Here is a 55086-nt window from a genome sequence, read left to right on the forward strand (position 1 = left end):
TCGTGAGCACGGCGCGCAGCAGGTCGTCCACCCGGGACTCGTCGCGCTGCCCGGCGAGGAGCCGCAGGAAGACCTCGTAGTTGGCGACCGTCGGCGGTCCCTCCGGTGCGAGGTCGCGGCACGCCGTCCCGGGGTCGCCCAGGTCCCGCTCGACGTCGCGGGTCAGGACGAAGGGGAGCAGCCTGCGCGGCAGCGGGATCGCCTTCCCGGTGAAGACGTCGTCGCGGAAGGCCCCGGCCGCCGCGGCCTCCTCCAGCAGGGCGACGGCGAACTCCGGCGGTCCTTCCTGGAGTTCCGCCATGGAGGTCGCGTACAGCAGCGGCGCCGCCGCACCGGGGCGCAGGACGAGCAGCGGGGCTTCGACGTGCGCTCTCGTCCCGCATCCGGGGCATTCCACCCAGGCCACGCCGGGGCCGGGTCCCGCCAGGACGTCGGCGCGCTCGCGGGCGTCGACGACGCGCCACACGGGGGAGCCGCACTCCCGGCCGCATTCCTCACAGCGCCACGTGTAGGACGCCCTCACCGAGACCGTCACGGCCCGCCCCCCCGCCCCTCGGTCACCTCGCCATGCCCACATTCTGGCGCTCCCCGTCGTCCGGCCGTGAGGGATCGTGCGAAAGCGCGGCGGAGCGGCGGAGAGCCTGGTATCCGGGCGCCGCACAGAGTCTGCCGGACACCCCCGCAAGCGACTTCCGGGACACCATGCGGGGCGAACACCCTCTGATAACACGCCAGTTGACGGAGCATCACATTCCGATACACAGTCACCAATCCCTCCCTGCCGACACATTGCACCCACTTCGCTCCCCGGCCACAATGACCGTCCCGGACCACGCAAGGAGTGTGCGCGTGAGTGATCCGCCCATCGTGTTCCCGGACGTCGAACGCCTTGTCGTCGACCACCTCAAGAGCCGCCCCGAACTGACCGGAGTCATCGTCGACAACCGCACTCCCCCGGGCTTCGACGGCACCCAGAAGGCCGTCCTCGTCTCCCGCGCGGGCGGCGCCTGGGTCGACGACCAGCACCTCGACCAGCCCCTGATCGACCTGGAGGTCTACGGCCCCGACAAGCCCACGGCCCACGCGGTGGCCACCGCGACCCGTACGGCGCTGCTCACCGTGCGCGGCACCACGTACGGCAGCGCCTACGTCACCGACGCCGTCGAGGCGGACGGGCCGCGCTGGCTGCCCGACTACAACCGGCAGGCCGCCAGCCGCTATCTGTCCACCACCCGGCTCTCGATCCGCCCGGCCTGACGTTCCCGCGCACCCGCCCGAAGGAGTCAGCATGCCCGGAATGAACCCGAACGAGATCCGTGTCGCCGGTACGGGACGCATCCTCACCGCCCCGCTCGGCACCGCGATCCCCGCCGACGTGACCGCCACCTGGGCGGCCGGCTGGCGGGACCTGGGCTACACCACCACCGACGGCATCCGCTTCAACAAGAAGGACAAGATCGACCCGGTGGACACCTGGCAGTCGGTCAGCCCGGCCCGCTTCGTGTACTCCGACCGCGACCTCACCGTGAAGTTCGCGCTGCTCCAGCTCAACGAGGACACCCTGCCGTTCTTCTTCGGCGGCGACGGCGTCACCGAGACCGCCGAGGGCTCCAAGCTCTACACGTACAAGGTGGCCGCCGAGCCCAAGCAGGACGAGCGGATGCTCGGCGTGGAATTCTCCGACGGCAACGTCATCAAGTACCGCTTCACCATCGCCCGCGGCCAGGTCACCGAGACCGAGGAGCTCCAGCTCACCCGCACCGCTTCGGTCAAGCTCGGCATCACCTTCACGGCCCTCGCGGTCGACAACACCGCCGCCCTCGCCACCTGGATCATGAACGACCCCGCCTTCGCGAAGTAGCCGCGGCGGCCCGCCCGCCACCGCCATCGCAGACCGAGGAGCCGTATGTCCGCCTTCAACGTCAACGCCGCCCGCGCCCAGCGCCTCGAATCACTGGGCCTGAAGTGGGAGTTCGAGGTGGACGGCGAGACGTTCTCGCTGCCCACGGAGATCCCGCGCCGCGCCGCCCAGGCCCTCGCGTCCCTGGCCGACGACGACCTGGACGGCCTGCTCGCGCTGCTGCTCGGCGACGAGCAGTACAAGCGGCTCGGCGAACACGACCTGAGCGTGCAGGACGTGGCCGCCGTCCTCAACGCGTACGGGGAGGAGACCGGTCTGAGCGTGGGGGAAGGCTGAGCCTCGGCGCGCTCGTGGACGAGCACGCCGAGGCCCTCGAGGCGGACCTGCTGCGCCACTACGGCGTGGACCTGCTCGGCTGGTACCGCGGCGAGCTGTCGTCGCGGCGGCTCGCGGTGCTGGTACGGCACCTGCCGCAGGACAGCGCGTTCCGCCTGGCGCACGAGGGCGAGGCGGCCCGGTGGTCGCTGACCGACCACCTGCTCGCCGCCGTGGTCGACCATCTGGCCGTCGCCAACTGGATGTTCGCGTCCGTCAACCGGGACGAGGACGAGGCCCCGCCGGAGCCGCCGCAGCCGGTGCCGCGCCCGGGCGCGGACGGGGACGGGGACGGGCCCGACGGGCCCGACGGGACGTCCGCGGCCGACGCCCCCGGGCCCGCCGAGCTGGCCCGCTTCTTCGGCTGACCGCCCACCGACCGAGCCACGGAGAACCCCATGCCGAGCGTCGACGACCGCCTGAACAAGCTGGAGAAGGAACACCAGTCGTTCGTCTGGAAGCTGGAGCGCGGCCTTGCGAAGGTCGACGCGGTCGCCTCGGTCACCGAAGTCACCGCGATGAAGAAGGAGTTCGCGGCCGTGACCGGCAGCGTCAAGCTGGCCAGCTTCGACTTCAACCTCCTCGATCACCTGCGGAAGACCCTGCAGGAGCAGCGGGACCGCGCCGCGGGGCTGCGGCCCGAGGACCTCAAGGCGTCCCTCACGGACACCCGCAAGGCCGTCGGCCGCGCCTTCGACGCCGCCCACGCGGCGCGCCGCGACGCCAGGGAGGCGCTCCGCCGCCTGGACGCCCTGAGGCAGCGGGCCGCGACCGGCACCCCGCCGTCCCAACGGGCCACCCTGGCCAACACCGGGAGCTTCACCGAGGCGGCCGCCCAGATCAACCGGCTGGAGGCGCGCATCGACAGTCTCGTCCGGACCCTCGGCTGACGCGCCCGACGTCCCCTCTGGAGGCAGAGACCCATGTCCCTCGTCCAAGCACTCAACCGCTCCGCCTCCGGCTTCCGCGGTCTGCGGACCGGTGTGGGGCAGGCCGAGTCCGGGGTCGGCAGGCTGCGGGCGGCCGTCCAGCAGGCGGACCGGGCCGTCGGCAGGATCAAGGGCGGGCTCGACCGCACGGCCCAGTCGTTCCGCGGCGTCAAGACGCAGGCCGACGCCGCCGCCCGCAGCGCGCGCCAGGCCGACCGGGCCATGGACGGCGCGGGCAGGTCGGCCACGCGCGGCGGCGGTCTGATGGGACGGATGAAGACCGGCCTCCAAGGCGTCACCGGCGCGCAGCGCGGGCTGAACACGGCCATGAAGGCGAACGTCTTCGGGGCCATCATGGCGCTGCTGCTGCCGCTGATCACCAAGCTCATCGACATGGCGATGCAGTCCAAGACCGTGCAGCGGATCGTGCGGACGGCGTTTCGGATCATCGGCCAGGCGATCGGCACGACCATGCGTGTGGCCCGGCAGGTCGTGCAGACGACGTGGAACGCCATCAAGGTCGCCTTCCAGGTGGTCCTGAGGGTGATCTGGACCGTCGTGAAGACGTACTTCACCATCTACAAGACCATCATCACGACCGTGATCCGCGCGGTCCTCGCGGTGATCAGACCCGCCCTCGACTTCCTCCGGGAGCGCGTCCCGGCCGCGTTCCGCGCGGTGCGCGACGGCCTGCACCGGGCGTGGAACGGCCTCGCCGGGTTCACCAGGGGCGTCTTCACCAGTGTGCTCGGGGCCGTGAAGGGGCCCATCAACGCGGTGATCGGCCTGGTCAACAACGCGATCCGGGCGCTGAACCGGGTGAAGGTGTCCATCCCCGGCTGGGTGCCGGGCGTCGGCGGCAGGACCTTCGGCGTCAATCTGCCGACGATCCCCGCGCTCGCGCGGGGCGGCATCGTGCTGCCGCGCGCGGGCGGCACCCTCGCCGTGCTCGGCGAGGCGGGGCAGGCCGAGGCCGTGCTGCCGCTCAGCAGGCTGGACGCGCTGCTCGCCCGGCGCATGCGGCCGGGCGCGGGGCCACCGGGAGCGCCCGGCCCCGGGTCGCGCGGCACCGGCGGCCCGGTGGTCATCGAGAACTACTACGAGGCCCGCGGCGGCAGCGCCCGGCAGACCGCCGAGGAGCTGATGTTCCTGATGAAGGCCAGGGGATGACAGGAGTGGCAGGCGTCGTGGAGGTGGCGGGGATGACAGGGGACGGGGTGAGCGGATGAGTGCGGGAACGGCGTACGGCCGTGGCGCGACCGGCGGCACGGGCGCGGCCGGCGGCGACCCCGGGGCGCTGATCACCACGGACGGGCAGGTGCAGTGGGCGCGGCTCCTGCTCGGCCCCGGCACCGTCTTCTGGATCGCCGCCGAGGGGCTCACGGGCTGGGAGGAGCTGCCGGGCCTGGAGTCGTCCGACGCCAACCGCCCGGCCGCGCACGGCGGTTGGCCGGGCACGCAGTGGGCGCAGCCGCGCACGGTGACCGCGCAGGTGTGGCTGGCGCCCGACCCGGACGGCGGCCCCGAAGCGGCCCTCGCCGCGCTGCGGGCGCTGCGCTCCGCCACCGCCGTGCGCGACGAGGAGGAGTGGCTCGCGGTGCGGATCCACGGCGAGACGCTGGCCGTCAGGGCGCGCGTCGTGCAGCGCGTGGTGCCCACGGACCGGCAGTTCCTCACCAGCCGCCTCGCCAAGGCGACGCTCCAGTGGAAGGCCATGGACCCGCGGCGCTACGCGAGCGTGGCGCGCCGCGCCGCGGTCGGCCTGCCGCGCCGCGAGCCGGGTCTGACGTGGCCGCTGACCTGGCCCCTGAACTGGGGCACCCCGGGCGCCGTCGGCGAGGTCACGGTGGAGAACACGGGCAGCGCCCCCGCCCATCCGCTGATCGCCGTCACCGGTCCGTGCGCCGTCCCGCGCCTCGCCAACCACAGCGACGGCACCTGGCTGGAGTACGGGCTCACCCTGTCCCAGGGCGACGTCCTGGAGATCGACACGGCCGACGGGACGGTCCTCTTCAACGGGACCGCGTCCCGCCGCCACACCGCGACCGTGGGCAGCGTCCCCGAGGAGCTGTTCACCCTCGCCCCCGGCGCGACCCGGCTGTCCTTCCGGGCCGAGTCCGGTGACGCGGACCTGGCGTCGGCGACCGTCGCCTGGCGCTCGGCCGAGTGGTGAGGCCGAGCGGCGCGCCCGCCGCCAGGGCGCGGCACCGCGCACGACCCCCCGTCCGGCAACCTTGGAGTGCTCGATGACGATACGTTCCGCATGGCATCTGCCCACCGGGCAGACCCGGGAGGACACGCGGCTCGCCGCGAGCCTCGGCATGGCCTCGTCCGGGCCGCTGACCGCGCGCGGCGGCTGCGCCTTCGGCGGGCTCCAGCTGTCCGGCTCGGCGGCCACCAGCATGCAGGCCCGCCTGTCCCCCGGGCGCCTGTGGGTGCCCGGCACCTCCGCCGCCGCCCAGGGCGGCTACCCGGTCACCGTGGACGCCGACACGCTGCTCACCTTCGCCGACGGCCACGCCACGCTGCCGCGCGTCGACGCGCTCGTGGTGCGCGTGTACGACGCCGACTACGACGCGTCGGGCCGCTACGAGGTGGTCCTGGAGATCGTCCAGGGCACCCCGGCGGGCGCCCCGGTGCCGCCCGCGCTGCCCAGGAGCGCCGAGCTCCTGTACGAGGTGTCGGTACCGGCGGGCGCGTCGGCGGCGCGGGGCATCACCTGGTCCACCGCGGTCGCCGACCGGCGCCGCTACGCCGCCGCGCTCGGCGGCATCCTGCCCGCCGGGGGCGGCTTCGGCGCGCAGGGCACGTACGTCGGCCAGTACCGGGACGCGGGCGGCCGCCTGGAGCGCTGGGACGGCGGCCAGTGGCAGAAGTACATCCCCGACGCCATGCTCACGCGCAACTCGACGCCCGGGAACACCACGTCGCAGACGTACGCCGAGGCCCTGGCCGCCACCACGCCCCTCGTCGCCACCTTCGTCGCCCCGTCGTCGACGTGGGTGCACATCGCGGTCGGGGCCCGCGCGGGGAGCGACAACGGCGGCGGCGCGTACATCTCGGTGAACGTCCGGCCGAAAGCGGGCGGCGCCGACCTCAGCACGGCATCCGACGACCGGGCCGCCGTCTACACCGGCGCGGGCTCCGCCTCCGTGTACACCAACTTCGCGCTCGGCCGCCTCACGCCGGGCGTCGAGTACACGGCGACCGCCGCGCACCGCACGGGCAGCACCAAGGCGTACTTCGACAGCCGCTTCATCCGCGTCGACCCGGTGGCGTGACCGCCGTGGACAGCCCCTACCTCGCGTTCTTCGCGGACCTGCGCACCGACACGCCCATCGACGTCCTGCCGCTGCAGGGCCTGGAGTTCGACGACTACATCGGCAAGCCGGGCTCCCTGAGCGCCACCCTGCCGGTGCCCAACCGCCGGATGGCGCGCCGGATCCAGCAGGTCGTGGAGGGCCGCACCGCCGTCTACGTCGAACGCGGCGACCAGATCTGCTGGGGCGGCGTCGTCTGGACGCTCACCCCGGCCATGGACGAGCAGGGCCAGGTCGGCGTGGCACTGCAGGCCGCCACCTTCGACTCGTACGCGGCCCGCCGCCGCATCCGGCAGAACCTGGCCTTCACCGACACCGACGACCTCACGATCGTGCGCCGGCTGTGGGAGCACATCCAGGCGGCGCCCGGCGGCGACATCGGCGTGGGCTACGCGCCCGCCCCGCCCGGCACCCGGCGCACGGTGGCGTACCAGGACGGCGACGAGACCCCGGTGGACGACGCGATCTCCCAACTCGCCGCCATGGAGCCCGGGTTCGAGTACCTGGTGAGCGTCCACCGCGATCCGGCGACCGGGCGGCGGGCCCGGCGCCTGGTCCTCGGCTCCCCGCGCATCAGCGTCGGCGAGGGCACGACGGTCCTCGATCTGCCCGGCGACATCCTCACGTACTCCTTCCCCCGGGACGCCACCCGCGGCGGTACGACCGCACGCGCGCGCGGCGGCACCCCCGAGGGCGCGCCACGGCCCGTCCTGTCGGACGAGCACGTGGCCCAGGGCCTCATCGACGCCGGGTTCCCCCGCGTCGACACCACGTCCGACCACAGCAACGTCACCGACAAGGCGGCCCTGAACGCCCTCGCGCGCGCCGATCTCGCCGCGCTCGGCGGCCCGGTGGTGATCCCGGCCGTCCGGGTCCGCCTCGACGCGGACACCACGCCCTCGCTGCTCGGCACGACCGTGCGGCTGCGGATCCGCGACGTGTGGTTCGGCGAGGGCCTCGACGCGACCTACCGCGTCATCGGCGTCAAGGTCACCGCGCCCGAGCGGGGCCGAGCCGAGACCGCGGAGCTCTTCCTGGAAAGCCCGCTCGGCGCGACCGGTACGGAGGCCGACTGATGCCGAATCTCCCCGAGGACATCGTGGACCGCATCAAGAACCTGGAACGGCAGGTGCGACAGTTGACCGCCTACGTCAACACGCGGGCCGCCGCGCCCGCTCGGGCCCCGGCGGAGGCCGCCGGGGAGAGCGAGGCACGCCCCGAGACACCCGGGGCGGAGAGCTAGCCCGCCCCTCCCGCGCCCCTGCGGCGGGCGAGTGCCCGGCGCACCACCTTGGCCAGGACGGCCGGGCGGAACAGCAGGGACGGCGGTGCCGTCATGTTCAGGACGCGGACGAACCGGGCCCACACGCCCGGGTCGTGGACGGCGAGCGCGAAGACCTGCTGGTTGTACCAGTGGGCGAAGCGCGCGGACAGCGGCTGCCTGTCGGGGGCCCACATCAGGTCCGAGCTGCTGGCCATGGTCCACGGGACCTGGATGAGCCGGGCCGCGGCGCGCTGGTAGGTGCGGCTGAGGCCGTCGAGCCCCGCCCCCTTCGCCCGACGCTGCCGCAGCAGGCGGCCGAGCAGCTCCGCTTCGAGCGCGGCGACCGTGAGGCCCTGCCCGTACACCGGGTTGAACACGCAGACCGCGTCCCCGACGGCGATGAACCGCTCGGGCCAGCGGGGGTTCTTGTGGTGCAGGCGCCACTCGTTGCCGGGGTTGGTGTAGCGGTGGATCTCGCCCTCCCTGGTGCCGCACTTGATCTGCTCGGCGAGGCGCGGATTGCCCAGGGAGCGGGCGAAGTCGAGGTAGCCCTCGTCGTCGGTGGGCGGCACGTGCCCCTCGGCGCCGAACAGCGAGCACATCCAGCGGTGGTGCTCCACGGCGAGGACCACTCCGCCGCGCGGCACGCCCGGCGCGAAGGTCATCTGGTAGGCGACGTCGAAGTCCTGCCGGTCCTCGGGCGGGCGGGCGTAGCACGCGGAGGTGTAGGTGATCTTCGCCTTGACGACGGTCGTGCCGGAGGCCGGGAGGCGTGCGTCGGTGAGCCAGCGGTCGACGGACGTGGAGCGGCCGGAGGCGTCGACGACCAGGTCGGCGTCGACCGCCTCGGTGGGCCCTGCGGCGCCGCGGGGCCGGTGGAGGACCCGGTCGAGACGGCCCGGAGCGCTGCCCGTGACCGTCTCGCAGGCCGTCGCGGCGAGCAGCCGTACGGCGGGGAGTCGCGCCACGCGCTGCCGCAGGCGCCGCTCCAGCTCGTCGCGGGTGAAGGTCTGGATGGACACGCCGACCGGGTCGGGCGGCGCGTAGCCGGTGGGCAGCAGGAAGCTGATCCGCTCGCCGTAGTCGAAGACGGGCGCGCCCAGTTCGGCCAGCTCCGCGCGCAGGCCCGGGAACAGCTCCTCCAGGACGTCGCCGCCCTTGGCCAGGAGCGCGTGCGCGTGGTAGCCCTGCGGGACGCTCGGGTGCACGCCGCTGTCCGGCCCCACCGCGTCGCGCTCCAGGACGAGCACCTCCTCGAAGTGGTCGGCCAGGACCCGCGCGGTGACCAGACCGGCGTACCCGCCGCCGACGACCACGGCCCGGCCCCGGGGGGCGTCCGACGGCAGACTGCGCTTGCTCTCGACCATGGCGCGACCTGTTCCTCTCGGTGCGGCGGCTGCGCTGACACTCCATCCCGTCGCACCGGGGCGATCAAGACCGGCCGGGGAGCGCACGGAAGCACACGGCGCCACGCGCGCGGGGCCGCTCGCGCGCGCCGGGTCCCGGACGGTCCGTGATGCCGCGCCGCGCGGGTCACGGACCGCTCCCGGCGGGCCGGAATAGAGCACCCCCTCCCGCGCCTTGGCTTCAGACATGACTGACACGCCCTTCACCCCCCGTGCGCTGCTCGCGGAGAGCCGGCTCGGCGTCCTCGCCACGATCAAGGCGGACGGCCGCCCCCAGCTCTCCCCCGTCATGCCCTACTACGACCGCGACGCCGACGTCCTGTACGTCTCGATGACCGAGGGGCGGGCCAAGACGGCGAACCTGCGCCGGGACCCGCGCGCCGCCCTGGAGGTCACCAGCGCCGACGGTCGGTCCTGGGCCACCGCCGAGGGCACCGGGACCCTCACGGGCCCGGGCACCGACCCCCACGGGCCCGAGGTCGAGGCCTTGGTCCGCTATTACCGCGAGGCGGCTGGCGAGCACCCGGACTGGGACGAGTACCGGGCGGTGATGGTCGCCGACCGCAGGGTCCTCATGACGATGCCGGTCAGCCACGTGTACGGCGAGAGGCTCGGCTGACGCCGTCGTTTCGCCCCAGCGGCCCGCGGGCGCCCCAGGGGTCGCGCGGAGGCGAGCACGGTCTTGCTAGGCGCACGCCCGGCGGCATAGCTTCACGCTGTCGCCGTGGTGTCGCGCCCGCCCTCGTGTGCGCCACGGTCCCCCACAGGCCGGAGCCACCCCATGACCGCCTCCCTCCCGCGCACCCCGGAAGCGCCCGTTCTGGTCGGCAGGACGGCGGAGTTGCGCGCTCTCGCGGACGCGGTGGCGCGCCCGCCGTCGGTGGCCCTGGTCGAGGGGGAGGCCGGGATCGGCAAGACCCGGCTGATCCGCGAGGTCCTGCGGCGCCGCGGCGGGCGCGGTCGCCGCGTCCTGGTGGGCAGCTGCCGCCCGCTGCGCGAGCCCTTCCCCTACGGGCCGGTCTTCGACCTGCTGCGCCGCCTGCCGGACGGGCTTCCCGCCGCGCTCAGCCCGGTCTGCGGCGTGCTGCGCCCGTATCTGCCGGAGCTCGCCGGGCGGTTGCCGCCCGCCCCCGAGCCGCTGGGCGAGCCGCGGGCCCGGCGGCACCGGCTGTTCCACGCCGTGCGGGCGCTGCTCGACGCCCTCGGCCCGGCCGTGCTCGTCGTGGAGGACCTGCACTGGGCCGACGACGGCACCCGCGACCTGCTGCGGTTCCTGGTGGACGACCCGCCGGAAGCCCTCGCCGTCGTCCTCAGCTACCGCCGCGAGGAACTGCCGGGCGCCCGCCTTCCGTTGGGGCGGGCGTACCACCATCCGCCGGGCACCACCGCGGTGGTGATCCCGCTCCGCCCCCTGGACGTGCACGCCGTGCGCGCCATGTGCGCCGCGCTCACCGGAACGCCCGAGGCCTCCGCGGCCCTGGCCGCCGAGCTGCACCGGCGGACCGCGGGCATCCCGTTCGTGGTGGAGGAGGTCGTGCGCGCGCTGCCGGAGAACGTACGCCGCGCGCCGCGCGCGGACCGTGAGGCGCTGGACGGGATGACGGTGCCCACACCGCTCCAGGAGGCCATCGCCGACCGGATGAGCGTCCTCTCCCCCGGGGCCACCGCCGCCGTGCACGCCGCCTGCGTGCTGCGCGTCCCCGCGGGCGAGGCGCTGATCGCCAACGTCCTGCGCGGCACGGCAGGACGGCCCGCCGCGGCCGCGGACTCGGCGGGCGTACGGGAGGCGCTGCTCGCCGGTGTGCTGCACGAGTGGGGCGACGACCAGTACGCGCTCCGGCACGCCCTCGCCCAGCAGGCCGTCTACGCGAGCCTGCCGGGGCCCGACCGGCACCGCCTGCACCGGCAGGCGATGGGCGCCCTGGCGGCCCTCGACCCGCAGCCCCTGGTCCAGCTCGCCTACCACGCCCGCCGGGCCGGTGAGCTCGCGCGCTGGCAGCGGTACGGCGAGGCGGCGGCGGCATCGGCGCGCGAGACGGGCGACCTGGCCCTGGCCGTGGAGCTCCTGGAGGAGCTGCTCTCCGACGGCCGCCTGGGCCGGATGGCGTGCGGCCGCATCGCCGTCGACCTCAGCCGGGACGCGGTGGTCGGGCTCACCCACCGCAGGGCGACGGCGCTGCTGTGCCGCATCGTGCGCGACCAGCACCTGCCCGAGGGCCTGCGCGGCGAGATCCGGCTCCATCTGGGCCTGCTGCTCTACAACCAGGCCGGGCGGCACGAGGAGGGCCGGATCAACACCGAGTGGGCGATCAGGGAGCTGCGCCGCCGCCCCGCCCTCGCGGCCCGCGGCATGGCCGCCCTGGCGATGCCGGCCTGGGGCGACCACCCGTACCGCGTCTACGAGCGCTGGATCGAGCAGGCCGAGCAGCTGGCGGCCCGCGAGCCGGGCCCTTCGGTGTGCACCGCCGTGCGGGCCAACCACCTGGCGCTCGCCATGTACGCGGGCGACCCGGCGGTCTGGGAGCAGGCGGAGCGCCTCATCGACGCCGCGGGTCCCGGTGGCGACCGCCGCCAAGTGGCCCGCGCCTGCGGCAACTTCGCGGACGCCGCGACCTGTCTCGGCCACTTCCGCGCGGCCCATCGCTTCCGCAGACTGGGGCGGCGCCTGGCGGCCGAGTGCGGTGCCGCGTTCTTGTCGGGCATCGTGGAGGGCACCGCGCTGCGCCTCGACTGGTACGAGGGCCGCTGGCAGGGGCTCGCCGAACGGGCCCGGCACGTCCTGGACGTGATGCCGGGCGTCTCGGGCATCGCGGCCGACGCCCACCTCGTCCTCGGGCTCCTCGCCTCCGCTCGCGGCGAATGGGACGAGGCCGCCGCGGAGCTGGGGGCCGCGGGGCTCACCGCCCCGCACAACGCCCCGGCGCCGGTCCTCGCCACGGCTTCGGGCGCGCTGGCCCGGCTGCTGCAGGCCCGCGGCGACGCCGCCGAGGCCCGGATCGAGGCCGAGCGCGGCATCGCCAGGATCCGCCGCAAGGGCATCTGGTCCTGGGCGGGCGACCTGGTGCCGATGGCGGTGACCACCCTGGTGCGCGGCGGCCGCCTGCCGGACGCGGAGCGCGTCACCGCCGAGCTGGCCGAGGGCATCGCGGGCCGGGACGCGCCCCTGGCCGCCGCCGCGCTCGTGGCCTGTCACGGCATCCTGGCCGTCGGCCGCGGGCACCGCGAGGAGGCCGCCGCGGCCTTCGACACGGCCCGTACCGCGTACGCCGTCCTGCCGCTGCCCTATGCGGCCACGCGCGCGGGCGAGGCGGCCGCGCGCTGCCGTCTCACCGCGGGCGACCGGGGCGCGGCGGACCAACTGGCCGCGATGGCCGAGCGGTTCACCGACCTCGGCGCCACCCGCGACGCGGCCCGCTGCCGCCGGGTGCTGCGCGGCCACAACGTCCCGCTGCCGTCCCGGCGCGGGCGCCGCGGCTACGGCGACCAGCTCTCGCCCCGGGAGCGCGAGGTCGCCCGGCTCGTCGGGCTCGGGCACACCAACCGGGAGATCGCCGACGTGCTGTTCCTCTCGCCGCGCACCGTCGAGCAGCACGTCGCCAAGGTGCTGCGCAAACTCCGCGTCGGCTCACGGGCCGAGGTCCACGGGCAAGGGCGCGCGAGCGCGCCCTGACAGGGGTGGCGGCTCTCCCGGACCGGTCCGGGAGAGCCGCCACCCCTTGCGGGCGGGCCGGGTCTGCGGTCAGCCGGTGAAGCCCGCGGTGATGGAGGTGAACTGCCAGGAAGGACGGTCGCGGTTGACCGCCCAGAAGGAAAGCCGGCCGATGTGGTGGGCGTTGGACCAGTCGCGGATCTGGGTCCAGATCTGGGGCGTGGTGACCTCGCCCACGTCGCTGTTGCCGTTCATGCCCGAGATGCCGATGTGGGCGTAGGCCTCCGCGTCGGACCATCCGTACACGGACTTGAGCTTGGTCTTGAGGCCCTCGGTGGCCTTGACGGTGTTGCCGTACATGTCGGCGTGGCCGCCGAAGTTGAACGGCATGATCGTGAAGTTGTCGATGTCCGCCTGGAGGGCCTTGGACCGCTCGATGAGGCGGTTGCCCCAGGAGTTGGGCCCGGTGTTGAGCGTCGGGAAGGTGAGGATCGTGCGCAGCCCCGGGTTGTTCTGCTTGACGATCTTCAGGGCGCCGAGGATCCGGTCCTGGACGGCCGGGCTCTCGAATTCGTCGGTGTTCTCGATGTCGACGTCGACCGCCTTGAGCCGGTAGGCGTCGATGACCTTCTGGTACGCGCCCGCCAGGGCCTGCGGGGTGGCGCAGTTGGGGCCGAGCTTGTTGCCGCTCCAGCCGCCGATGGAGGGCACGATGTCCCCGCCGGCCGCGCGGATCGACTTGATGGTGGTCTCGTCCACGCCGCCGGTGAGGGGGCGCTGGCTGTCCCAGGCGGGGTTGCAGCCGTTGCGGGCGAGGATGAAGGCCATCGTGTACCACTTGACGCCGGTGGCCCGCATCACGTCGGTGGCGCTGGGCGGGTTGCCCCAGCCCAGGTAGAGGTAGGGCGCGGCCTGGACGAAGGCGGGCGCGCGCCCTTCGCTCCCGGTGGCCGCGGGGGCGTCGGCCGCCCGCGCGGGGGCGGCCAGGGCGGCGAGCGGGACGACCAGGCTGACGAGCGCCGTCGTGACCCGTCGTGGAAAGCGTCTGCGTGTGGGGGATCTCAAGGGGACTCCCTCGAGTGTCGGTTCCGGATGGGTGGTTCGGACGGCGCGTCCGGACACTGCCGCCCGTCGCTCACGAGCCGGTCGGCCGCGGCACCGCACCGGTTCGCTCGGAGGCTATTGGCATGTACCAATCGGGTCAAGAGGTCTGGACCACGCGGCGGGCTCGGATTTCTGCGTACCCCTACCTATCGTTACCCGGATTGTTCTCACCTGTACTTCCACGAACTCTGGGACTGCACAACGTCGTTGGCCCAGACCAAGTGGAGCGGCGGTCGGCGAGCCTTCGTCGACGCCCCCACGCACCCGCAACGTGCCACCCCCCACACACCCGCACCACGTGCCACCCCCCACCCGAAGACCGGCCCCGGGCAGAGAGACCCTCACACGCACAGAACGCCTCCCCCCACAACGCACGCCCCCCACAGCAGGAGGAGAACCATGCGCAGGAACCTGCTCCTGAGATCCGTCGTCGCGGTCGTGGTGACGGTGGCCATCGGGCTTCTCGGCTCCGGGGCCCAGGCCGCGCCCTCCCCCCAAGGGCGGCCCGCCGCGGCGACGGACGGAGCGGCGCAGGGCCACGGCATCACGGCCGACGAGCTGACGGCGCTCGCGGCGGCGGGCCCGGGGTCCTTCCAGCCTCCCCCGGGCGGCTGGCCGGTCCCCTCCGACCGCAGCTACCGCCTCACGGCCTCCTGTCAGCAGTACGCCGCGACCATCAGGCAGGGCGCCGCCGCCTGGGCGAACCTGGACGAGACCACCAACCGCGACACCCCGGTGGAGTGCCGCAACAGCTACATCACCGACTGCGGCGGAGGCGGCAGGATCGTCGGCTGCAACTGGGGGCGCGGACAGCGCATCGCGCTCTTCATGGGCGGCGTCCGGGACCAGACGCTGCTGGCCGCGCACGAGTTCGGCCACGACTGGTACGGCCACTCCGGCTACCAGTGCGCGGGCTGGAGCAGCGCGCAGCACGTGATGGCACCGTCGATGTGCGGCTTCGGGCCCGGCGCGAAGAACCCGGTCCGCATCGACTGAGCACCCCCTCCCCGCGAGGGTGTGCGCGCACGATCCCTAGTGGTTCCTTCCCCTTGATCGGGCCGGTGGCGGCACCTCGCCACCGGCCCCTTCGACGTCACTGCACGGGCCCTAGGCGGACGGCACCCCCAAGTGCCGCCAGCGCACCGGGTAGTGGGCTCCGGAGCCGGGCCTCGCGGTGGGCAGCGGGCCGCGGGCCCTGACGTCGAGGACGAGCGCCTCGTCGCCGCCCGGCTGGAACGCGTAGTCGACCCGGTCGAGCCGGGACGGCACGCCCAGGGCGGCGAGTTCGGCGCGCAGCCGGTCCAGGGCCGCGTACCGGCGGTCGCTGGTGTGCAGGACCACCGGGAACAGCCGCACTTCGCGGCGCGCCACCCGCGCAAGGTCGATCAGCGCGCTCAGATGGAACTCCTCGCTCAGCTGCGCCCCGTAGGAGAACAGCAGGTGCGAGCTGAGCACGAGGTCGAAGGAGCGGTCCTCGAAGGGCAGGTGCGGAAGGGAGCCCGCCACGTAGCGGTCGGGGCGGGCCGCCAGGTCGGCGGCGAAGGCGCGTGCCGATGCGGCCCGCAGCCGGGTGTAGCGCTCGGGGCCGCCGAACCAGTCCCACACGAACCGCTCCGCGTTGTCGGCCACGTCCGCGTGCTTGTGCTCGATCTCGCGCAGCGCGAGCGTGCCGAGGAGGTCCCGGCCCTCGCCGTACTGCGGGTCGACGGCGACCGCGTCGGTGCCCCGCGCCCCGGCCTCGGCCACGAAGCTCGCGGCGCCGCCGGGGCAGTCCAGGACGCGCAGGCCGAGGTCGTCGTCGGTGAGCGCGAACATCGCCCGGTACTCGTCGAAGGAGCGGGCACTGACCAGCACCGCGTCACCCCCTGCCGATGTAGGGCATCGTCGTGGGCAGCACCGTCAGGGACTGCACGTTGGTGTCGAGGGGCATCGACGCCATCAGCACGAGCGCCTCGGTGAAGCGCTCCACCGGAATGGTCGCCTCGACGGCCATCGTGCCGTCGCCCTGCATGGAGGGCGGCTGCGGACTTCCGTCCACCGGCGTCACGTTGCCCACGTCGATCTGCCCGCAGGCGATGCGGTAGGGGCGGCCGTCCAGGGACAGGCCACGGGTGATGCCGAGCACGGCGTGCTTGGCCGTGGTGTAGGCGATGGCGTGGGGGCGCGGCGCGTAGGCGGACGGCGCGCCGTTGTTGATGATGCGGCCGCCCTGCGGCGACTGGTCGCGCATCACGCGGAACGCCTCCTGGGAGCAGAGGAACGTGCCGGTGACCGTGGTGGCCATGATCTGGTTCCAGTCGTCGACGGCCACTTCCCCGACCGGCTTGCGGGGCACCACCGCGCCCGCGTTGTTGAACAGCAGGTCCAGGCGGCCGAAGTGGTCGACGACCGTGCGGAACAGCGCCGTGACCTGCTCCGGGTCGCTGATGTCGGCGGGCACCGCGAGCACCCGGTCCGCTCCCGCGCCCGACAGGGCCGCGGTCTCCTCAAGGGTCTCCTTGCGCCGCCCGGCGAGCGCCAGCGACCAGCCCTGGTCGAGCAGGGCGAGCGCGGCGGCGCGGCCGAGGCCGCTGCCGCCGCCGGTGACGACACCGATCCTGCCGTGTCCGCTCATCGCTCGTTCATCCAAGCGCGCAGGATCCGGCGGGCCTGCGGGCCCGGGGCGTCCACGTACGGGGAACGGCCGTGCAGCACCCGGCTGTTGCGGATCATCAGCAGGTCGCCCGCGCCGAGCTGGAGGCCGAAGGCGATCTCCGGGCGGTACAGCACCTCGTCCAGGTAGTCGAGGGCCTCCAGGCGCCGGGCGTCGAGCTCCGCGGACGCCCGTACCGTGCGGGTCTGGTAGTAGCAGCCGATCGTCCCGTCGTCCTGGGTGAACAGGATCGGGGTGACGACGATCTGCTGGCCCGCGCGGCCGCTGCGGTCGAACCGCCACTCCTGCTGCAACAAGGCGAGCACGTCGGGGCGTTCGCGCTCGATGATGTCGTACACATGCCGGGCGCTGGCCAGCTTGGTGGTGCCGCCGCCGTCCGCCGCGGGCTGGAGACAGAGCAGGACGAGCAGGTCGCAGGTGTCGCAGTGGAAGCCGAGCTCGGTGGCGCCGTCGCCGTCGCGGTCGCGCAGGACGGTCCACAGGTCGCCCTGCGCGTTCTGCGGGATGGCCCCGCCGATCTCGTCGAGTACGCGGGACAGACCGGTGATGAGGTCGTCGTCGGACGCGTCCGGCGAGATGACGTTGCGCACGTTCACGAAGCCCACGGCGTCCAGGCTGTTGGCGATGAACGAGCGCACGTGGGTGTACGTCTCCTCGCCCGCGCCCCAGCGCCCGGTGAGGGAGTCGGGCCACAGCAGCCGCCGGTCGTCGTCGGAGACCGACAGCGACCACACGTCGCGTGCGGACTCCAGGTAGTCGCTGGTCCAGCCGATGTCGTCGATGGTGGTTCCGGTCATGGCGTCCTCAGTCCTCTCGAAGGGCGTACGGGCAGGGGCTTGCGCGGTGCGGAGCCGTCACCGGACGGCCGCGGCGACGGCGGCGGACCACAGCGTCAGCGCCTCGTCGACCTGCTCGGCGGTGACGACGAGCGCCGGGATCATCCGTACGACGTTGCCGTGCACCCCGCAGGTCAGCAACAGCAGGCCCCGCTCGGCGGCGGCCTGCTGCACGGCGCGGGCGAGCGCCGCGTCGGGCGCGCCGTCGGGGCCGCGGAACTCGCTGGCCAGCATCAGGCCGGTGCCGCGCACGTCGACGATGGCCGCGACGTCGGCGGCGGTCTTGCGCAGCCCGTCCGCGAGGCGGCGGCCCTGCGCGGCGGCGTTGGTCACCAGGCCCTCGTCGCGGATGACGTCGAGGGTGGCGAGGGCCGCGGCGCAGGCCACGGCGTTGCCGCCGTAGGTCCCGCCCTGCGAGCCCGGCCGGGCCCGGCCCATCAGCTCGACGGACGCGGCGATCGCCGACAGCGGGAAGCCGCTGGCCAGGCCCTTGGCGGTGATGAGCACGTCCGGGACGACGTCGGCGGAGTGCTGGTGGGCCCAGAACCGCCCGGTGCGGCCGAAGCCGGTCTGGATCTCGTCGAGGACCAGCAGGATCCCGTGCCGGTCCGCGCGCTCCCTGAGCCCGGCGAGGAAGCCGGGCGGCGCGGGCACGTAACCGCCCTCGCCGAGGACGGGTTCGACGAAGATCGCCGCGGTCTCCTCGGGCGCGCTCACGGTGGCGAGGACGTGGTCGAGGCCGTGCAGCGCGTGCTCGACGGCCGCCTCCTCGCTCAGGCCGAGCGCGAAGGCGTGCGGGAACGGCGCCACCGCCACGCCGGGCATCAGCGGGCCGCTCCCGGCGCGGAAGCGGGTGCCCGCGGTGCTCATCGCCGCCGCGCCCATGGTGCGCCCGTGGAAGGACCCGTCGAGCACGATCACGTTCTGCCGCCCGGTGGCGTGCCGGGCGAGCCGCAGGGCGGCCTCCACGGCCTCGCTGCCGGAGTTGAGGTAGAACAGCGCGTCGAGGCCCGCGGGCAGGACCTCGCCCAGGCGCTCGGTCAGCGTGAGCAACTGGTCGTGCATGACGGTCGTGTACTGGCCGTGGATGAGCTGTCCCGCCTGCCGGCGCACGGCCTCGACCACCCGGGGGTGGCAGTGGCCGGTGTTGGTCACGCCGACGCCCGCGGTGAAGTCCAGGTAGCGGCGGTCGTCGGCGTCGTACAGGTACATCCCCTCGCCGCGGGTGGCGACCACGGGCGTGGCCTGCTGGAGCACCGGGGAGAGCTGGGGCATCGCGTCACTTCCTAGCGTTCGGTGGCCCGCCGGGGGGCGGGGCCAGTGAGGGTTCGGCCCGGGTGGGGCCGTGGTGCGGGGTGGTTCAGCGGGCCGGGTCGGCCGGGACCGGGGACCGGTGCGGCAGGAACCCGGCGTCGGCGGCCCAGGTCAGCGCGGCCGACCACCACTCCGCGGTCGGCTCGGCGAACCGCACCCCGAGCCGGTCGAGCACGGACTGGGTCCAGGCGCTGTCGACGACGACGTTGCGGTCGCCGAGCTGGGACCAGGTGGAGGCGAGCCGGGCCATGGTCGGATGGTGCTGCTCCGCGCGGGCGAGCGCCGCGGCGAACGTGGCGTCGTCCGTGAGCCGGATCGGATAGCCGTGCCGGACCATCCACGCCACGAGGTCGTCGTGGGCGACGGTGTGCGGCGACTCCTCGTGGTAGACGCCCGGCGCCGCGTGCGCCTGGGTCGCGAGCGCCGCGATCCCCGCCGCCACCGTGTCCACGTGGGAGAACTCGAACGTCGTCGCCGGCCTGCGCGGCGCCGCCCCGGCCAGCACGTAGCCGCGCACGGTCTGGTAGATCCGGTTGTCCGCGACGTTGCGCTGGAACGCCCCGGTCCTGCTGTGCGCCGCGATGTGGCCGCTGCGGTGGACGTAGGCCTGACGGCCGGAGGCGGCCCAGGCCCGTACGGTCTCCTCGGCGTGGAACTTCACCTTCTCGTACGGGGTGCGGAAGCTCTGCCCGATGCGCAGGTCGGCCTCGCTGAAGCGGCGCGCGGGCCCCTCCACCTCGCCCGACACCGCCAGCGTGGAGACGTGGTGGAAGCGGGCCCCGGGGGTGTGGGCGTCGATCCAGTGGAGCAGCCGCCGCACGGCGGTGTGGTTGGTCCGCTCCAGGTCCGCGGGCGAGGCCACCAGGCGGACGTCGGCCGCCGCGTGCACGACCACCTGGGCCGTGCGGGCGCGGGCGAGCCCGGCCGGGGTCAGACCGAGGCCGTCCGCGGTGATGTCACCGGCGATCGCCTCGGCGCCGCCCAGCCGCCGGGCCGCCTCGGCATCGTTGTCGCCGCGTACCAAGCAGGTCACGCGCGCGCCCCGGGCGGCCAGTTCGGCGAGCACGTGCCCGCCCAGATAGCCGGTCGCCCCGGTCAGCAGGACGGACACCGGCTCGCGCACGACCGTCCAGTGCCCGCGTGCGGGCGCGATGCCGGTGTGCACCAGCTGGCCGGACGTGGACACCGCCGCCTTCGCGTACGCGGGCGGGGCGGTGTCCGCGGCGGCGGCCACCGTGCGGGCGAACGAGTCGACGATCCGCTCCGCGCTCTCGTGCGACAGGCGCGGCCAGGCGTAGACCAGGTCGGTCACCAGGCGGCCTTCGACGATCCGGGCGGTGAGGCGAAGGCGGTAGAGCGAGTCCCCGGTGGCGCAGCGGGCCGCCCCCGCCTGCTCGTCCGCCACCGACCAGTCGAGGGACGGCTCGTCGGGCAGCCGGAAGGTGCCCAGGAAGTTGAACGCCGCCTCGGGGCGGGCCCCTTCGACGTCCATGGGCAGCTGGGGCGCGCGGCGGACGAGGTCCTCGACCCGTGCGGTGCGCGCGGGCCCGTCGGCCGCCCCGCCCGCGTCGACGGCCAGCCACTTGACGGCGGTGAACCAGCCCACCGTGTCCAGGTACTGGCCGTCGTCGCCCGCGGTGCCGCGGCCGTGGGTCTCCACCTCCACGCCGAGGCTCCGCTGCCCGCTCCAGGCCAGGGTGGCGTCGGTGAACGCCGCGAGCAGCACCGCCTCCAGGCGCTGGGCGCCGCCGTGGCGCTCCAGGAGCCGGCCGGTCGCCTGCTCGTCGAGGCTCCACACGAGGGTCGCCGGTTCGGTGCTCGACGTGGCGTCGTCCACCGGGAGCCGGGGCGCGACCGCCGGGTGCGCCGCGGCCGTCGCGGGCGTGGTGGCGGCCCAGGCGTAGAAGTCGGCCGTCGGCGACAGGTCGGCCCGCTGCCCCGAGCGCGCCGCCCGGTAGGCGACGGCGAGGTCGTCGAGCAGGATGCGCCAGGAGAGGCCGTCGACGACGAGGTGGTGGGCGATCAGCGCGAGCCGGTCGTCGGTGCCGGGGCCGCCGGCGAACAGGTGCACCCGCAGCAGGCGCCCGGCTTCCGGGTCGAGGCTGCGGTGCAGCTCGGTACAGAGCGCCCCGACCGTCTCGGGCAGCGGGTCCCCGGGCCGCAGCCGCGAGTGGCTCACCGCGTCCAGGTCGCCCGCGGGCCGCAGCGGGCCGGGGCCGCCGGGGCCGAGCGGTCTGCGCAGCGCCGTGTGCCGGTGCAGCACGGCCTCCACGGCCCGCGCCAGGGCTCCGGCGTCCACACGCTCGCGGCAGCGCAGCAGCACGGACTGGTTCCAGTGCCGCGGTTCGTCGACGGGCTGGCGGAACAGCCACCGCTGGGCGGGCGCCAGGTGGCGCGGCTCGGCGGCCAGGGTCTCGGTGCGCGGCTGCGGCCGCCGCCGGGAGGAGGCGGCGACCGCCGCGAGCCGGGTGGGCGTCGGGTGGCCGTAGAAGTCCTCGAACGCGACGCGGTGGCCGCGGCGGCGCAGGAACGCGATGGTGCGCATCGCGAGGATCGAGTCCCCGCCCAGGCTCAGCACGTCCGCGTGCGGGTCCACGACGGGCAGGCCGAGGGCGTCCGCCCACAGCTCGCACAGGGCGTGCGCGAGCGAGGCGGCGGAGCGGTCGGCGGGCCGCCCGGCGGCGGGCTCGGGTCGCGCGGTGCGGGCCCTGGACTCGATGAGGCCGGAGACGATGCCGCTCAGCCGGGCACGGTCGAGCTTGCCGTTGGCGCCGAAGGGGAACTCCGGCAGCGCGAGGACGGGCTGCGGCACGGAGTAACCGGGCAGCCGGTCGTGCAGGTGCGCGCGGAGCGCGGCGAGCGTCCCGTCCTCGTCGCGCCCGCCGGTCAGGCGTACGGCGGCGAGGAGCTGGCTGCCCGCCGGGGTCTCGCGGACGATGACCGCGCCCTGGCCGACGCCCGGGAACTCCTCCATGGCCCGCTCGATCTCGGCGGGGTCGACGCGGAAGCCCCGGACCTTGACCTGGCGGTCGGAGCGGCCGACGAAGACGAGGTTGCCGTCCGGCCTGCGGCGGCACACGTCGCCCGTGCGGTACATGCGCCGCCCGGCGTGCGCGATGAAGCGGCGTGCCGTCTCGTAGGGGCGGCCGAAGTATCCGGCGCTCACGCCGCGCCCCCCGATGTGGAGTTCGCCCTCGGTGGCGTCGGGGTCTGCCGTCCCGGGCGCGCGGGTGTCGGGCACGAGCCGCAGTTCGACCTCGCCGATGGCGGTGCCGATGGGGACGGTGGGCTCGTCCTCCGGCAGGTCGGCCGTGGTGGTGGCGAGGAAGCAGGTGGCGCCGACGGTGGTCTCGGTCGGACCGTAGTGGTTGGCGACGCGCGCGGCTGTCGCGTCGTCGAGCAGGCGCGCGGCCAGCGACCGGGGCAGGGCCTCGCCGCCGAGCAGGACGGTGTCCAGGGCGGGCGCGTCGGACGGCCGCCCGGCGAGGAGTGCCGTGAGGTGCGACGGCGTCGTCTTGAGCACCGAGACCCCGGCCTCGCGCACCGCTGCCCAGAACGCCTCCGGGTCCCGCGCGGTCGTGTCCGGCACGACGTGCACCGAACCCGCGGTCGCGAGGGCGAGCAGCCAGGAGGTGTGCCCGAGGTCGGCGGCCAGGGTGGTGACGTGGGCGACGCGGGGCGCGTCGGCGTCGGTCAGGCCGAGCCGGTCGCGCAGGGCGAGCGCGTAGTGCGCGGCGTTGGCGTGGGTGACCGCGACGGCCTTCGGCTCCCCGCTGGATCCGGAGGTGAAGGACAGGTACGCGAGGTCGTCCGGCGCGCAGGCGGGCGCGGCGGCGGGCGCGGGCGCGCTCGCGGCGAGGTCGTCCACGTCGATGACCTCGGTGCGGTACGGCTCGGGCGCGCGCAGGTCCCCGGTGGTGGTCAGGGCGTGGCGCACCTTGACCGCGTCGAGCCGTCGGTGCACGTCGCGCGGGCTCCACCCCGGGTCGACCAGGACGGCGGCGGCGCCCGCGCGCAGGACGCCGTGCAGCAGCACCAGCATGCGGGCGTCGCGGGGGCCGAACAGCGCGACGCGGTCGCCGCGTTCGGTGCCGAGCCCGGCGATGCGGGCCGCGATGTGCCCGGCCGCGGTGTCGAGCTGCCGGTGGTCGAGGGTGCGGGTCCCGTCGCTGAGGGCGGGCCGGTCCGGGTGGGTCAGGGCGTGGTGGACGAGCAGGCCGGGCAGCGTGGCGTCGGGCAGCGAGGCGGGGGAACGCATCGCTCGCGTCATGGGCGCAGACCTCCGGTGGTGGCGTTCGGTGCGCTGTCGCTCGCGGCGGTCGGGGCGAGCGGGGTGAGGTCACCGGCGATGTGGGCGGTCAGCTCCGCGCGCGGTGACAGGCGTTCCGCCAGCTCCCAGGCGAGCAGGCGGTGCAGGCCGTCGAGGTGGACCAGGCCGTCGTCGGTGGGGAGGTCCGCGTAGTGGTCGTGCGGGATCGGCCGCGTGGTGAGGTAGATGGAGGAGAACGCTTCGGTGCGGAACCGGGTGATCTTGCCGGTGCAGACGGGGTTGGCCGCCGTGAACTCCGCCTCGTGGGCGCGCAGCAGGTCCGCCGCCTGGCCGACGGTGAGGCCGGTGCGCGGGACGAGTTCGCGGCCGCCGCCGCAGCCGAGGTGCCAGGGCAGCAGCACCGAGCGGACGTCGGCCCGGGAGAGCCGGATCGTGGACCAGGTGCCGAAGGTCGCGTCGGCCAGGCGCAGCGCGCTGTCCGCGTCCTCGTTGGTGTTGACCTCGTGGGCGCGGCTGACGGGATGGTCCCGGTGGAAGAGGGCGCGCACCTCGTCGAAGGTGGTGGGGCCGATGATCTGCATCCGTGCCGTCCTTTCTCACGCCTGCCTGGCGTACTCGGTGAAGTGCCGCTCCGCGAAGAGCTCCGGCCAGCGCCCGCCGTCGAGTTCGAGGGCGCGGGCCGTGCTGAGCATGTGCCGCCAGTAGGGCTTCACGGGCCGCCAGCGCGCCCCGGTCTGGCAGTACGACGCGTCGACGAAGTAGCGGGGCAGGCTGCCGGGCGGGTTCGGCGCGGGTCTGCGGGCGTGCAGCAGCGCGGAGTTGATGACCACGGTCGAGCCGGGCGGCAGCGCGTCGATGACGACCTCGCCCGGGAGTTCGGTGGTGCCGAGGTGGGCGAGCGCCGACTTGGTCCAGGGCCGCTGGTGGGAGCCGGGCACCAGGGTGAGGTTGCCGACCGTGCCGTCGAGGCCGCCGAGGTAGTGCAGCGCGTGCACCATCGCCAGGTCGGGGTCGCCCGCGTCGTTGGGTTCGTGGTCGTGGTGCCACGGCTTGCCGGGCGCGCCGGGGTTGTGCCGGTCACTGTGCAGATGGTGGAAGACGAACGGCGCGCCCATGAGGTCGGCTATGACCCGCAGCAGCGGCTCGTGGGTGATGAGTTCGCCGTGGGCGGGCAGCTCCAGCTCCATGACGGGCGGCGGATCGTCGTCGGGGCCCGGATCGAGGCAGGCGGCGATCGAGCGGGACCGCAGCCCGTCGTCCACCCAGCGGTCCACTTCCGGCACGAGCCGGTCCCGCAGCGCCGCGGGCAGCAGGGCGGGCAGGACCAGATAGCCCGACTCCGCGAAGTGCTCCCGTTGTGCCGACACCGTCCCGTTGCCCTCGTAGAACAATGGCATACACCCCACACCTTTCCATGGCCAGGAATGACGTAGTGAATTGCGGATGTTATCAGCGCGATATCAGCCGTCGCTCCGAATTGATCAAAGTCGGCTTAATTCCCGCCGGTTCGACTCGGTTGCGACGCAGGAATTACCGGCGCTCCGGCCGCTTCCACACGTGAAGACCCGGATCTCCCCAATGGCGAGAAATGAGTACCGAGCCAGACGAAAACCTGAATGACCGCGATGGTCGTGAACAACGCCGCGACCCCGAACTCGACGACCAGCCAGCCGCCGAGCAGCGAGCTGACCGGTATGGCCGCGAAGGGAATGGCCCGCTGCAGCCCCACCACCCTGCCGAGGAATTCCGGATCGACCGCGCCCTGCCGATAGGTGCGCCAGGGCACGATGAACGTGGAGGTCGTCGTGCCGACGACGAACCAGCAGACGATGAGCGCGCCGATGCCGGGCTGGAACGCGGGCAGCGTCAGGGCGAGGGCCTTCACGGCCATGGCCGCGCCCATGAGCGCGCCCGCCGAGAACCGGCGCAGCAGCAGGGGTGCGGCGGCGGCGCCGAGCGCGGCCCCGAGCCCCTGTGCCGCCGCCACCACCGCGAGCGAGGCCGGGACGTCCCCGTCGGGCCCGGCCACGATGTAGACGAGGTTGGCCGCCGCCGCGGGGAAGGTGAAGTTGGCCAGGGTCAGCAGGACCGTGGCCCACAGCAGGGCGCGCTCCCGCACGACCATGCGCAGCGCGGCGACGGAGTCGGGCCTGGGCCCGAGGAGCGTGACGACCGCGACCCCGGCGACCGGGCCGAGCATGCCGAGCGTGCCGTCCGCGCCCTGGACCCAGGCGTTCATCGCGGCCCGCCGCTCCTTCGCGACCCGCTCGGTGATGAACCCCTGGAACGCGGGGAACGAGAACGGCCGTACGCAGCCCAGCAGAAAGGCCGCCGCCATCACAAGGCGAAGCGGAATATCCAGTCCCCGCTGCTGGAGATGATGAAGGCCACGCGTAACAGCCGCTCGTCCCGCCGCTGTTCATCCCGCTTCCCCGCGGGTCGCCGGTACTGCGCACAGGCGGTGCGGGCGGAGCGCGTGACACGTAAGCGCCGCCGCCCATGCGTGTGCACAGCAATCACGAACCCTCCCCGCAAGAAAAGGAAAAGAAAACGGAAGCGCTCACGGGGGTCGTCCGTGGTGCCCTGGGGTCTCGCTCGGCTCGGGCTCAGAGAAGCACAGGAAGCTCAGGTTCCGCCATCCTCGTCCTACCATCTGAGACCATTTCAACATGTGCAACGCAGGGGATTTCACCATGTGCAACGGCGGGAATTCCAGCGGTGCTTGGCGGGGGAATCTACTCGCGCCTCTAATGGAAAGGCAAGACGTTGACGGGGTGTTGCACCAGGAGTATGGTCTACACCACTTCTGCGAGAATGTGCTGGTCACCGCAGTGTGCGCTCGCGCCCTCGCGCCCTCGCGCCGACGCGCCCGATAAACTACTCGCAAGTCATACCGACGAGTTAACAACGTACCCGCGTGCCGCATTCGAGCCGACCGACGCCCATTCCATTCCCACGCGGACACCGGAAAGGCAAGGCGGCGCTCCGGCGCGCCGCCGCGCTTGTGGCCCACCGGGGTCCGCGCCCATGGCCTTCCCCTCGCCGCCCCTCTCCCACGGCCGGCGCTTCCGCACGATCCGCGTACCGCACCGCAACGACCGCGTAGTCGGCGGGGTTCGGGGCAGGCGATCGGTGTGAACCGCGGAACGACGGGAGGTTGTCGTGATGCACCCTCCGAAGGAGCAGCGAGTGGTGCGCGAGTGGGAGCGTAGCGGGACGGTGTCGGCAGCCGAGGCACGCGCGGCGGCGCGCGCCTTCATGGCCTCGGTGGGGTACGACGACGAGCGGCAGGCGGAAGCGGTGCTCCTGGTCGTGTCGGAGCTGGTGACGAACGCGCTGCGGCACGCCCGCGGCGTGACCGCGCTCCACCTCGGCCACAGCGAACGGGGCCTTACGGTGTCCGTGTACGACGCCGCCGACGAGCCACCGCGCACCCTGCCCCTCGACCCGGCGCGGCCGGGCGGATTCGGACTCCACCTGGTGCGGGACCTCGCGGGACGCCTGGACGTCGAGTGGTGTCCGGTCGGCAAGAGAGTGCGCGCCACCGTGCCGCTGTCGTGAACCCCGGTGCGTCAGGAGGGCAGGCGGATGGCCGCCGCCCGGCGGCGGCCGCTGTGCTCGTCCGACTCCGTGTACCCGCTTCCGTGTACCCGCAGGGGGCGGCGGGGTGCGCCGGGGCGGCGAAGGCGGCGGAGCCAGAAAGAACGTGGCGGGGCCGTTGTCGGCCCCGCCACGTTCACGTCTTTCGCCCAGGCGAATCAGGCGGCTCGGGCGGCTCAGGCAGCTCAGGCCGCTTCGGGCAGCAGGCCCGCGCGCAGCCGGCTGAGGATGCGGTTCAGCAGGCGGGACACCTGCATCTGCGACACCCCGATCCGCTCGCCGATCTCCGCCTGTGTCAGCTCCTCCACGAACCGCATGTGGACGATCTCCCGGTCCCGCTCGGACAGTTCGCCGATCAGCGGGGCCAGGCTGTTGAGGTCCTCCACCAGCTCGTACCCGGCGTCCTCCGCGCCGATGAAGTCGGCGAGGACGGCCTCGCTCTCGTCCCCCGCGGCGCCGGTGAGCAGCGTGGTGTCCAGGGACGAGGACGTATAGGCGTTGGCCGCCTTGCGGGCCTCGATGACCTCGCCCTCGGGCAGGGACATCAGCTCGGCCAGCTCGGCGGTGGTGGGGTCGCGGTCGAGGCGGCTGGAGAGCTCCTCGGTCGCCTTGACCAGCTCGATGCGCGCCTCCTGGAGACGGCGCGGCACGTGCACGGCCCAGCTGGTGTCGCGGAAGAAGCGCTTGATCTCGCCGACGATGTAGGGGACGGCGAACGTGGTGAACTCCACTTCGCGCGTGAGGTCGAAGCGGTCGATGGCCTTGATCAGACCGATCGTGCCGACCTGCACGATGTCCTCCCGCTCGTCACCGCGGTTGCGGTAGCGGGTGGCGGCGTAGCGGACGAGGGAGAGGTTCAGCTCGATCAGCGTGTTGCGGACGTACTGGTGGTCGTGGGTGCCCTCCTCCAGCACGGCGAGGCGTGCGAAGAACTGCTTGGACAGCACGCGGGCGTCGCGCGGCTCGACGGACAACGGCGCTTCGATCAGTGGCAGTTCACCGTCCGTGCCGACGTGCGTTGCGGGCACCTGGACCTCGGACACTGCACCTGTCGCGGCAGCCACACCTTCCACCCTTCTCTCGACGTCACTGGCCCTCCCCTCCCCCGAGGGGGACGTGACGTGCGTCTGCCCGGCACCAGCGGTTCCATGCACACGGATCCACGCGGCCGAGCCGACGGCTCGTCAAGAGCGCCCCTAGGTACTGCTACTCATGCGCGGGCCCACCCGCGCTGCCTAGGGTCGCCCGGTGCCCACCGATTCACCCTCACCACGGCAGCCCTCCGCGCGTAAGCGGGGCTGGTGCTGCTGCCTGCCCCTGGCCCTGTTCCCCGTCGTCTGGCTCCTCGCCGCCGCTCTGCTGCCGGGGGAGGCGGGCCGGGACGCGGGATGGTGGCCGATCTGGGTGGCGGCGGTGGTGTGGAACGGCGGGGACGGCGTGGGCGAACTGCTCGGCTAGGGCGCTCCGGTCGGGGCGTCGGCGACGAGTTCGACCTCGAAGCCGTCGGTGTTCTCCAGGTAGGCGGCGTAGGTCCGTTCACCGCCGGCGTGGGGGTGGCGGTCGGGGAACATCAGGGTCCAGCCGTGCCGCGGCGCCTCGGCGGCCAGGGCCTCCACGGCGTGGTGGTCCTCGACGTGGAACGCCAGGTGGTTCAGGCCGGGCCTGCACCGGTCGTGCCGGTCCGAGGTGAGCGCCGGGGACTCTTCGACGACCAGGTACGTGGCGCCGAGCCGCCAGCTGCGGCCCGTGGCCCAGCTCTGGAACCGCGTGTGGCCGAGGGCCTCCAGGAGCCAGCCGAAGGAGACGACGGCGCGGTCGAGGTCCGGCACCCAGACCTCGACGTGGTGGAGCGTCCCGGTGATGGGTCCGGTCATGCCGTCCTGCCTTCTTGGGTGGGTCCCGAGCGTTCGCGACTCGGGGACTGCGCGGGTGGGGCGGGGCGTCAGGCCGAGCGGCCCGTCGGGGAACCAGCACGTCAGCCCCCATGCGGCGAGGCTAACGGAGGGGTCCGACACCCGGTCACCGGCACCCGGTCACCGGCGACCGGGCCGCAGGGGCGCGGCCGTGGAGAAGCGTTTGGCGACGCCCCGGTCATGTGGCTGCTCGCGGCCCGCCCCATGCCGGAGGAGTCCGCGATGCACACGGCGGTGGAGGGACTCGCCGAACGGAACGCCCGGCTGCTCCCCCTCGGCGCGCGGCCGGGGAGGCCAGCCGTCGATGCCCAGCCGGTCAACAGCCGATCAACTCACGTCAGAGGCCCAGGTCGGACGCGCACACTTGCGCCATCGGCCACCTGACGCGCAGACGACGCCCTAAAGTCACCGCATGCGACGAACGGCAGCATGGGCGGTCGCCGGTGCCGCGGCCCTGGTCTGGAGCGAGTGGCTGAACTGGCGCTGGTCACGCACGCTCGTGGGGCGCCGCGAGGGCGCCGTCGAAGCCGTGGTCGTGCTGGGCTTCCGGAACCCGCAGGCGACGGCGAACCTCGTCAGCCGCTGGCGGGTCCGTGCCGGACTCCGCTCCCTCGCCGCCGACCGCGCGGACAGCACCCGTGTGATCTTCAGCGGCGGCGCGACCGGCGGCGACACCACGGAGGCCCGACTGATGGCCGACTACGCGCAGTCGGTGCTCGGGTTCCGCGGCACCGTGACACTCGAGGACCAGAGCACGACGACGTGGGAGAACATCACGAACGTGATCCCCCTGCTGGAGGACGCGGACCGCATCAAGATCGTCTCCCAGCCGGCACACGCGCTCAAGGCCCGCGCGTACCTGCGGCGACAGCGCCCCGACCTCGCCGAGAGGCTCGTACGCGCGGATGACTACCGCTTCGGCGAGTGGATCGCCGCCAAACCGCTGCTCGCCCTGTACGGACTGTGGAAGCTCCGCGGCCTGAAGCCCTCTTGAACCGACGCCGGGTCGCCCCCGGCACGGACGGGGAGGCCCCGCCACCGGTCGCGGTCAAGGCCCTCCGGGTCACGGGTCTGTCCCAGCGGACGGCCATCGCGAACGGGTGTACGACGGCTGCGTTCACTGCCGCCCCTCGCTGGCGCGGCGGCCGGTATTCGGGTTCCGTTTCCCGAGGTCGGACGGTGGTGGAGCAGGAGCGCGGGAGGGGCGAGGGATGGCTCGCGGCAGTGCGCGCCGGGCCGGTGCGTGCATGTAACAGGAATGTCTTAGGGGGCAGTTGGGCGGAACGCCTCGCCGGACGGGGCCGGTCCTGGTGGGCAGAAACGCTCGCTCGTGCCGACTCGTGCCGAGCGGCCGACACCTCCCACTGATTCCGAGGAAGCAATGATGCGCGTTCGCAAGCTCACCTTCGCCGCCCTGGCCGTTGCCGCGGGTCTCTCGCTCACGGCCTGCGACGGCGATGACGACTCGGGCCGGAACGACTCGTCGTCCTCGTCCAGTTCGTCGTCCTCGGCGGGCGGCTCGGGCTCGGGCGGTACGGAGCAGGACGGCGGGAAGGGCTCATCCGACAAGGACTCCCCCGGCAAGGACTCCGCCGCGAAGGGCTCCGGCGGACAGGGCGCGACCGCGGGGAGCGGCTCCGACGCCGACGCGAAGGGCGGCAAGTGCCGCACCGACGAGCTCGACGTCACCGCGTCGGACAGCACCATCGACGGCGACACCGAGGGCACCGTCGCGGTGACGTTCAAGAACGGCGGCGGCCGCGACTGCACCCTGTCCGGGTACGCGGGCGTCGACCTGAAGACCGCCGAGGGGGACCTGTCCGCCCGGCGCAGTGGTGAGCGGGCCACGCCGATGACCCTCAAGGACGGGGGTTCGGTGTCCTTCGGCGTCACCTACCCGGTCAACGACTCGGGCGGCTCCGGCGTCCGGGTCACCGGTCTCGTGGTGACCCCTCCGGGCGAGACGAAGTCGGTCGGCCTGGAGTGGCCGGGCGCCGCCACCCTGCCGGTCACCGACGGCTCCGGCTCCCCCGTGAAGGTGGGCCCGATGGGCAGTGCCGGCCAGGGCGGGGCGAACTGAGCGGCGTCAGCGACGAGGTCGCCTCACGCCACGGCGGTCCCCTCCAGCTCGACCAGCTGGCCGGGGACCGCCAGTCGCGTCACCTCCAGCATGGTGGAGGCCGGTGCCACCCCGGCGGCACCCAACCGCGCCGCCAGCACGCCGTAGTGCGGGAAGAGCCGGTCGACGTCGGTCGTGTAGACGTTGAGCCGGACGAGGTTCGCGAGGGACATACCGGCCTCGCCGAGCACGGCCTCCAGGTTGTCGACGCTCAGCGCCAACTGCGCCGCGATGTCACCGTCGTGCTGGGGCTTGCCGTCGCCGCTCATCGCGGTCTGCCCCGAGACGTACAGGGTCCGGGTGTGCCCGGAGACGAGTTCGCCCTGGTTGAACCCCAGCTCCTGCGACCACGTCACCGGGTTGACCGCGGTTCTTTCCACTGCCACATCAGCTCCATTCGATACGTCGGGTGTACGTACGTCCAGCGACTCGGTGGCCACTTCCTCCGACGCGTGGACCACCGCCCCTAACGCCGTGGGCCACCGCCTCTGACGTCGTGCTGATGAGCCTGCCAACAAATCACGACACCCTCAGTCACGTATTCGATTAGCGTTCTTCCATGCGTGCCGATCGGCTGGTCTCCCTGGTCCTGCTGCTGCGCCGGCACGGCCGGATGACGGCGACCGCGCTGGCGCGCGAGCTAGAGGTGTCCACCCGTACCGTGCTGCGCGACATCGAGGCGCTGTCGGCGGCGGGCGTCCCGGTCTACGCCGAGCGCGGCAGGCACGGCGGCTTCGCGCTGCTGCCCGGTTTCCAGACCGAGCTGACCGGGCTGAACCACGACGAGGCCCTCGCCGTGCTGACCGCCGGATCGGTCCGCGGCGAGCAGGTGCTCGGCCTCGGCCCGGCCCTCGCCTCGGCCCTGCGGAAGGTGGTCGACGCGCTGCCCGAAGGCCACCGGGCCACCGCGAGCGACGCGGCCCAGAGGTTCCTCGTGGACCCGGAGACCGACCTGCTCGCACGCCGTCAGGTCGTCGACGAGGTACCCGACACCATCATGATCGAGGTGAGGCGCGCGGTGCTCGCGGGACACAAGCTGCGCATCCACTACGCGGCCACCGGCCAGGGCCCGCAGTGGCGCACGGTGGACCCGATCGGCCTGGTCACCGTGCGCGACCGGGGCTATCTGCTGGCCACGAGGGCTGGCGCGGACCGCACCTACCGGCTGTCCCGCGTCCTGGCCGCCGAGGAACTCCCCGCGGCGGCGGAGCGACCTCAGCGGGTCGACCTGGACCGGATCTGGCAGGACCGCTCCGCGCGGTTCCTCTCCGACGGCGACCACGTCACCGTGCGGATGCGGGTGAACCCGGCGCGGCGGGAGGAACTCCTGGACACCGCCCTGGCCGTCCGCGCGGAAGAGCCCGGCGCGGACGGCTGGCTGCGCCTGGAGGTGACCTTCCAGGACTCCCGGCACGCCGAATGGGCCCTGTGGCAGCTCAACACGGACGCGGAGGCCCTGACCCCGCAGTCGCTGCGCACCGCCCTGCACGACCGCGCCACCACGATCGCCGGCCGGTACGGCGCCCCGCCCTCAGCCTGAGAACCCCTGCGGGTCCGGGCTCGTCACGACCGCGTGGCGGTCCCGCACCCGACCCCGGAACCCTGCCGCATGCGGTCGTCCATGGACGTGCTCCGGTCGTACGGGTCGACCTCGGGGCCGCTCCCGGAGCCGCTGGCGGACCGCTCGGAGCTGAACGTCGGCGTGAAGTAGCCGGTGACGTTGTCGCAGCCTCCGTTGGTGAAGTCCGCCTTGTACGACACCAGGGAGAGCGTGCCGGGCTCGGTGATCACCCGCGCCGGGTCGTCCCAGCTCATCACCACCTCCCTGCGCACGATGGTGCGAGCGACTTCGTCGCTTCCCCGCACGGCCCGCACGACCGGATACACGTACGTGACGTCGCTGACGACCTCGACCGCGCCGCGCTTCCCCTCCCGGAACGTGATTCGTCCCCGCGTCTTGACCACGTCACCGGCAGGCCGCACCTCGGCCTTGGGGAAGCGGCTGAACAGCAGCAGGGGGTCGTTCTTCCGGCTGGGCGCGCGGAACGCGGTGGCCAGGTAGTCCTGAACGTCCTGCTGGCGCGGGTTGATCAGCGCGATCGCCTTCGCGGGCCGCCGGCCCCGCAGCACACCCGGGTCCAGGCTGGACGCGGCGAGGAAGTCCCGGCTCCGGGTGAGCGCCCGGGCGACCTGGTCCTTGCTCATCCAACCCGTCGCGCGCGCCGACGGCATGTGGATCCCCGCCACTCCGTCGCCCCACCTCGCCGCGGGCGAACCCTTGAACGGCCGGTCCAGCGTGGGCAGTTGCTCGGCCTCCAGCGCCGGTGGCCGCGTCGGCCGTTCCGACTCCTGGGCGAGCGGCGCGGATTCGCCGCCGTCGCTCCCGAACCATCCGGTGACCTGGCCCGACGCCAGCGCCGCCACCAGCAGGACGGCGGCCACCACCATCCCGACCACGTACCGGGCCGTGCCGCCCCGGCGCCGCGGCGCGGGCCGGTGCGTGCGCCACCCGTCCGGCGGACCGGGCTGCTCCCGCAGGCGCCGCCCCACCATCCTGGCCCGCGCCGAGGGCTCCTCCGGCGCGCCCGGCGTCCCCGCCCCTGCGTCCCGGAGGAAGCGCTCCCACTCCTGGTCCGATATCTCCCTGTCCCCACTCACGATGCGCTCCGCGCCCCCGCCCTCTCGCCCCTCAACCCCTTCGTTCCCTTACTCCATCACACAGCTTCACCGCGTCGCCACAAACCCCGAGCGCTTCAGGCGCGGCACAGGCAGAACGGATGGCCCGCCGGGTCGGCGTAGACGCGGAAGCCGCGGCGGCCGTCCTGGTCGTCCAGGTCCAAGGGCATGGCGCCGAGCCACAGGGCCTGGCTCTCGGCCGCTTCCATGTCCGTGACGTGGAAGTCGAGGTGCAGCTGCTGGGAGTCGTCCGCGCGGGGCCACCGAGGCGGCCGGTGGCCCTCGGCCCGCTGGAAGGCGATGCGATGGCCGCCCGGCGCGTACAGGTCGTACCAGTCGTCGCCGTCCTGCTTGACGTCGCCCCCGAGGAGCGCGGCGTAGAACCCCGCCAGGGCAGCGGGATCGGGGCAGTCCACGGCGACGAGACAGTAGGTGGCTACGGGCATGGTGTTCTCCTTGTCCACGTCTGCGACACGTTCTCTCGTCGGCTACGGGTGCCCTGGGGCAGGGTTCGCACACCGCGGCCTCGGCGGCGTCAGGGAGCGAGCAGTGCGCTGCGGCCCTGCCGCCAGGCGTCCAGGAGGCGGGCGCCGAGGCGGTCTTCCACCACGCCGGTGGCGCGGACGCCGAAGGCGACCTGGGCGTCAAGGGCGGGTTCGGCGGCGAGGAGACCGCCGACGACGTCGCGGCGCACCACCTGCTCGTGCACGGCATCCGCCTCCACGTGTTCGTCGTAGAACCGCTGGGCGGCGGGTCCCGCACCGGTGCGGCGCAGGGCCTCGGCCAGCCGCCGCGAGCCTGGCGGGGACGTCGCTTCGACGGACGCGAAATGCCCGACGAGCGCCCCGCGCAAGGCGCGGTGCAGGCCGAACAGGGACATGAGGTTCACGGGGGCGAGGGCTTCGGCGGGGGCTGCCGGGAGGTAGTGGCCGTAGGCCGTCTCCAGACCCAGGTCGGCCATGAGGTCGGCGAAGAGCCGCGCGTGGACGTCCTCGGCGCGCCCGGCCCCGAACTCGTCGAACTCGACGGCCACCATGGCCGCCTTGGCCCGGCCGTGCAGCCGGGGGATGACCCAGGCGTGCGGGTCGGCCTCCTTCAGGTGGTACAGCGAGCGCAGCGCCACGTACTCCCTGAGCTGCCACAGCTCCCCGTCACGCTGGAGGTGGTGACTGACGCTGCTCTCGTCGTGTCCGGCGGGCTCCACCAGGAGCGCGGCCAGCGCCTCTTGGGCGCTTTCGCGCGGGGGCGCGTCGGCGCGCAGGGCCTCCAGGAAGCGCTGCTCCAGGGCGGGACGCAGGGTCAGCAGGGCCGGGTCCCACTCCCGCTCGTCGGCCACTGCCGCGAACCCTTGGTAGTGGAGTTCGTAGAGCACGTACAGGGCGAGCTGGAGGTCGTCTCCGTACGCGTCGGCGTCCCGCGCCTCCTGCGGCGAGGGCGCTGCCGCTCCGGCCCGCAGGGCGGCGATGACTCCACCGGACAAGTCACCGCGGGCGTCGGGGAGTTCTGGACTGCGGTGCCGCGGCTCCACGAAGACGGTCACGACGAGGCCTCCCACTGCTCGCTGTCCGGCACCGGCGGCCGCTGCCCTCGGGGCCTCTCCCGCTGGCGATGACTCGTATCGCACCACGGGTACGTGCGGCTGCGGCGGCAGGTGCAGACCGCCACCGCGAAGCGGCACGAAACGTGCACGGTGCCGTCGTCGCCGACCACCTCCACCGGGCCCTCGATGAGGAGGGGTCCGTCGCGGTCGATCGTGACGCGGCGCGGGCGCTCAGCTGCGTTCGGCACGGATGACCACCAGTTCCTCGCAGATCTCGTCCTCGCCGATGAGGTCGCGTCGGCGCAGCCACGCCCGGCGGGAGCGCAGGACAGGTCCGAAGGGGACGAGCTCCCTGTCGATGACCCGGGCATCCATGCCGAGGCCCGTCAGGCGGCTGAGGGTGGTGTCCACGCCGCACAGCGCCGAGTGCACGATCAGCAGGACGCCGCCGGTCCGCAGGGTGCGGGCGCCCACGTCGCAGACGCGATCCACGAGCGCCCTCCCGTCGAGGCCGCCGTCCCATGCGCGTGCCGCCCCGCGCCGGGGCGGTTCCCACGAGAGGGACGGCACGTACGGGGGATTGCTGACGACGAGTTCGTACGGTCCCCGGGGGAGGTAGGAGGTCAGGTCCCGGCGGCGCACCGTGACCGACTGCCCGGCGAGGAAGGCGTTGACGCGGGTGGTCAGGACCGCTCTCCAGGAGATGTCGAGGGCCGTCACCTCCGCTCCGAGCCGGGCCGCGGCCACGGCGAGGGCCCCGGAGCCGGTTCCCAGGTCCAGCACGGGAGCGGCGTCGCCGATGTCCTCGCGGTACAGGGCCCGGGTCAGGAGCGCGGTGTCGCACTGCGGTGCGTACACGCCCGGCGGTGTGAGCAGCCGGGCCCGTCGGACGGGTGGGGGCAGGGGTGTCCGCACCCGCGTGGGTGTCCGCACGCGCGTGGTCATCTGGTGCCTTCCGTCGGTCGGGGCTCCACGGCAGGAAGTCCTCTCTTCACCCTCCGCCGGTTCGCACCCGGTCGCCACTTCTGCTATTACAGCGGGCGACGCGATGCGAACCGTGCGGAGTTTTCCCATTCTTCCGTTCGCCCCTGAGTGCCCGAACGAGAGCTCCCCACACCTCACACCGATGTGAATTCAGGCAGCGCAATCAGGTCTTGCATATGGGGTATACGTGTCTTCATGTTCTCTGACGTGGAGTGGGCGACGTTCTTCCCCGCGGCTCTGCTGGTGGCGGCCACGCCCGGCGCAAATCAGCTGCTGAGCCTGCGAAATGGCTTGCGTCATGGCCTCGCTCCCGCGATGAGCGCGTCGTTGGGGCGCTTCACGGCCTTCGCCCTCATGGTGGTGGGCGTGGCGGCGGGACTGGGCGCGGTCCTTGCCGCCTCGGCGGTCGCTTTCAACGTCATCAAGTGGTGCGGTGTGGCCTACTTGGTGTGGCTGGGCGGAAGGACCCTGGTCACGGCCCTGCGTGGCCGCTCCGACGGCGAGCGGGAGGCGGGAGCGGGCCGGCCCGCCGCAGACGGCGCCGACCGCCAGGACGGGGTGCGGTCCTGGCGGCTGGCACGGCAGGAGTTCCTGGTCGCGGCGTCGAACCCCAAAGCCTTGATTCTCTTTACTGTTTTCCTCCCTCAATTCCTCGTCCACGACGCCGGCGATGTCGCCGTCCCGCTGTTGCTGCTCGGTGTCGCGTATATCGCTGTCGAATTCCTCTGCGCGTGCGGCTACGCGGCCTTGGGAAGCCGGCTGCGGAGCATGGGGATCTCCCGGCGTACTCGGCGCGTACTGGATGGCTTCACGGGGGTGGCGATGCTGGGGCTCGCCGGGTGGCTCGCGACGGAACAGCATTGATCGCGCGCCATGCGTTTTCGGGTCGGATCGCGCTTTCAGGCCGTATGGCCGAGGGGGAGGATGGGAATTCCTTCCCGGCGGCAGTAGGCGGCGGGGCGGCGGACGGCGCGGCGCAGCTCGCGCCAGTTGCCGAGGGTGCGCAGCAGGCCGTCGTCGGGAGCGCTGTGCCAGAAGCGGTTCTCGTCCTGGTCCCCCAGCAGGGGGCAGAACAGGGACACGGCCAGGGTGATGCGGTCACCCCGGGAGACGGGGGTGACGGCGTGGTACACCCTGCTCCCCCGGGTGAACACGGTGTCCCCGACGTGCTGGAAGGAGGCGGTGTGCACGTCGGGGTGCGATGCCCCCGCGGCGGTGATCTCCTCCCGGTGGATGTCGAAGTCGCGGGGGTGACCGCGGTAGTAGAGGTAGTCCCCGCCGGTGTGTTCGGTGTGATCGGACAGCGTCATGGTGAAGACGTAGTTCATGCCGTCGAGGTGCCACTTGGCGACCGCGGGGTCGGCGCCGTCCACGGGCGGTTCGTAGTAGTTGATCTGGACTCCGGCGTTGCGCAGCGGATGCGGTATCAGCGGGACGCCCACCAGCCGGGAGGCGTTGCGGAGGAACGCCGGATCGCGGACCATCGCGCGTACGAACGGTGAGACGGCCTCGACGTTGCGCAGCCGGTGGGAGACGACGTAGTCGTTGTGGACCGCGCACGCCTTGAGGTCACGGCAGATGGTCCGCAGCACCTGGGCCCCCTGGGCGGTGAGCAGTTCGACCGGCCCTGCCATCGCGAGGTCGTCGGGGAGCCCTTCCCTGCCGTGGAGTTCCGCGGTGGTGTAGTCGAACGCGGCCATCCGCGTGGAGCCGACGCCCGTCTGAGGGAAGTCGGCGACGAAGCCGGGCTCCCAGGAGGGCTCGTCGAGGTGGTGGGGGACGCCGTCCTCGGCGGTGTGCAGGGAGCGCCGCAGCCGGTCGAGGCCGGTGGTGATGGCGGCGACCCGGTTGGTGTCGGGGGCCGTGGTGATCATGCGTTTCTCCTAGGTCTCATCCCAGTGTGGTCCGGTCCGGGGCCGGTCGAGGCCCGGGTCCGGTCCGGGTCTCGTCGCTAGCGGCTGCCTGCCCGGTACAGGCCCGCCTGGTACTGCTGGTCCTCGATCCACTCGTCGCGTACGGAATCGATCGGGTCGTCGAGCAGGAGACGCGCGAGGCTGTTGCCGTCCTTCCAGGGCTCCTTGGTGGAGCGCATGACCAGGACGAGGGTGATGCGCTCGCCGTCCGTCAGGGGTTCGGCGGTGTGCAGCAGGCGGCGCCCTTGCATCAGGACCGCGTGTCCGGTGCGCTGAGGTACGCGGGCGTGTCCGTGCAGGGGAAGGGCACCCTGATGCCGCATCTCCCAGCGGCCGTCCTCCGGGGAGCCCGGATAGACCAAGGTGGCGCCGCCCTCCGCGGGCCCGCTGGTGTACAGGGGAATGAGCTCGACCATGGCGGCGCCGTCCGTGTGGTGCTCGATGGGGATCTCACCGGGGCGGTAGAAGTTGATGTGGGAGGCGGCCCGCGTGATCGGGTACGGCTCCAACTCGGTGCCCGCCAGCTGCCCGAGGCGTTCCAGGCGGCTCGGGTCGCGCATGAGCTTCTTCACGTCCGGGACGGCCTCGTGGGCCGCCCGGAGGTGCCGCAGCTTCAGATGGCGATCGGCGCTGCGGGCCTCCCACTCGTGCCGGGCGCACGCGCGCGCGGCGGCGAGGATGCCGTCCAGCAGGGACTGCGGGTAGTCATGGGCGTAGCGCGCGTAGCCCAGGGGTGAGACGGCCTGCACGTCGTGGGCCTGGCCGGTGACATCGGTGAGGCTGCGCCGTTCCAGCAGAGTCCACATGGTCAGGCCCGTTCGTCGATGGTGACGACGGCGCTGAGCGAATGCCCCACCCCCAGGCCCGGGGAGAGCCGGTGTTCCACGGCCCGCAGTCCGCGTGCCACCATCGGGCCGCCGACGGCCGCGGGGAGCCTGCGCACGCGGTCGCTCGCCCCCGCGGCGTCCAGCACGTCGTTCCACTGGGTGAACAGCTGGCTGAAGAAGGCCCGTTGCACCGGCGGCGCCTGCTCGGGCACGGCGGGGGCCCGTAGGTCATCGAGGGCGACGGCGGCACCGTCCTCCAGCAGGTTGACCAGCGTGCGGTAGGGCGCCAACCGGGAGTTGAACTGCCCGGTGGCGGTGTGCCGGCCCACCATGATGGAACGGTCGAACAGCTGCTGCCGCGCTATGCGTCCCCCGGCGTTCCTCGCGGCCTGCCGGATGCAGTCGCGCAGCCCGCCCGCGTCCCAGAAGGTCATGGGTACGTCCCGGGCTTCCTGGCTGCTCTGGAAGAAGCTCATGCGGTACGGCCAGCGCGCACGGTCCCACCGCGACACCCACTCCAGGGAGTAGCGGCCCAGGACGTCCACGACGAGGACGGAGCGGGTCCGGTTGCGCCGGACCGCGGCGAACACCTGCGTCAACGCCGCCTGGAGCTCCTCGGCGGTCAGGTGCGAGTAGGGCACCCCGCAGGACAGATACAGATCGAAGTGGTCCTCGGGGAGGTCCGCGCGGATGTCACCGTGCCAGAACTCCGCGTCGTCCTCCTCATGATGCGTACGGGCCGCCAGCCGCAGCAGGCCCTCGTCCAGGTCAAGGCCCCGGTAGGTGATGCGGGGCAGCTCGGTGAGGGCCCGCGTGGCGTGCAGCGCCCGCAGCAGATGCAGGCCCTCACCGGCACCGCAGCCGATGTCCATCACGCTCAGGCTCGTGGACTTCGGCACCTGCGAGAGCGCCGCCTGGAGGATCGAGAAGGTGACCGGCTCTTCCCACAGCGTCTTCACGGCGTCCCGGCGGTGGCGTGAGGCGTAGTGATCGAGACCCGGCGCGTACGCGTCCGTCGGAGCGGAGCTGCTGGGCGTGGCCATGACGTTCCGCATGGTGCTCCTGGGGCAGTCGGGGGATCGGTTGAGCCCCACGTCCCACGCATGACCCGCCCTAGTCATCCCGTACGCCCGAACCGGCCACTGTCGGCACGAGAGCCACGCCCAGCACCCGCAGATCAACGCCCCGGGCCGCGGAGCGTCCCCTGCTCCCTGCCTGGTGGGCGGACGCATGCAGGAGCCACTGGTTGAAGGCCAAACATGGCCGATACGGCACTGCCCCGCCGCGCCGCGCCAGGCGTCGTAGAGGCGGTCCTCGCGTCGGCCCGCGTAACGCTCCCTGTGGCGCACCCACTCACGGCCTGTGGCGGCGACGACTCCAGGAAGGACTCTTCCGCCAAGGGCTCCTCGTCACCCTCGTCGTCCTCGTCCTCGGAGGGCGGCTCGAAGCCGGAGGGCGGCTCGGAGGCCGGTAACGCGAAGACCGGTTCCGGTGGGGACACGGAGGCAGGGACGGACGCGCAGGGCACGGCGAAGACCGGCGGCAAGGTCACGTTCTGCAAGACGGCGGACCTGGCCATCGATACCGTGGACGCCGCGCCGGACGAGGCGTCCGGCAGGATCGACATCACCATGGTCAACCGGGGTTCGACCACCTGCTCGGCGACGGGCTTCGCGGGCGTCGACATCAAGGGTGCCTACACCGACGTTCAGGTCTACCCCACCCACACGACCGACTAGCGGCAGTGGCTAAGGCACCCCCGTATGTCTAAGGCCCCCCACCCCCACAAGATGCGGAACCTTCCCGATGTGCCGCATCCCCCTGGGAAGCGAAAGTGGAGTCATCGCAGAGAGCAAGACACCACCACCCAGGGGGACACGAAAATGTACGACTACGAACTCCACCAGCTCCGCACCGCCGAACTCGCCGCCCAGGCCGCCCGCCACGGCCTCGTACGGGAAGCCCTCAAGGCCGCCAAGCCGCGCCGCCGGGCACTCCGGGCGCTCGGCCGGGAAGCAGCCGAGGCCCGCCTGACGGCCCGGCGCACCGAGCCCACGACCCGCCGGGCCGACCGCTACACCCGCGCGGCCTGACCCAGGGCGGGCGCCGCTGGTGGACGGGGCGATCAGGAGAAGCGGCGGACGAACACGTCCGACTTGCCGTTGGTGTCACCGGGCACGATGTCGTCGGCCGTGGACTGGAAGACCACGTCACGCCCGTCCGCGCTGACCGCGTCGACCCCGGCCGAGGCGGGCTGGTCCGAGACGACCTCGTCGGTGCCCGCGCGCAGGTCGCGCAGGACGAGCGACGGTCCGGTCGTGTCGTTCGGGGCGTACAGGAGATGGTTGCCGGTGGGATCGATGGCCAGGCCCTTGACGTTCGGCACCCGTTGGGCGGTGCCCGCGCTCACGTCGTGGACGTAGGTGTCGGAGCCCGAGAGGTAGACGACCTTGCTGCCGTCCTCGCTGATCTGGACGATCGTCGCCTCCTTGGACGGGCCCTCGATCGGGTCGGAGATCGAGCCGTGGTCCCCGTCCCACACGAAGACGTCCTTGGCCTTGCCGTCCTGGTAGGCGACGAAGCGGCCGTCCCCACTGATGGACGGCCGGGACGGCGCGGTGTGGTCGAACCAGGCGAGTTCCTGCTTGGTGCCCGCGTGCCAGTCCCACACGTCGATGCGCTGGCTGGACGACGGCCGACCGATGGTGGCGACGTTGGCGACGTAGCGGCCGTCCCCGCTCAGCGAGGGCTGACTGCAGTTGAGGGCGTCGCAGTTGAGGCCGATCGAACTGCCCGCGGTCCACTGAGCCAGCTTGACCTTGGTGTCCCTGAACAACAGCACCCAGTAGGCGGCGTACTCCCCGTCACCGCTGAGCACCGGAGAGGTGATCGGGTAGCTGCCCACCTGCTTGAGCTGCCCCGACGGCTCGTCGCGCAGGTACACCCTTTCGCTGCTCGCTGCGCCGGGTGTGAAGTTCTTCGACGACGACGCGAAGACGATGCGGCGGCCGTCGGTCGTGATCGCGCCACCGGTGGAATCGCCGTCGAACTGACTGCCGTCGGCCGCGACACTGATCCTCGCGACACCGGCTGCGCTGTCACGCGCGGCGCCCGCGGGCTCGGCCGACGCGGCTCCGGGCAGCGCCATGGTGACCGCACACACAGCGACCGCCGCGCCTAAGGCACCGCGCACACGTCTGGTGGCGCTCCGGTCTGTGTTTCCCCTCATGTTTCCCCCACTCAGGAAGAGGCCTCGCCCCCGGTTCCCCGCCGGAGGGCCCCCAGCATGCAACCGCGACAGCGCTGAGGGGTCAATGCGTCGTATGACATGTGAGAGGCGTCATTTCGGTCATAGAGGCCCAGGAATCGGCATGCTCGGTAGCGTGACCATCTACCGCATGGGGTGTCCATGCGTCCGGCTGGTCCGTGTGAGGGCTTTCGCCAGAGAGTGATGAGGCTGCGATGAGTGAACTGACGAAGCCCGAGGTCGACGTTCCGGAAGGTGCCGCTCCTACCGAGCTGACCATCCGGGACCTGGTCGTAGGCGATGGACCCGAGGTGAAGCCGGGCATGGTGGTCAGGGTCCACTACGTCGGGGTGACCTTCGAGTCCGGGAAGGAGTTCGACGCCTCCTGGGACCGGGGCCAGCCGTTCAAGTTCGCCCTGGGCAGCGGCAGGGTCATCAAGGGCTGGGACCGGGGGGTGAAGGGGATGAAGGTCGGCGGCCGCCGCGAGCTCATCGTTCCCCCGCGCCTCGGCTACGGCAACCAATCGCCCTCACCCCTGATCCCGGCGGGCTCGACCCTGGTCTTCGTGGTGGACCTGCTGGCCTCGTACTCCAACACGACCGGGTGGAGCGACGCGTAGGCGGTTCCCCGGACAACGGGACGCACGCCGCGCTCATCAGCCGCGCAGTCCGGGGACTGCGCGTGCCGCCGTCGGCGGCGGGCCACGGAAACACCTTCCCGCCCACCGCCGGAGGTCCTGCGCCGACCAGCCGTGATCGTCCCGGCGGTTCGCCTCCGGGGCTAGGAGCCCGCCAGTTCGGCGAAGAGTTCGTCGATGGTCTTCTGGTCGGCGAGCAGCGGGAGGGTGTCGAAGTACAGCTCCCACTCACCGCCCGGGCCGAAGCGTTCCATGATTCCGAACGGGACGGGCTCGCCTCGGGGGCGGGTGACCGTGCCGTGCCATTCGACGTACGTCGTGGTCGTGCCGACGGCGACCTGCCCCGCCTTGAACTGGACGTCCGCCGTGTCGAAGAACCTCTGGAGGTAGGCCTTCCTCGCCGCCGCGGTCTTCAGTGGTGCGTCGAGCCCCGGCCCTGACAAGCGCATGGTGCCCGTGCGGGCCAGCAGCGCACCGATGTCCTCGCTGTTCCACGCCGCGAGGCGCTGGGGAAGGCCGGCGGTGCGCGGCCGCGGGGGTGCCGGGGCCTCGGCGGGCGCGGGGCCGCTGTCCGCGATCCCCTCGAACAGGCCGACAGGCGCGTCGGGCAGGGTGTCGCGCAGGAGCACGTGACGGTCGTAGTAGCGGCGGGCCTGGAGGGACTTGCCGTCGTCCCCGAGGACGTTGCGGGCGATCTGCGGGAAGGCGATCTTGTGGCCCTTGACCGTGGCCTCGTTCCACTGGCCGAAGACCACGGTGCTCCCGTCGGCCACCACATTGGTGCCCCGGTAGCGAAGGTCCTTCACCAGACCCAGGGAGTTGATGATCGCCGGGCCGATTTCGGCCCGGCCGCGCCTGGCCCTGCTGCCCGCCTCCCACAAGGTGGCATCCGTGTCGAAGATGTCGAGGTACGCCTTGACCCGGGGGTGCTCGAAGCCGCTCTCGCCCGGCTGCGGTGCCGTGCCGGTCGGCATCTCACCGAAGGTGATCTGCCGCTGCAAGAACGCGCAGACATTCGGCGTGATACGCCCTTCCAGCCGCGCCACCTCGGCCTGCGCCACCGGGCACGCCTTCCGGGTGGCCGCACCGCCGCCGTCGGCCGACCCACTGCCTGGCAGTGCCGCGGCCGATGTAGCAAGACCCAGAACGGCACTCGCCAGCCCCGCCGCCAAGACACCCCGCCGGTTCGCGAACATACCCGCCCCCCATTCCCGTTCACCCGATGCGGCCCAGCACCGCCCGGGGAGATCAGGGTGCGGCACCGACAACATGAAGATCGATTACCTGCCGGGTAATGGCGCACGCCACCGGCGGTGAGGAGGCCGAGGACAGGGCGGCGACCTGACGGACGGCAGAGGCCCTGTTGGCCCAGGTGGGGAGGGTGGCCGCTGTGCGGCTCGCCGCGCTCGTGGGACCGGACGGCGTGCCGGACGGCTTGCCGGACGTCGCAGCGGCGTGCGGAAGGGTCACCCAGGACGAGGAAGCAGCTGTCGTGCGCCGCTGCTCCTGCGCCGCCCGGCCCGACCGCGCGCACGGGCCCGACAAGAGTCAGCAGTCGACTTCGCCGCAACCGCTCAGAACCATGCTCCGTTGACGGTCACTTCCGACATCCCGCCCGGCTTCGGATTGACCCACAGGAGGCCCTCTTCGTCTTCGGGGTACTCCGCGCTCACCCCTGAGTTGGTGCTGGTGTGCCCGCTCGGCAGCAGCATCCTCGCGCCCGCCGAGAACCAGGTTCGCAGGCCCAGCGGAGTGTCCGACTGTCCGGCCCACCAGGATTCGACCTCGTTCGTAGGCATCATGAAGTGCCATTGCCCGCTGTGGCTGTCCGGGCTCCGGCACTCGACGTCCACCGCGCTGTCGGGCGGCTCCACGACGAACTTCGAGCCGCAGTCGATGGGCACGTCGATCTCAGGGCTCAACCAGAGCAGCGCCCCGCCCAAAGACACGAACCCGACGACCGTCGCGGCGAGGCAGCCCCTGCCCGGGTTGAGTCCGTACCGCCACCTCGAAGCCATCACAGGAGCCTAAGCTCCGAACCGACGCCCTGGGCAGTCATCGGAGCCGGTCAAAGCACGGTCAGAAGGCGCACCCCGCACGGGCGGACTGGTGTCAGGGGCCGTGTCAGAGGCGTGTCAGGCGGGTGACAGGCGCGGTGGAGATCGTAGAGACATCAAGCACCGACCCGGTGGCCTTCACCACCGGCCCGAATCCACTCAAGGAGCACCTCTCATGTCTCTCGCCCTCGCCCTCACCGACCAGGACAAGAACACCCTGCGCGCTGCCGCCTACGGCGCCGTCTCGCTGATGGCCGCCGCCGACGCCGCAGGCAAGCCCCACAAGCGGGCCACCCACGGCTCCATCGCCCTGACCTCCGCCACCGGACAGGTCGGACACGTCCTCGCCGAGAAGACCCGGATCACCGGCCTCCACCACGCCTCCACCGCCGCACTCGCCGACCACGTCCTGCCCGCCCTGACCGCGACGATGGCCCTCCTCCAGAAGCAGGACCCGGCGGAGGCCGCCAACTTCCGCGACACCGTCACCACCGCCGTGGAAGCGACCGTCCGCGCACACCCGTCCGGTCCCGCGCTGGACGCCATGGCCCGCAAGATCACCGAAGCCCTCGACGCCGCCTGACACAGCGCCCTGCCCTCGAGGTAGCTGCCCGGCCAGCTCAGCAGTGTCCAGGAAGCCGTCGCCGTCGACTCGGACGCTACGGCGGTGACGGCGGCCGTGGCGGTGACGGCCGTGGCGGTGACGGCCGTGGCAGCTAGGGCAACGCGGGCGCGGTCGAGCCCCACGCAAAGATCGTCCATTTGTTCTATCCCTATGGAACGATCACCGGCATGGAGATCCTTCGGAACGTGTTCCTCGTCTTCCATCTCTTCGGGTTCGCCGCGCTCCTGGGAGGCGTCTTCTTCCAGTTGCGAGCGAAGGACCCGGTGGCGGGCAGCTACATGCTGAGCAGCGCGGTGGTCCAGCTGGTCACCGGCGTGGGGCTCATCTGGACCCGAACGTCCCTGGATCTGCCAGTGGTTCACGCGAAGATGGCGGTGAAGCTGACCCTGGACGTCCTGGTGGCGGTGACAGCGCTGGCGGGCATGCGCAACAAGAAGCCGTGGGCCTTCTATGCGGTGGGGGTGTTCACGGCGGCGGCAGCCGTCGTGGCCGTCGCGTGGAAGTAGTTCCCCGACGGGCCCGGGCACACGCCCGGGGTCCGCACGCGTAGAAGGCATTGAAGCCGCGCCCACCTGCCCTCGAACGCCGTTACGGCGGGCTGCACTTGACCATCCAGCACGCTCCCGGAAGGCTCCTCGCCCTGATGAACTCAGCCGGCGGAGCCGCGAAGGCCTGGTGGGCTCAGAGGTGGTAGGCCCGTATGGCAGCCTGCCGCCCAGGCACCGCACCGCCTGAGCACGCCCACGTACGACTGCATGCGACACACGCGGTGCCGAGACATCCAAGCGCCCAAAGCGCCCTGGCCATCCCGGCCGGAGGGTGAGAGCCCACGAGGCACGCTCGCCAACGGGGTGTGGCATATGGGGACTTGGGGATCGGCCCACTGGCTGGCGGGCGGGGTGGCTGTCGCTCTTACGACGTACTGGACGACGCGTACGAAAGCACGCGCCGAGGCCCGCAAGCTGGACGCAGAAGCGGAGAAGAACGGTCAAGGCCGACGCCTGTCGGGGCTCCCGCGTGGAGCTGTCCGCAGTGATCAAGGCAAGGGATGTAGCCAGCTGGGCCGGTCTCTGGTTGAGAGTCGACGACATCGCCGAGGGCACGCGCCATCACGGACGGCCCGTGCCCAACCATCAGCGACCGAGAGCCCAAGGGCGGTGCATCATGCCTTCCTGGGTCAGCGCACCCGCCCCCGCGGCTTCAACGCCACCGGCGGCAGCTCCGGGGCCGGGAGCGGTGCCCCGTCGTAGCCCTTCACCTCGCCGAAGCGCGTGCCCGTCATCCAGTCGGCGCGGGCCTGTTCGATGTCCTGCTGGGTGCGGCCGATGAAGTTCCACCACATGATCAGCTCCTCCTCGAACGGCTCGCCGCCGAGGAGCATGAGGCTGGCGTCGGACTCGGCGCGTACGGGGAGCTCGGTGCGGCCGCAGCCCAGGTAGAGCATGGAGCCGGGGAGCAGGGGGACGCCGTCCACGTGGGCCTCGCCCGCCATGGACAGGACGGCGTACTCGAAGTCGGTTTCGAGGGGGAGGCGCAGGTCGGCTCCCTGGGTGAGGGTCAGGTCCGCGCCGACGATCGGGGTGTACGTCGTACCGGGTGACGTGGTGCCGTCCAGCGAGCCGAGGAGCAGCTTCGCGCTCAGGCCGGGCGCCGTGACGACCGGCAGGTCGGGGTGGTGCTCGAAGTGCGGCTCGGTGTGGCGGTGGGCGTCCGGCAGCGCCACCCACAGCTGCGCGCCGTGCAGGAGGCGGGCGTGCGCCTTGGGGCTCTCCTCGGAGTGGGAGATGGCCCGGCCCGAGGTCATCAGGCCCAGCTCGCGGGGGCGGACCGTCTGCAGGCTGCCCGTGCTGTCGCGGTGCAGGACCTCGCCCTCGTGCAGCCACGACACGGTCTGCAGGCCCATGTGCGGGTGCGGCGGCACCTGCATGCCGGGCTCGTCGGCGATGTCGTCGGGGCCGTAGTGATCGACGAAGCACCAGGCTCCCACCATGCGCCGCCCCAGGTTCGGCAGGAGCCGTCGCACCTCGGTGGACTCGCCGAGCTGCACGCGTCGAGGGCTGAGGAGTTCCCGCACCGGTTCCGCGACGACGAACCCGCGGCCGCCGCACTGGGCCGGCACTGCCTCGCGATCAAGATTGCTCATGTCGCACAACCTAGCCCCGACGGGCCCGGCCCGTCAGCATCCGCCTTCGTGCCGCCCGGAGACGCGTCCCGATACGGGTCCTGAGCCAGGTCCCGAGCCGGGTCCCGAGCCGGTCCGGACTCTTCCCCTGCTCCCCCATCCATGCGTAGTGGAATATTCAAGTATCTGGTGCCGTTGTGTGCCGTCGAGGAGGCAACAGTGAACATCACCTACTACGACCACGGGACCGCGGCCGAGCGCTGGGAGCGGGCGGGGCAGTTCTTCGACGCCAAGGAGTACGCGACGGCGGCGCGCATCCTCGCCCCGCTGGCCGACGAGGTGCCCGAGCAGGTCGCCCCGCGGCTGCTGCTCGCCCGCGCCTACTACCACTCGGCCCAGCTCCGCCGCGCCGAAACCGAGCTGCGCGCGGTCCTGGAGCTCGACCCCGTGGAGAGCTACGCCCGGCTGATGCTCGGCCGCACCCTCGAACGGCAGGGCCGGGACGCGGAGGCCGTACCGCACCTGCGGATGGCGGCCGCGCTCGCCGGTGAGCCGACTCCGTAGGCGGGTCAGGGCTCGCCCAGCGTGAAGCCCACCACCGCCCCTCCCCCGGGCCTCGGCCTGGCGAAGACCGTGCCGCCGTGGGACGTCGCCACGTCGCGGACGATGGACAGGCCGAGGCCCGAACCGGGGAGGCTGCGCGCGGCCGGGGCGCGGTAGAAGCGGTCGAAGACCCGGGCGAGGTCGGTGTCCGCGATGCCGGGGCCCCGGTCGCGGACCTCGACGCGCCCTGCGGAGACCTCCAGGTCGATGGGGGCGGTGCCGTCGCGGTCGAACTTGGCGGCGTTCTCCAAGAGGTTGGTGAGGGCCCCCTTGACCGCGGCGGGGCGGGCCCGTACCGGCTCGTCGGCGCGCGCGTGGACCACGATCTCGCGGCCGGTGCGGCGGCGCGCCACCGCCGCGGCCTCTTCGGCGACCTCGGCGAGGACGACGTCGACGGGCGGTTCGTCGTCGTGGCGGCCTGCCGCGATGGCGACGAGTTCGTTGACGAGGTCGGTGAGTTCACGGGACTCGTCGGCCAGGTCGACGACCAGCTCCGTGCGCACGGACGGCTCCAGTTCGTCGATGCGGCGCAGGACCGCGATGTTCGTCCGCAGCGAGGTGAGCGGCGTGCGCAGCTCGTGCCCCGCGTCCTGGACGAGCCGCCGCTGGTCGTCCTCTGCCTGCGCGAGGCGGCCCAGCATGCGGTCGAAGGAGCGGCCGAGCCGCCCCACCTCGTCGCTCCCGGCCACCGGCACCTGCCGGTCGACGCGGCCGGTCTGCGCCACGTCCTCGGCCGCGTGCGCGAGCCGCACCAGGCGCCGGGTGATCCGGCGGGCCAGCCACCAGCCCGCAAGGGCGGCGGCGAGGACCACGAGCGTGGCGAGGAGCAGCGTGCGCCGCTGGAGGCTGTGCAGCAGGTCCTCGGTGTCGCTGAACTCCCGCGCCACCTGGATGGCGCCGAGGCCGTCGCCGAGGGAGACCGTGACCAGCCAGTAGTCCCCGTGGGCGAGGTCGACGTCGCGGCGCGTCACCACGCCTGACCGCTCCTGCGCGGCCGTCGCGCGCTCCTCGTCGCCCACCGGGAGGCGGCGTCTGCCGCGCTCGGTGACCCCGCCCCGGGGGCCGAGGACCTGGGCGTCGAAGCGGGTGGGCCGCAGCAGGTCGTCGCGTACGCCGTCGCCGTCGAGGTCGGTGGCGATGGAGACGTTCAGACGGTGTCTGCGCACCTGCTCGCGCAGGTCCTCGACGACTTCGTTGAAGGCCGCGTGCTGGTCGCGGCGGATGAGGCGGGCCGCCGCGTCGTAACTGAGGAAGCCCACCAGCAGGGTGACGACGACGGCGACCGCGGCGAAGGAGGCGGCGAACCGCGTGCCGAGGCTGGTGCCGATCCGGGTGCGCGGCCGCCGTGCGGCGCCGCGGTCGCCCGCCGCGGCGCCGCACGGTGGCACGCGGGCGCCGCTCCTCATGACGTCCGCAGGACGTAGCCGACGCCCCGCACGGTGTGGATGAGCGGCGGCGCCCCGGGCACGTCGAGCTTGCGGCGCAGATAACCCACGTACACGGCGAGGTTCTTGGAGTTCGGACCGAAGTCGTAGCCCCAGATGCGGTCGTAGATGGTGGCGTGGTCGAGGACGATGCCCTCGTTGCGGGCCAGGAGGTGCAGGAGGTCGAACTCGGTGCGGGTGAGCTCGACTTGGCGGGGGCCGCGCCAGGCGCGGCGGGCCCCGGGGTCGATGTGCAGGCCGCCGCCCGCCCTGACGACGCCGTCGGGCCCGTCGCCCGCGTCCGTGCCCGCACCACTTCCCGCGCCCGCGCCGGGTATCGCCGCTCCGTCCGCCCGGCGCAGCAGCGCGCGCAGCCGGGCGAAGACCTCCTCGACCTCGAAGGGCTTGGCCACGTAGTCGTCGGCGCCCGCGTCGAGTCCGGCGACGCGGTCGGCGGTCTCCACCCGGGCGGTGAGCATCAGGACGGGTGTCCTGCTGCCTTCGGCGCGCAGCACCCGGCACACCTGGAGGCCGTCGATGCCCGGCATCATCACGTCCAGGACGAGCAGGTCCGGCGGTTGCCGGTGCACGGCCGCGAGCGCCTGGACGCCGTCGGCGACGGCCGTGACGCGGTAGCCCTCCAACGTCAGGGCGCGCTCCAGCGAGTTGCGGATGGCGCGGTCGTCCTCGGCGAGCAGCACGGTGTGCGGTGGACCGCCGACAGTCGGCGTGTTGCTGAACGGCTCGGTGTGCGGCATCCCGTTAGTCTGCCAACCGCCCCTGTTCCGCCGGCGCAGGGCCGCGTTCTTACCGTCCTCTCACCGTGGCCGCAATCCCGGCTTACCCGGGCGCGGGAAGGTGGCTTGCGTTTCTGCCGTGTCTTTTCGCCGCGCGTCCCGACCCACGCGCGCGGATCCGTCGAGCACCGCCGAGGGGAAAGCTCCGCATGAAGGCTCTGAAGGTCGTGTTCCTGCTGCACAACGTGTACGGCGTGGGGGGCACCATCCGCACCACCCTCAATCTCGCGTCCGCGTTGTCCGAGCGCCACGACGTCACCATCGTCTCGCTGATGCGGCACCGCGAGTGGCCGCGCTTCGAGGTCGATCCGCGGGTGCGGCTCGTACCGCTGGTGGACGTCAGGGCCGGAAGCGCGGACACGCTCGATCCGGCGTTCGCGGAGCCCGCCGAGGCGTTCCCGTCGGCGGAGCGGCGCCACCACCAGTACACGCGCCTCCACGACGAGCGCGTCGCGGCCTATCTGCGGCGCTGCGACGCGGACGTGATCGTCGGTACGCGGCCGGGGATCAATGTGTACCTCGCCCGGTTCGGCCCGCGCCGCGCGCTGCTCGTCGGCCAGGAGCACCTGCGGCACGACGCGCACAGCAAGCGCCTGCGCGCCCAGCTCGCCCGCCACTACCGCTCCCTCGACGCCCTGGTGACGACCACCGAGGCCGACGCGGACGTCTACCGCAGACGGATGCCGCTGCCGGGGGTGCGGATCCTGAGCATCCCGAACATGGTGCCGAGGCCGCCGGTGCTGCCGTCCGACGGCACCGCCAAGGTCGTCGCGGCCGCCGGGCGGCTCGTACCGGGCAAGCGGTTCGACCTGCTGGTGGCGGCGTTCGCCACGGTCGCGGAGCGGCACCCCGACTGGCGCCTTCGGATCTACGGGGGCGGCCAGCAGAAGGAGCCGCTGGAGCGCGCGGTCGAGGAGCTCGGGCTGCGCGGGCACGTGGAGCTGATGGGGGTGCGCTCGCCGATCGAGCCGGAGTTCGCCCGGGCGTCGGTGGTCGCGTCGGCGTCCGACGCCGAGTCGTTCGGCATGACGCTGGTGGAGGCCATGCGGTGCGGCGTGCCGGTGGTGAGCACCGACTGTCCGCTCGGCCCCGCCGAGATCATCAGCGACGGTCACGACGGCCGGCTCGTGCCGACGGGCGACGAGGCCGCGCTCGCCAAGGCGCTGCTGGAACTCATCGAGGACGCGCCGCGGCGGCGCGCGATGGGCGCCGCCGCGCTGGAGAGCGCACGGCGATACGACCCGGAGCCGATCGCGGCCCGGCACGAACTGCTCTTCGCCGAGCTGCGCTCCACGCGCCGCAGGAGGTCCTGGCGGCGGGTCCTGCCCCCGCGGGCGCGGCGCGTGCTGCGGCGGCTGCGCACCCGCGGCGGGGGCTCCGCCTCGGTGCCCGCGCCGTCGGCGGGAGGCTCCGCGGGGGCGGACCGTACGCTGCGCGAGACGCGGACACCGGTCGCGACCGGCTCTTAGCGGGCGCCGGGCACCATCGGTTTCCCAGCGGGCGCCGGTCGCCGCCAGCGCCCTGGTGGCGGGGCGCCGGGAAACCCGGTGGACAGCGGATCCCGTCGCTGGGTGGAATGGGTCGCCTTCCACCAAGTCGACGAAGGCGCCGGGCACATGGCCCGGCCGAGGGGATCCCCGTGTCACCGAGCGGTACCGACGAGACGTACGACGAACGCGCCGAGACCGACCAGAGCGACGACGAGGTCGCGGTGACCATCGACGAGCCGCTGGTGCGACGCCTCCTCGCGGCGCAGTTCCCGCAGTGGGCCCGGCTGCCCGTGACCCCGGTGCCGCGCTCGGGCATGGACAACGCGACCTTCCGCCTGGGCGCCGACATGGCGCTGCGGCTGCCCCGCTACGCCCGCTGGACCGGCCAGGTCGAGCGCGAGCAGCGCTGGCTTCCGTGGCTGGCGCCGCAGCTGCCGCTCGCGGTCTCGCAGCCGCTGGCGCAGGGCGAGCCGGGCGCGGGCTATCCGTTCCCGTGGTCGGTCTGCCGCTGGCTGGAGGGCGAGCCCGCGACGACGGACGGCCTGGCCGACCCGCACGAGGCCGCCGTTCAACTCGCCGGTTTCATCCGCGCGTTGCAGCGGATCGACGCGACGGACGGGCCGCCGCCGCAGTGGAGCAACGCCTTCCGGGGCGCGCCCGTGGGCGCCGAGCATCCGCAGCTCGCCGCCGACTCCACGGTGCGGGCGAAGATCGCGAAGCTGGACGGCACGGTCGACACGGACGCGGTCACGGCGGTCTGGGAGCAGGCGCTCGCGGCGCCCGCCTGGGACCGCCCGCCGGTGTGGCTGCACGGCGATCTGGCGACCGGCAACCTGCTGGCGGTCGACGGGCGGCTGAGCGCCGTCATCGACTTCGGGACGCTGGCCGTGGGCGACCCCGCGTGCGATCTGATCCCGGCGTGGATGTTCCTGCCCGCGAAGGCCCGCGCCACGTTCCGCGCGGCGATCGGCGCGGACGACGCGACGTGGGCGCGCGGCCGCGGCATCGCGCTCGCCGGTTCCCTTCCGGTGCCCGACGACCCGTTCTTCCAGCAGGACCCGGCGCGCGTGACGACGGCGCTGCGGCATCTGGAGGCGATCCTCGAGGACGACTGAGCGACATCCTCCGTTTCGTCCCCCCGGCTCCGGGCACCCGGGGCCGCATGGAACGGGTACCCCTGCGACAGGACTGGATCAGCCGGGCCGCGTGTGCTGATGAGGACCCTGAGCTGTTCTTCCCCGTCGGCGCCTCAGGACCGGCCGAACGGGACCAGGAGGAGGCCAAACGGATCTGTGCGCACTGCGCGGTGGCGCGGGAGTGTCTCGCCTACGCGGTGAGCTCCGGCCAGACGTCGGGAGTGTGGGGAGGCAAGGGCGAGGACGAGCTCACGGGCCTGCGCCGCTCCCGGTCCGCCCGGAGACGGGCCTAGGGCACGGCCCGGAGACGGGCCTAGGGCACGGCCGCCACCGGGCCGTGCCCTCTTCGGTGAGGTGCCGCGTCAGCCCCGGTAGGTCTCCAGGAGCCGCAGCCACACCTCGCTGATCGTCGGGTACGCCGGGACCGCGTGCCACAGGCGGTCGACGGGGACCTCGCCCGCGATGGCGACCGTGGCGGAGTGGATCAGCTCGCCGACGCCGGGGCCGACGAAGGTGACGCCGAGCAGGACCTCGCGGTCCAGGTCGACGACCATGCGGGCGCGGCCCCGGTACCCGTCGGCGTACAGCCCGGACCCGGCGACGGACGCGAGGTCGTAGTCGACGGCGCGCACCCGGTGGCCCGCCTCCTCGGCGGCGGCGAGGGTGAGGCCCGCCGAGGCCGCCTCCGGGTCGGTGAAGACGACCTGCGGGACGGCGTCGTGGTCGGCGGTCGCGCTGTGGGCGCCCCACCGGTCGGTCTCCAGGATCGGGACGCGCCGGGCGCGGGCGGCGATCGCGGCGCCCGCGATCCGCGCCTGGTACTTGCCCTGGTGGGTCAGCAGCGCCCGGTGGTTCACGTCACCGACGGCGTACAGCCAGTCGCTGCCGGCGACCTGGCAGCTGTCGTCGACGGACAGCCACGCGCCGGCCTCCAGGCCCACCGTGTCCAGGCCGAGGTCGTCGGTGCGCGGGGCGCGGCCGGTGGCGAAGAGCACCTCGTCGGCCTCGATCCGGTCGCCGCCGTCGAGCTCGACGGTGACGGTGGCGCCGTCCCTGCGCACCGCCTTGACCGAGGTGTCCGTCCGTACCTCGGCGCCCGCCTCGCGCAGGGCGTCGGCGACGAGCTCCCCGGCGAACGGCTCCATCTTGGGCAGCAGGCCCCCGCCCCGCACCAGCAGCGTCACCCGGGAGCCGAGCGCCTGCCAGACCGTGGCCATCTCCACGCCGACCACGCCGCCGCCGACCACGACCAGGCGGCCCGGCACGTGGTCGGCGCTGGTCGCCTCGCGGCTGGTCCACGGCTTGGCGTCGGCGGCGCCCGGCAGGTCGGGGACGACGGCCCTGCTGCCGGTGCACACCGCGACGGCGTGCCGGGCCGCGAGCTCCGTGACGGTGCCGTCGGCGGCGGTCACGGTCACCCGGCGCGTGCCCGCCAGCCGGCCGTGGCCCCGGAACAGGTCCACGCCGATCGAGTCGAGCCAGCCGACCTGGCCGTCGTCCTTCCAGTGCGAGGCGTACGCGTCCCGGTGGGCGAGGACGGCGGACGCGTCCAGGTCGCCCTCGACCAGGTGCCGCAGGCCCGGCACGCGGCGGGCGTCGGCGCGGGCCACGACGGGCCGCAGCAGCGCCTTGCTGGGCATGCAGGCCCAGTACGAGCACTCGCCGCCGACCAGCTCGCTCTCCACGATCGCCGCGCTGAGGCCCGCCGCGCGCGCCCGGTCGGCGACGTTCTCCCCGACCGGTCCGGCCCCGATGACCACTACGTCGTACGTGTTGTCCGCTGCTTCGCCCGTGGCGTCCGTGGATTGCGTCATGAGGCCAGTCTGGTGCCAGGTGTGCGGCGTGGCCACACGGGTACGCGCGCGGAATACGGCCGCCGCCGCGGCCGTTGTGCACGACGGCTTCGCCCCCACCAGGAAGAGAGACTCATCATGAGCACGACCGTGGAGCTCACGAAGGAAAACTTCGACCAGACGATGACGGAGAACGACTTCGTCCTGATCGACTTCTGGGCGTCCTGGTGCGGTCCCTGCCGCCAGTTCGCGCCGGTGTACGAGAAGGCCGCGGAGGCCAACCCGGACCTGGTCTTCGGCAAGGTCGACACGGAGGCGCAGCCGGAGCTCGCCGCCGCCTTCGGCATCCAGTCGATCCCCACGCTGATGATCGTCCGGGACCAGGTCGCGGTGTTCGCGCAGCCGGGCGCGCTGCCGGAATCGGCTCTTGAGGACGTGATCGGGCAGGCCCGTCAGCTGGACATGGACGAGGTCCGCAAGTCGGTCGCGGAGCAGCAGGCCAAGGAGCAGGAGGCGTAACGCATCCCCGGGGCGCCGGGCCGGGGGTTCAGCTCGACTCGCGGTGCACCACGCTCGCACCGAGCACGTCGTGGACCTCCGG

At 73.0% G+C, this 55086-nt stretch carries 58 protein-coding genes and 1 pseudogene (2 of these 59 cut by a window edge); 29 read left to right on the forward strand and 30 right to left on the reverse strand.

Annotation, left to right across the window (positions count from 1 at the left end; translation table 11 throughout):
• Positions 1-535: the start of a CHAT domain-containing protein gene (locus IG74_RS0114415; protein WP_078868775.1), read on the reverse strand. 2786 nt of this gene lie to the left of the window's left edge; only the first 535 of its 3321 coding nucleotides appear in the window; its start codon is at positions 533-535; the stop codon falls past the left edge of the window.
• Positions 536-849: 314 nt separating this feature from the next.
• Between IG74_RS0114415 and IG74_RS0114420 the strand changes: the two genes are divergently transcribed.
• The 10 genes from IG74_RS0114420 (at position 850) to IG74_RS52075 (ending at position 7728) form a co-directional block, all read left to right on the forward strand.
• On the forward strand, positions 850-1257 hold the full coding sequence (locus tag IG74_RS0114420; RefSeq protein ID WP_030675572.1) for a hypothetical protein: 408 nt from the start codon (positions 850-852) through the stop codon (positions 1255-1257).
• Between the two features lie 31 nt (positions 1258-1288).
• Positions 1289-1861, forward strand: coding sequence for a hypothetical protein (locus tag IG74_RS0114425; protein WP_030675576.1), 573 nt, complete (start codon positions 1289-1291; stop codon positions 1859-1861).
• A gap of 45 nt (positions 1862-1906) precedes the next feature.
• Entirely contained in the window at positions 1907-2197 is a 291-nt protein-coding gene (locus tag IG74_RS0114430; RefSeq protein WP_030675580.1) for a hypothetical protein, read from the forward strand.
• Positions 2198-2262: 65 nt separating this feature from the next.
• A complete protein-coding gene (locus tag IG74_RS0114435; RefSeq protein ID WP_037825390.1) occupies positions 2263-2604 on the forward strand; it encodes a hypothetical protein in 342 nt (113 codons plus the stop codon).
• Positions 2605-2634: 30 nt separating this feature from the next.
• Complete coding sequence (locus IG74_RS0114440; protein ID WP_030675586.1) at positions 2635-3126, forward strand: hypothetical protein; 492 nt, start codon at positions 2635-2637, stop codon at positions 3124-3126.
• A gap of 33 nt (positions 3127-3159) precedes the next feature.
• The gene (locus IG74_RS0114445) at positions 3160-4335 is read left to right on the forward strand and encodes a hypothetical protein (RefSeq protein ID WP_030675588.1); all 1176 of its coding nucleotides are present in this window, start codon (positions 3160-3162) and stop codon (positions 4333-4335) included.
• A 55-nt stretch (positions 4336-4390) separates the two neighbouring features.
• The gene (locus IG74_RS0114450) at positions 4391-5338 is read left to right on the forward strand and encodes a phage distal tail protein (protein WP_030675592.1); all 948 of its coding nucleotides are present in this window, start codon (positions 4391-4393) and stop codon (positions 5336-5338) included.
• 73 nt (positions 5339-5411) lie between these two features.
• On the forward strand, positions 5412-6446 hold the full coding sequence (locus IG74_RS0114455; protein ID WP_030675596.1) for a hypothetical protein: 1035 nt from the start codon (positions 5412-5414) through the stop codon (positions 6444-6446).
• A 5-nt stretch (positions 6447-6451) separates the two neighbouring features.
• On the forward strand, positions 6452-7561 hold the full coding sequence (locus tag IG74_RS0114460; RefSeq protein WP_037825391.1) for a hypothetical protein: 1110 nt from the start codon (positions 6452-6454) through the stop codon (positions 7559-7561).
• Entirely contained in the window at positions 7561-7728 is a 168-nt protein-coding gene (locus tag IG74_RS52075; RefSeq protein ID WP_158857619.1) for a hypothetical protein, read from the forward strand. The genes IG74_RS0114460 and IG74_RS52075 overlap by 1 nt, the downstream gene beginning before the upstream one ends.
• Here the strand turns inward: IG74_RS52075 and IG74_RS0114470 are convergent.
• Positions 7725-9116 (reverse strand): NAD(P)/FAD-dependent oxidoreductase, encoded by a 1392-nt coding sequence (locus tag IG74_RS0114470; protein WP_051854892.1) that lies wholly within the window; start codon positions 9114-9116, stop codon positions 7725-7727. The genes IG74_RS52075 and IG74_RS0114470 overlap by 4 nt on opposite strands.
• Before the next feature lie 226 nt (positions 9117-9342).
• On the opposite strand from IG74_RS0114470, the gene IG74_RS0114475 reads away from it, so the two are divergent.
• Both IG74_RS0114475 and IG74_RS0114480 read left to right on the forward strand, forming a co-directional pair.
• The gene (locus IG74_RS0114475; protein ID WP_030675603.1) at positions 9343-9774 is read left to right on the forward strand and encodes a PPOX class F420-dependent oxidoreductase; all 432 of its coding nucleotides are present in this window, start codon (positions 9343-9345) and stop codon (positions 9772-9774) included.
• A gap of 162 nt (positions 9775-9936) precedes the next feature.
• Positions 9937-12825: an ATP-binding protein gene (locus IG74_RS0114480; RefSeq protein ID WP_030675605.1), complete on the forward strand. Its 2889-nt coding sequence runs from the start codon at positions 9937-9939 to the stop codon at positions 12823-12825.
• Between the two features lie 69 nt (positions 12826-12894).
• Here the strand turns inward: IG74_RS0114480 and IG74_RS0114485 are convergent.
• A pseudogene (locus IG74_RS0114485) lies at positions 12895-13830 on the reverse strand (chitinase); the annotation flags it as partial.
• A 477-nt stretch (positions 13831-14307) separates the two neighbouring features.
• Here IG74_RS0114485 and IG74_RS0114490 point away from each other — a divergent pair.
• Entirely contained in the window at positions 14308-14904 is a 597-nt protein-coding gene (locus IG74_RS0114490; protein ID WP_030675610.1) for a hypothetical protein, read from the forward strand.
• A gap of 111 nt (positions 14905-15015) precedes the next feature.
• Here the strand turns inward: IG74_RS0114490 and IG74_RS0114495 are convergent, their stop codons facing one another.
• The 8 genes from IG74_RS0114495 to IG74_RS0114530 all read right to left on the reverse strand — a co-directional run bounded on the left by IG74_RS0114495 (position 15016) and on the right by IG74_RS0114530 (position 25319).
• Positions 15016-15762: a methyltransferase domain-containing protein gene (locus tag IG74_RS0114495; protein ID WP_030675612.1), complete on the reverse strand. Its 747-nt coding sequence runs from the start codon at positions 15760-15762 to the stop codon at positions 15016-15018.
• A 4-nt stretch (positions 15763-15766) separates the two neighbouring features.
• Positions 15767-16522, reverse strand: coding sequence for an SDR family oxidoreductase (locus IG74_RS0114500; protein ID WP_030675615.1), 756 nt, complete (start codon positions 16520-16522; stop codon positions 15767-15769).
• Positions 16519-17358, reverse strand: coding sequence for a TauD/TfdA family dioxygenase (locus IG74_RS0114505; RefSeq protein ID WP_030675619.1), 840 nt, complete (start codon positions 17356-17358; stop codon positions 16519-16521). The genes IG74_RS0114500 and IG74_RS0114505 overlap by 4 nt, the downstream gene beginning before the upstream one ends.
• Before the next feature lie 57 nt (positions 17359-17415).
• Complete coding sequence (locus tag IG74_RS0114510) at positions 17416-18672, reverse strand: aspartate aminotransferase family protein (RefSeq protein WP_030675623.1); 1257 nt, start codon at positions 18670-18672, stop codon at positions 17416-17418.
• Positions 18673-18757: 85 nt separating this feature from the next.
• Positions 18758-22981, reverse strand: coding sequence for a non-ribosomal peptide synthetase (locus IG74_RS0114515; protein ID WP_030675626.1), 4224 nt, complete (start codon positions 22979-22981; stop codon positions 18758-18760).
• Positions 22978-23562, reverse strand: a complete 585-nt coding sequence (locus IG74_RS0114520; RefSeq protein WP_030675628.1) for a DUF6309 family protein — start codon at positions 23560-23562, stop codon at positions 22978-22980. The genes IG74_RS0114515 and IG74_RS0114520 overlap by 4 nt, the downstream gene beginning before the upstream one ends.
• A 15-nt stretch (positions 23563-23577) precedes the next feature.
• Positions 23578-24378: a phytanoyl-CoA dioxygenase family protein gene (locus tag IG74_RS0114525; RefSeq protein WP_051854893.1), complete on the reverse strand. Its 801-nt coding sequence runs from the start codon at positions 24376-24378 to the stop codon at positions 23578-23580.
• 95 nt (positions 24379-24473) lie between these two features.
• Positions 24474-25319, reverse strand: a complete 846-nt coding sequence (locus tag IG74_RS0114530; protein ID WP_158857621.1) for a hypothetical protein — start codon at positions 25317-25319, stop codon at positions 24474-24476.
• Between the two features lie 827 nt (positions 25320-26146).
• On the opposite strand from IG74_RS0114530, the gene IG74_RS0114540 reads away from it, so the two are divergent.
• Positions 26147-26542: an ATP-binding protein gene (locus IG74_RS0114540; RefSeq protein ID WP_030675638.1), complete on the forward strand. Its 396-nt coding sequence runs from the start codon at positions 26147-26149 to the stop codon at positions 26540-26542.
• Positions 26543-26766: 224 nt separating this feature from the next.
• On the opposite strand, the gene IG74_RS0114545 is transcribed toward IG74_RS0114540, so the two are convergent.
• The gene (locus IG74_RS0114545; protein ID WP_030675641.1) at positions 26767-27609 is read right to left on the reverse strand and encodes an RNA polymerase sigma factor SigF; all 843 of its coding nucleotides are present in this window, start codon (positions 27607-27609) and stop codon (positions 26767-26769) included.
• Positions 27610-27829: 220 nt separating this feature from the next.
• On the opposite strand from IG74_RS0114545, the gene IG74_RS0114550 reads away from it, so the two are divergent.
• Positions 27830-28039: a hypothetical protein gene (locus IG74_RS0114550; RefSeq protein ID WP_030675644.1), complete on the forward strand. Its 210-nt coding sequence runs from the start codon at positions 27830-27832 to the stop codon at positions 28037-28039.
• Here the strand turns inward: IG74_RS0114550 and IG74_RS0114555 are convergent.
• Positions 28036-28455, reverse strand: coding sequence for a VOC family protein (locus tag IG74_RS0114555; RefSeq protein WP_030675647.1), 420 nt, complete (start codon positions 28453-28455; stop codon positions 28036-28038). The genes IG74_RS0114550 and IG74_RS0114555 overlap by 4 nt on opposite strands.
• 451 nt (positions 28456-28906) lie before the next feature.
• On the opposite strand from IG74_RS0114555, the gene IG74_RS0114560 reads away from it, so the two are divergent.
• Positions 28907-29488, forward strand: a complete 582-nt coding sequence (locus IG74_RS0114560; RefSeq protein ID WP_030675650.1) for a YdcF family protein — start codon at positions 28907-28909, stop codon at positions 29486-29488.
• 390 nt (positions 29489-29878) lie between these two features.
• Positions 29879-30574, forward strand: coding sequence for a DUF4232 domain-containing protein (locus IG74_RS0114565; protein ID WP_030675653.1), 696 nt, complete (start codon positions 29879-29881; stop codon positions 30572-30574).
• A gap of 23 nt (positions 30575-30597) precedes the next feature.
• On the opposite strand, the gene IG74_RS0114570 is transcribed toward IG74_RS0114565, so the two are convergent.
• Positions 30598-30993, reverse strand: coding sequence for a RidA family protein (locus IG74_RS0114570; RefSeq protein ID WP_030675656.1), 396 nt, complete (start codon positions 30991-30993; stop codon positions 30598-30600).
• 179 nt (positions 30994-31172) lie between these two features.
• Between IG74_RS0114570 and IG74_RS0114575 the strand changes: the two genes are divergently transcribed.
• Positions 31173-32153, forward strand: coding sequence for a helix-turn-helix transcriptional regulator (locus IG74_RS0114575; RefSeq protein ID WP_030675659.1), 981 nt, complete (start codon positions 31173-31175; stop codon positions 32151-32153).
• A 23-nt stretch (positions 32154-32176) separates the two neighbouring features.
• On the opposite strand, the gene IG74_RS0114580 is transcribed toward IG74_RS0114575, so the two are convergent.
• From IG74_RS0114580 to IG74_RS0114600, 5 genes are all read right to left on the reverse strand, one after another.
• Positions 32177-33274 (reverse strand): hypothetical protein, encoded by a 1098-nt coding sequence (locus IG74_RS0114580; RefSeq protein ID WP_030675663.1) that lies wholly within the window; start codon positions 33272-33274, stop codon positions 32177-32179.
• Between the two features lie 92 nt (positions 33275-33366).
• The gene (locus tag IG74_RS0114585; protein WP_030675666.1) at positions 33367-33735 is read right to left on the reverse strand and encodes a VOC family protein; all 369 of its coding nucleotides are present in this window, start codon (positions 33733-33735) and stop codon (positions 33367-33369) included.
• Between the two features lie 89 nt (positions 33736-33824).
• Positions 33825-34829 (reverse strand): iron-containing redox enzyme family protein, encoded by a 1005-nt coding sequence (locus IG74_RS0114590; protein ID WP_037825396.1) that lies wholly within the window; start codon positions 34827-34829, stop codon positions 33825-33827.
• The gene (locus IG74_RS0114595; protein ID WP_030675672.1) at positions 34826-35077 is read right to left on the reverse strand and encodes a CDGSH iron-sulfur domain-containing protein; all 252 of its coding nucleotides are present in this window, start codon (positions 35075-35077) and stop codon (positions 34826-34828) included. Before IG74_RS0114595 ends, IG74_RS0114590 begins: the two co-directional genes overlap by 4 nt.
• Complete coding sequence (locus tag IG74_RS0114600; protein WP_078868777.1) at positions 35061-35774, reverse strand: HemK2/MTQ2 family protein methyltransferase; 714 nt, start codon at positions 35772-35774, stop codon at positions 35061-35063. Before IG74_RS0114600 ends, IG74_RS0114595 begins: the two co-directional genes overlap by 17 nt.
• A gap of 234 nt (positions 35775-36008) precedes the next feature.
• Between IG74_RS0114600 and IG74_RS0114605 the strand changes: the two genes are divergently transcribed.
• Positions 36009-36677, forward strand: a complete 669-nt coding sequence (locus IG74_RS0114605) for a LysE family translocator (RefSeq protein WP_030675675.1) — start codon at positions 36009-36011, stop codon at positions 36675-36677.
• Between the two features lie 35 nt (positions 36678-36712).
• Here the strand turns inward: IG74_RS0114605 and IG74_RS0114610 are convergent, their stop codons facing one another.
• The 3 genes from IG74_RS0114610 to IG74_RS0114620 all read right to left on the reverse strand — a co-directional run bounded on the left by IG74_RS0114610 (position 36713) and on the right by IG74_RS0114620 (position 39608).
• On the reverse strand, positions 36713-37687 hold the full coding sequence (locus IG74_RS0114610) for a hypothetical protein (RefSeq protein ID WP_051854895.1): 975 nt from the start codon (positions 37685-37687) through the stop codon (positions 36713-36715).
• 77 nt (positions 37688-37764) lie between these two features.
• Complete coding sequence (locus IG74_RS0114615; RefSeq protein ID WP_030675680.1) at positions 37765-38532, reverse strand: hypothetical protein; 768 nt, start codon at positions 38530-38532, stop codon at positions 37765-37767.
• Positions 38533-38534: 2 nt separating this feature from the next.
• Positions 38535-39608, reverse strand: a complete 1074-nt coding sequence (locus tag IG74_RS0114620; protein ID WP_030675682.1) for a class I SAM-dependent methyltransferase — start codon at positions 39606-39608, stop codon at positions 38535-38537.
• Positions 39609-39893: 285 nt separating this feature from the next.
• Here IG74_RS0114620 and IG74_RS0114625 point away from each other — a divergent pair, with 285 nt between their 5' ends.
• Both IG74_RS0114625 and IG74_RS0114630 read left to right on the forward strand, forming a co-directional pair.
• Complete coding sequence (locus IG74_RS0114625) at positions 39894-40292, forward strand: DUF4232 domain-containing protein (RefSeq protein ID WP_051854896.1); 399 nt, start codon at positions 39894-39896, stop codon at positions 40290-40292.
• A gap of 144 nt (positions 40293-40436) precedes the next feature.
• Positions 40437-40646, forward strand: a complete 210-nt coding sequence (locus IG74_RS0114630; protein ID WP_030675685.1) for a hypothetical protein — start codon at positions 40437-40439, stop codon at positions 40644-40646.
• A gap of 32 nt (positions 40647-40678) precedes the next feature.
• Here the strand turns inward: IG74_RS0114630 and IG74_RS0114635 are convergent, their stop codons facing one another.
• The gene (locus IG74_RS0114635) at positions 40679-41701 is read right to left on the reverse strand and encodes a hypothetical protein (RefSeq protein WP_324607502.1); all 1023 of its coding nucleotides are present in this window, start codon (positions 41699-41701) and stop codon (positions 40679-40681) included.
• A 314-nt stretch (positions 41702-42015) separates the two neighbouring features.
• On the opposite strand from IG74_RS0114635, the gene IG74_RS0114640 reads away from it, so the two are divergent.
• Complete coding sequence (locus tag IG74_RS0114640) at positions 42016-42420, forward strand: FKBP-type peptidyl-prolyl cis-trans isomerase (RefSeq protein ID WP_051854897.1); 405 nt, start codon at positions 42016-42018, stop codon at positions 42418-42420.
• A gap of 161 nt (positions 42421-42581) precedes the next feature.
• Here IG74_RS0114640 and IG74_RS0114645 read toward each other — a convergent pair whose 3' ends face one another.
• Positions 42582-43412 (reverse strand): hypothetical protein, encoded by an 831-nt coding sequence (locus IG74_RS0114645; protein ID WP_158857623.1) that lies wholly within the window; start codon positions 43410-43412, stop codon positions 42582-42584.
• Between the two features lie 600 nt (positions 43413-44012).
• On the reverse strand, positions 44013-44456 hold the full coding sequence (locus tag IG74_RS0114650) for a hypothetical protein (RefSeq protein WP_158857625.1): 444 nt from the start codon (positions 44454-44456) through the stop codon (positions 44013-44015).
• 214 nt (positions 44457-44670) lie between these two features.
• Here IG74_RS0114650 and IG74_RS0114655 point away from each other — a divergent pair, with 214 nt between their 5' ends.
• Positions 44671-45078 carry a hypothetical protein gene (locus IG74_RS0114655; RefSeq protein WP_030675699.1) on the forward strand — a complete coding sequence of 136 codons (408 nt, stop codon included), beginning with the start codon at positions 44671-44673 and terminating at the stop codon, positions 45076-45078.
• 209 nt (positions 45079-45287) lie between these two features.
• Entirely contained in the window at positions 45288-45626 is a 339-nt protein-coding gene (locus IG74_RS0114660; protein ID WP_030675702.1) for a hypothetical protein, read from the forward strand.
• Positions 45627-46297: 671 nt separating this feature from the next.
• On the opposite strand, the gene IG74_RS0114665 is transcribed toward IG74_RS0114660, so the two are convergent.
• Entirely contained in the window at positions 46298-47263 is a 966-nt protein-coding gene (locus IG74_RS0114665; RefSeq protein ID WP_030675705.1) for a pirin family protein, read from the reverse strand.
• A gap of 198 nt (positions 47264-47461) precedes the next feature.
• On the opposite strand from IG74_RS0114665, the gene IG74_RS0114670 reads away from it, so the two are divergent.
• Positions 47462-47806: a tetratricopeptide repeat protein gene (locus tag IG74_RS0114670; protein WP_030675708.1), complete on the forward strand. Its 345-nt coding sequence runs from the start codon at positions 47462-47464 to the stop codon at positions 47804-47806.
• Positions 47807-47811: 5 nt separating this feature from the next.
• Here IG74_RS0114670 and IG74_RS0114675 read toward each other — a convergent pair whose 3' ends face one another.
• Both IG74_RS0114675 and IG74_RS0114680 read right to left on the reverse strand, forming a co-directional pair.
• On the reverse strand, positions 47812-49251 hold the full coding sequence (locus IG74_RS0114675; RefSeq protein WP_051854898.1) for a sensor histidine kinase: 1440 nt from the start codon (positions 49249-49251) through the stop codon (positions 47812-47814).
• Positions 49248-50027 (reverse strand): response regulator transcription factor, encoded by a 780-nt coding sequence (locus IG74_RS0114680; RefSeq protein ID WP_051854899.1) that lies wholly within the window; start codon positions 50025-50027, stop codon positions 49248-49250. Before IG74_RS0114680 ends, IG74_RS0114675 begins: the two co-directional genes overlap by 4 nt.
• Positions 50028-50224: 197 nt before the next feature.
• Here IG74_RS0114680 and IG74_RS45860 point away from each other — a divergent pair, with 197 nt between their 5' ends.
• The 3 genes from IG74_RS45860 to IG74_RS0114695 all read left to right on the forward strand — a co-directional run bounded on the left by IG74_RS45860 (position 50225) and on the right by IG74_RS0114695 (position 52985).
• On the forward strand, positions 50225-51535 hold the full coding sequence (locus IG74_RS45860) for a glycosyltransferase family 4 protein (protein WP_051854909.1): 1311 nt from the start codon (positions 50225-50227) through the stop codon (positions 51533-51535).
• A 170-nt stretch (positions 51536-51705) separates the two neighbouring features.
• The gene (locus IG74_RS0114690; RefSeq protein ID WP_234334336.1) at positions 51706-52671 is read left to right on the forward strand and encodes an aminoglycoside phosphotransferase family protein; all 966 of its coding nucleotides are present in this window, start codon (positions 51706-51708) and stop codon (positions 52669-52671) included.
• A gap of 47 nt (positions 52672-52718) precedes the next feature.
• Positions 52719-52985 carry a WhiB family transcriptional regulator gene (locus tag IG74_RS0114695; RefSeq protein WP_030675724.1) on the forward strand — a complete coding sequence of 89 codons (267 nt, stop codon included), beginning with the start codon at positions 52719-52721 and terminating at the stop codon, positions 52983-52985.
• Between the two features lie 69 nt (positions 52986-53054).
• On the opposite strand, the gene IG74_RS0114700 is transcribed toward IG74_RS0114695, so the two are convergent.
• The gene (locus tag IG74_RS0114700) at positions 53055-54506 is read right to left on the reverse strand and encodes a dihydrolipoyl dehydrogenase family protein (RefSeq protein ID WP_030675727.1); all 1452 of its coding nucleotides are present in this window, start codon (positions 54504-54506) and stop codon (positions 53055-53057) included.
• Positions 54507-54623: 117 nt separating this feature from the next.
• Here IG74_RS0114700 and trxA point away from each other — a divergent pair, with 117 nt between their 5' ends.
• The gene (trxA, locus tag IG74_RS0114705; RefSeq protein WP_030675730.1) at positions 54624-55004 is read left to right on the forward strand and encodes a thioredoxin; all 381 of its coding nucleotides are present in this window, start codon (positions 54624-54626) and stop codon (positions 55002-55004) included.
• 28 nt (positions 55005-55032) lie between these two features.
• Here trxA and IG74_RS0114710 read toward each other — a convergent pair whose 3' ends face one another.
• Positions 55033-55086 carry the 3' end of a LacI family DNA-binding transcriptional regulator gene (locus tag IG74_RS0114710; protein ID WP_030675732.1) on the reverse strand. 1044 nt of this gene lie beyond the right edge of the window, so only the last 54 of its 1098 coding nucleotides appear in the window; its start codon lies off the right edge, out of view — the gene reads right to left on this strand; its stop codon occupies positions 55033-55035.

The organism is Streptomyces sp. NRRL B-1347 (genome assembly GCF_000720325.1).
Lineage (GTDB): Bacteria > Actinomycetota > Actinomycetes > Streptomycetales > Streptomycetaceae > Streptomyces.

Coding starts and splice junctions, on each gene's coding strand:
- IG74_RS0114425 (WP_030675576.1), top strand. CDS start 1,289: ATGCCCGGAATGAACCCGAACGAGATCCGTGTCGCCGGTACGGGACGC.
- IG74_RS0114430 (WP_030675580.1), top strand. CDS start 1,907: ATGTCCGCCTTCAACGTCAACGCCGCCCGCGCCCAGCGCCTCGAATCA.
- IG74_RS0114440 (WP_030675586.1), top strand. CDS start 2,635: ATGCCGAGCGTCGACGACCGCCTGAACAAGCTGGAGAAGGAACACCAG.
- IG74_RS0114445 (WP_030675588.1), top strand. CDS start 3,160: ATGTCCCTCGTCCAAGCACTCAACCGCTCCGCCTCCGGCTTCCGCGGT.
- IG74_RS0114450 (WP_030675592.1), top strand. CDS start 4,391: ATGAGTGCGGGAACGGCGTACGGCCGTGGCGCGACCGGCGGCACGGGC.
- IG74_RS0114455 (WP_030675596.1), top strand. CDS start 5,412: ATGACGATACGTTCCGCATGGCATCTGCCCACCGGGCAGACCCGGGAG.
- IG74_RS52075 (WP_158857619.1), top strand. CDS start 7,561: ATGCCGAATCTCCCCGAGGACATCGTGGACCGCATCAAGAACCTGGAA.
- IG74_RS0114470 (WP_051854892.1), bottom strand. CDS start 9,116: ATGGTCGAGAGCAAGCGCAGTCTGCCGTCGGACGCCCCCCGGGGCCGG.
- IG74_RS0114475 (WP_030675603.1), top strand. CDS start 9,343: ATGACTGACACGCCCTTCACCCCCCGTGCGCTGCTCGCGGAGAGCCGG.
- IG74_RS0114480 (WP_030675605.1), top strand. CDS start 9,937: ATGACCGCCTCCCTCCCGCGCACCCCGGAAGCGCCCGTTCTGGTCGGC.
- IG74_RS0114490 (WP_030675610.1), top strand. CDS start 14,308: ATGCGCAGGAACCTGCTCCTGAGATCCGTCGTCGCGGTCGTGGTGACG.
- IG74_RS0114500 (WP_030675615.1), bottom strand. CDS start 16,522: ATGAGCGGACACGGCAGGATCGGTGTCGTCACCGGCGGCGGCAGCGGC.
- IG74_RS0114505 (WP_030675619.1), bottom strand. CDS start 17,358: ATGACCGGAACCACCATCGACGACATCGGCTGGACCAGCGACTACCTG.
- IG74_RS0114510 (WP_030675623.1), bottom strand. CDS start 18,672: ATGCCCCAGCTCTCCCCGGTGCTCCAGCAGGCCACGCCCGTGGTCGCC.
- IG74_RS0114515 (WP_030675626.1), bottom strand. CDS start 22,981: ATGACGCGAGCGATGCGTTCCCCCGCCTCGCTGCCCGACGCCACGCTG.
- IG74_RS0114520 (WP_030675628.1), bottom strand. CDS start 23,562: ATGCAGATCATCGGCCCCACCACCTTCGACGAGGTGCGCGCCCTCTTC.
- IG74_RS0114525 (WP_051854893.1), bottom strand. CDS start 24,378: ATGCCATTGTTCTACGAGGGCAACGGGACGGTGTCGGCACAACGGGAG.
- IG74_RS0114530 (WP_158857621.1), bottom strand. CDS start 25,319: ATGGCGGCGGCCTTTCTGCTGGGCTGCGTACGGCCGTTCTCGTTCCCC.
- IG74_RS0114540 (WP_030675638.1), top strand. CDS start 26,147: ATGCACCCTCCGAAGGAGCAGCGAGTGGTGCGCGAGTGGGAGCGTAGC.
- IG74_RS0114555 (WP_030675647.1), bottom strand. CDS start 28,455: ATGACCGGACCCATCACCGGGACGCTCCACCACGTCGAGGTCTGGGTG.
- IG74_RS0114560 (WP_030675650.1), top strand. CDS start 28,907: ATGCGACGAACGGCAGCATGGGCGGTCGCCGGTGCCGCGGCCCTGGTC.
- IG74_RS0114565 (WP_030675653.1), top strand. CDS start 29,879: ATGCGCGTTCGCAAGCTCACCTTCGCCGCCCTGGCCGTTGCCGCGGGT.
- IG74_RS0114575 (WP_030675659.1), top strand. CDS start 31,173: ATGCGTGCCGATCGGCTGGTCTCCCTGGTCCTGCTGCTGCGCCGGCAC.
- IG74_RS0114585 (WP_030675666.1), bottom strand. CDS start 33,735: ATGCCCGTAGCCACCTACTGTCTCGTCGCCGTGGACTGCCCCGATCCC.
- IG74_RS0114600 (WP_078868777.1), bottom strand. CDS start 35,774: ATGACCACGCGCGTGCGGACACCCACGCGGGTGCGGACACCCCTGCCC.
- IG74_RS0114605 (WP_030675675.1), top strand. CDS start 36,009: ATGTTCTCTGACGTGGAGTGGGCGACGTTCTTCCCCGCGGCTCTGCTG.
- IG74_RS0114610 (WP_051854895.1), bottom strand. CDS start 37,687: ATGATCACCACGGCCCCCGACACCAACCGGGTCGCCGCCATCACCACC.
- IG74_RS0114615 (WP_030675680.1), bottom strand. CDS start 38,532: ATGTGGACTCTGCTGGAACGGCGCAGCCTCACCGATGTCACCGGCCAG.
- IG74_RS0114620 (WP_030675682.1), bottom strand. CDS start 39,608: ATGCGGAACGTCATGGCCACGCCCAGCAGCTCCGCTCCGACGGACGCG.
- IG74_RS0114630 (WP_030675685.1), top strand. CDS start 40,437: ATGTACGACTACGAACTCCACCAGCTCCGCACCGCCGAACTCGCCGCC.
- IG74_RS0114635 (WP_324607502.1), bottom strand. CDS start 41,701: ATGGCGCTGCCCGGAGCCGCGTCGGCCGAGCCCGCGGGCGCCGCGCGT.
- IG74_RS0114640 (WP_051854897.1), top strand. CDS start 42,016: ATGAGTGAACTGACGAAGCCCGAGGTCGACGTTCCGGAAGGTGCCGCT.
- IG74_RS0114645 (WP_158857623.1), bottom strand. CDS start 43,412: ATGCCGACCGGCACGGCACCGCAGCCGGGCGAGAGCGGCTTCGAGCAC.
- IG74_RS0114650 (WP_158857625.1), bottom strand. CDS start 44,456: ATGGCTTCGAGGTGGCGGTACGGACTCAACCCGGGCAGGGGCTGCCTC.
- IG74_RS0114655 (WP_030675699.1), top strand. CDS start 44,671: ATGTCTCTCGCCCTCGCCCTCACCGACCAGGACAAGAACACCCTGCGC.
- IG74_RS0114660 (WP_030675702.1), top strand. CDS start 45,288: ATGGAGATCCTTCGGAACGTGTTCCTCGTCTTCCATCTCTTCGGGTTC.
- IG74_RS0114665 (WP_030675705.1), bottom strand. CDS start 47,263: ATGAGCAATCTTGATCGCGAGGCAGTGCCGGCCCAGTGCGGCGGCCGC.
- IG74_RS0114675 (WP_051854898.1), bottom strand. CDS start 49,251: ATGAGGAGCGGCGCCCGCGTGCCACCGTGCGGCGCCGCGGCGGGCGAC.
- IG74_RS0114680 (WP_051854899.1), bottom strand. CDS start 50,027: ATGCCGCACACCGAGCCGTTCAGCAACACGCCGACTGTCGGCGGTCCA.
- IG74_RS0114695 (WP_030675724.1), top strand. CDS start 52,719: ATGGAACGGGTACCCCTGCGACAGGACTGGATCAGCCGGGCCGCGTGT.
- IG74_RS0114700 (WP_030675727.1), bottom strand. CDS start 54,506: ATGACGCAATCCACGGACGCCACGGGCGAAGCAGCGGACAACACGTAC.
- trxA (WP_030675730.1), top strand. CDS start 54,624: ATGAGCACGACCGTGGAGCTCACGAAGGAAAACTTCGACCAGACGATG.